This window comes from Bacillus sp. MMSF_3353 (assembly GCF_030733445.1).
Classification (GTDB): Bacteria; Bacillota; Bacilli; order Bacillales; family Bacillaceae_G; genus Bacillus_A; species Bacillus_A wiedmannii.
In genome coordinates this window covers 57,672-104,886 of sequence record NZ_JASHJA010000012.1, presented here as the reverse complement: position 1 = coordinate 104,886, position 47,215 = coordinate 57,672, and the positions used below count along the sequence as shown (strand labels likewise).

Genomic DNA, 47,215 nt, shown 5'->3' with positions numbered 1-47,215 from the left:
GAGTATATGAAAATATCACTTCTCTTGCTTTATATTTGTGAGTGGCTCCAAAAAGAAGGAATGGTTGCCGTACCCCTTCAGGTACTGAATCAAAATTCCCTCTTAATTAACGAAGGTTGTATTTTTGACTTTCCAGTCTTCAAGTTTAATGCTAACCCAAAAACCATAGATACCCAGTGTAATAACTGCCAGAAGTAGCCATTTAATCCAGTTACCAAACAAGCCAACTGCTGAACCCTTGAATTTCATTCTATGCCCATCAACCACCGTATGGTTAATTTTCCAACCATAAACCATACATTACCGCCCGCGGATAGCAAATACCAAGCGTGAACACTGTAATAAGAGCTCCCAAGATACTCCAACCAATGAAGCTCAAAAGTCCACCATCAAAGAAAGACTGTCGTCCCCATTTTGATTCTGGTACATAGTTCCTTCCTGCCTTAACATTTATGTTAATATTTTCTGTCATAAAACACACTCCTTTACCAATTTATCTTGATTAGCGCACGAATTTTATTCAATATAACCTTAATAAACTTACACATTTTACCACATTTTTTTAACTTCCTTAAACTTTTTAAACGTTTATTCATTTCATTCATACCAATAAGTTTAAAAACTTCTCTCAACGCCACTAAGGTCTAAGAAAACAGCTAGAATACTAGCTTTGATTCTGTTTCTCTCTTTGCCAGATATATTAAATAATTCATCTATTTCTTCCTACTTAAATTGGTATCATGGAAATAAAAAAAACTTAGAAACACCTATAAAATAGACTTTTCAAGTTTTTTTATTTCTACAGAAAAGTCTTTCCTTATATGCAATATTAAATATAATCTACCTTACGTAGTTTGTTACACTATGCTTGTGGATTTTTCATCCAAAATTCCACCCTAATTCCTGAAAATGAGAAGAATATTATTCATTCTTCTCATTTTTTTATTTAGGTTCTGTTAAAATTGATTATTGATAAAAAGTATTAAATATGGGAAGACACCTTAGAGTTGGTGCTTCCCTTAGTTGTTGATTATTCACATTCAAATCTAAAATAGGCATTTTTCACACAGCTGATGAGGCTAAGTTTGTTGTGCGCAAATATATATTTTTATAATCATTAAAAATTTCAAAAGAAACTAAATCACCTGAGTCCATATTAATATAGAACTCGGGTGATTTAGTTTCACTTTTTAAATACTGTCTACTTGGCAGAGGTGTATTTCAAAGGAATAGAGCAAACTTTTTATCAAATGCATATTATTTAGTTTTACTTAAAAATCCAAGAACTTCGTTGAAAGTATCTTGACCAGCTGAAGTATTCATTTTAAATTGAAATTCATGTCCTAACTCCCCAAAAACATTTTTATCAAAGAAAAGACTATCTACTAATACACCTTCTCTTTGTAAAGCAGAAACTAATGCTTTTCCTTGATTTTCAAATGACGCTGTATTACCATCTGTTATAAAAGTTGGTGGATAATTTTTTGTAACATGATCTAAAACCGAGGCTATTTTCGTTTCGTTTAAACCTTCCCAATTTTTCTCACCTAAATACGCCCAACCAGCAGTACGCATAAATTCTTGTATTTCTTTAGTAGATTCTATTTTAGCTAATTCAGACATACTATATGGACCGCAAAATAACAATACACCCTTTATTGTTGTAGGATCAACAATAGAATCAATCTTAGTTAACTTCGCGTACTCTGCAGATGTTTGAATATTAACAAATTGGCTAGATATCTGTGCCCCAGCAGAATCTCCTGCAAAATATACACGATCTAGTTTCAAGTCATACTTGTTTACATTTTCTTTTATGTATTCGTAAGCTTCACCTAATTGTAGTACCGGTGTTGGATATGTACTTTTAGGAGCAAGAGCATAGTTGATATTTACCACTGTATAACCATGAGCAGCCAGCTCTACCGCATAACCCGTAATATCTGATTTATCCCCTCCGACAAATCCACCTCCATGTACCCAAAAAATAACAGGCGTTGTTTCTTTATGATTTTTTGGATAAACAAGATCTAATGTACCATCTGGAAATTTAGAATTATAATTAATATCCTTAACGCTTATTGTTTCTTTTAGGGCATTTCCATAATTAGTGGCTGGTTCAAACACCCCACCTTCAAATGCTTTTTTAATTAAAAATGCTTTTGGAGCTGGTGAAAAATTCCAATAACTGACTCCCATGATACCAAAGGCCAACACTATTATAAGAAATATAAACATTCTTTTTTTCCATAGACCCTTAGGCTTTTGTTGTTTTATTTTCATTTTAAAACTCTCTCCGTTCCTTAAGTGTCTAACCTCAGCCTCTCCTACGAAAATACTTTTATTCATTTAGTTGCTGTATTGTTTGTTTTGTCTTTTCTAATTGTTTTACTGTTAATTCATATTGAGATGATGAGTATGCAAAGAAGACAACATCAATTACTAATAGTTGGGCAAATCGAGAACTAGTTGCCGCACTACGAATTTTTGCCTCAGGGGCACGTGCCGTAAATAAAGATACATTTGCTAACTCGGAAATTTTGCTGCTTCCTGAACGAGAAAGGCTAATTGTTTTCAGTCCTAGATTTCGGGCTGCTTTCATTAGCTCTATTACATCGCTTGTTTCTCCACTATAAGAAATCCCCCAAAATAATGCATTTTCTGATTGAGTAGCCAATGCGACTGCTAACAAATGTCGATCTGAAATTGCATAAGCTTTTTTTCCTAAACGAATCCATTTCTGTGCTACATCCTCTGCAATAAGAAAAGATGCCCCTACTCCATAAATGTAAATAACTTCTGCTTCTTTTAGAAATTCGACTGCTTTTTCAATAGATTTCGTTTCTAATTGCCCAACAGTATCATGAAGTGTTTGTACTGTATTAGATAACGTTTTATCAATTACGGATTGTACTTTTTCATCAGGTTCAATATCAAAATACCCGACATGATGTATATGCTTTATTTCAGCATATAGGCGTGCTTTCAAGTCTGGAAAACCTGTTACCCCTAATGACCGACAAAAGCGAACAACAGCTGCACTACTTGCTTCTGCTTCTTTTGCTAATTGATGTATTGTCATTTGAGTCACCTCTTTTGTGTGAGAAAGAACATATTGTGCTATCTTTTTCTCAGAGACAGGTAGCTCATCTAAAACTAATTCTATTTGTGTTCGAATACTATTTACCGTCAATTATTCCAACTTCTTTCCTTTTTTTATTTAATCCCATTATTTTATTTCTTCTATAAAAATTTCACCTATTACTCTCCTTGATTTACCTACCACTTTACGACTTTTGGCGAATATAACGAGAACAAGTTTTTGTAATTGGATCTTATCAGATATCTTTAGTATACAAAAAACGCAGATTTACGCCTACTGACATTCGTCTCCCATCTAAAATTGGTACTTCACAACTTCTCGTTTATAAGGAAGAAGTCTACTGTTGTAGAAAGACAAAAAAGTACGACCATCCAAAGGATTAATCGTACTTTCACAAAATTCCTCACTATTATTCTTGTTCTACCATTGCTTCTTTTGGTACACCAAAGAAATATGTGAGAACAAATCCAGCGGCATATCCTGCAAATAATCCAATGACATAGTTTAGCCATACTCCATTTGCAATTAATGGAACTAGTGCCATACCAGAAGGCCCAATTGCAATTGCACCAACTTGCCCTAATAGGCCTATAACTGCTCCACCAATACCTCCGCCGATACAAGCGGTAATAAACGGACGTCCTAACGGTAATGTTACACCATAAATAAGTGGTTCACCAATACCAAGGATACCAACTGGAAGTGCACCTTTTATCATATTTGTTAATGATTTATTCTTTTTACAGCGGACCCATAATGCAACTGCTGCCCCAACTTGTCCAGCACCTGCCATTGAAAGAATAGGAAGTAATTGTGTTGCACCTGTTGAATTAATCATTTCAATATGAATTGGTATTAATACTTGATGTAGACCTAACATAACAAGCGGTAAAAATGCCGCTCCAAGCACGAATCCTGAGAATACACTACCATGTACCAATACCCAATTAATTGCACCAATTAAATTATTTGATATAAAACCAGCAAATGGCATGATCAAGAAAATTGTAATCAATCCCACGACTAACAATACAATTGTTGGTGTAACAATAATGTCTACTGCATCTGGAACAAATTTACGTAATTGTTTTTCCATAATTGATAATATCCAAACAGCTAATAGAACACCCAGTACCCCACCTTGCCCTGGTGATAATGGTTCACCGTTGAATATATTATTTATTGGAAGATCAGATGTCACTCCTGTTAAAAGAGTCACCCCACCAATGACTCCACCTAGGGATGGAGTTGCTCCAAATTCTTTTGCAGCATTAATCCCTACATAAATAACCAAGTAACTAAATATTGCATTTTTAATAACATTAAAAATGGTTACATACTGCTGCCATGTAGCACTATCTAAATTCCCCGCCGTAATATTATTTGATAAAATCGATGCAATACCAGCAATTAAACCCGCTCCAACAAAAGCTGGAATTAAAGGAATGAAGATATTTCCGATTTTTCTTAGAAAAGATTTGAAAGGTGTATTATTCTTTTTCTTTTGTTCGGCCTTTATTTTGGCACCTTTTGTTTGTAAATCTTCAGCAGAAGATGTTGTCGAACTAACAGATTCTTCCTTCCCTTGCGCTACAACAATGTTGAATTGCTCTGATACTTTTGTAACAACACCTGGCCCAAGAATAATTTGATAGGTTTCATCATCAACAACTCCAAGAACTCCGTTAACTTTTTTTACAGCTTCTTCATTTATTTGATCCCGATTTACCGGTGTGATTCGAAGACGTGTCATACAATTTGTATAAGATAATACATTATTACTTCCACCAATAGCTTCTAATATTTCTAATGCCATATTATGATATTTACTCATGATAAACACCTCGCTCGTTTTGACTATTTAACTGCTTGACGAATAAAACCCTGAGTCTCTCCTAATCGCTGTATAGCTTCCTCTTTTGAAAAACCTGCTAAGATCATTACAATTGCAACCTTGGGCTTATTATCAGCCTTTGCTAAATATAATTCCGCTGTTTCATAGTCACAAGATGTAGCCTCCATTACAATACGTTTTGCACGCTCTATAAGCTTTTCGTTTGTTAATTGTACGTCTACCATTAAATTCCCATATACTTTCCCTAACCCAACCATAGATGCGGTTGAAAGCATATTACAAATTAATTTTTGAGAAGTACCAGATTTCAATCGAGTAGACCCAGTTAATACCTCTGGTCCATTATTAACCTCAATCTTAATTTTTGCCTCTTTTCCAATTGCGGAACCCTTATTACAACTTACAGCCACTGTTTGCGCCCCAATAGAGTTCGCGTATTCTAAACCGCCAATCACATAAGGTGTACGTCCGCTAGCAGCAATTCCAACTACCACATCTGTATTTTTTAGATGCATGTCCTTTAAATCTTGAATTCCTAATTCTTTACTGTCTTCTGCACCTTCTACTGCTTTGATAAAAGCTTTCTTACCACCAGCAATTAATCCAACTACTTCTTCAGGGGCTGTCCCAAAAGTGGGCGGACATTCAACTGCATCTAACAACCCAATGCGACCACTTGTTCCAGCACCAAGATAGATTAAGCGTCCTCCTTTTCTCTTCACCTCTATAATTGCTTCTACTGCTGTTGCAATTTGTGGAATTTCTAACTTCACTCTGTCCGCTACTTTTGCATCCTCTTCATTCATGACTGTAAGAAATTCTATTATCGACATCTCGTCTAAGTTCATAGTTTTATCATTACGAGCTTCTGTTGTTAATTTTTCTAACATGTATATCACCCTTTTTTATTAAATTAATTGTCTGAGAACGTTTTCTTTATTGCAAATATAGAATAGCATTTTTGAAATTAAATTTCAATATTTTTATATTTTTTTAGAAATAAAATTTCAAAACTTATTAATTCCTCAGTAAAATAAAGGCTATTTTGAAATTAGTGATTCAGACATGTCTATTATTTTATATAATATTTGCCCCAAAACGAAAAATTAGAGTCTTTATAGCAATGAAGTTCATGTTTAGTATTTGGGGAGCAACGTGTTCTGTTAGCTTGATAGGCATGGGGTAGCGCCACATTGCCATCAAGCTAAGGAAAACAAATATTTCAAGGAGAAAATGAGCCTTTCTTTGTTTTAGGTGTTATAAAATTCTTAAGTTGATACGCATGAGAGCGAGCCCTATTACGTTTAGCAAATGCAAGATATTGGTATAAACAGATTTCTACATGTAATATATGTAATGATACATAAAATTAGGGGGATTACAAATGTGGAAATCACTTTTTCGGTATTTTCTTTTTTTCTTAGGATTAACTTTCTTTGGGTTGGGCAATGCAATTGCAGTAAATGTTAAATTTCTAGGACTCCATCCATGAGAAGTCCTGAATATGGCACTCTATCAGCGATTTGGATGGACCATTGGTACATGGAGTGTTATATGCGGCTTATTTCTTGTTCTCGTGTCATTAGTAGTAGATCGGAAATATATAAGCATAGGTACATTCTTAAATGCATTGCTAATCGGTCCTATTATGGATCTTTTCTTAAAATTGGATATTCTTCCTCATGCCACACATATATTGTGGGTAAATCTTCTTATATTACTTTCTGGAATTATAATTACGGGTATTGGCGGTGGTATGTATGTTGCTGCCGGAATTGGTGCAGGACCAAGGGATGGATTCATGCTTGCTATTTCTGATAAAACAGGATTATCTGTAAGCCGAGCTAGAATTATTGTGGAAAGCATCGTATTAGTAATTGGTTATATTCTAGGCGGTCCCATTTTTATTGTGACATTTCTGTATACTTTTATCCAAAGCCCTATATTCCAGCAATCATTCAGGATGTTTCAAATATTTTTATATAATTTAGAGAGAAAAAAGAAAGACAACGTTAGTGCAAGTTTATAAAAAAGAAACAACCTCTACTTTAATTGACGATTTATGGCTTAGCTTGATAGCAATGTCGCGCTAGCCAAAATACAAAAATCTCTTTCAAAAAAAGAAAGGCGCCTATGCACCTTTCTTTTTTAATTCACTTGTACTCTCTTCAGCATCCAAAATTCCTTCTGAATCACTTTAACGCATCATTGTACGGACCTAATTGCTTTTTAGAAAAGTAATGAATTGTCTCCTTACTTTTCAGTAACATATTTCCTTTTATAATTAAAAAATAGGTGGCTACTAGAAAATAGATTAGCCCTAATATCCAATCCAAATTTGTAGCTAAATTGTGTAAAAGAACATATCTCATATATGCATAACCAATCGGAACATGTAGTAATACAACAGCACCTAATCCTGGGTTGTATATTGTTTTAGCTTTTATATTCGCAAAAATACCATGCCATATGAATTGAAAAAATCCCATTAAAATAGGTGCCAACCCAAGCCATATAATATTTGGAAAGAAAACCGGAAGTAAATAAAAAACATACGCAATCAAAATATTTATTACCATAGCAGATTGCGTATTTAATGGATAGCGATCTGGTATATCACTTTTAAATATAACTACATTAAACAGACCCGCGAAATAACCTGGCCAACGATACTCTTCAAATTGATACACTAAAATGGCTACAAAACTTAACGCTAACAGTACTTTTATTTCACTCATTTCTCCAAAATTCGCGACTAAACAACCTACGACAACAATTGCCATAGCTAACCCTACATCACACCAACGCTTTCTAAAGAAACTAATCATCTCTATCACCCACTATCTTAATTTTTATAAAAATAGCGTTCAAATAGGAAATCAATTTGTTTTTCTACAGGCAGTATTCTTATATCTGCCCCTGATTCAAGAATTAGCATCATTAATGCTGGAAGAAAAATGGATCCTAATATTTGCACTATCATCATCATTAAAATTTCCTGATCCGTTTCATTTGTTATTTCGCTTAAAATATTCTTCACTTTACTAAAACCGAGCCTCTTCAAAAAATCACCATATTCGTATTGAGATGTAAATACCGTAGTTCCCATTGCAATAATTTTCCTAACTAACTCAGGGTATTGCCGAATTACTAGTACATAATCAAGTAAAAATATTTTTAATCTTTCTTTCGCTGGCACTTTAATATCATCTAAAATAGAAAAAGTGCCTTGAAAGCTAATTAATAAGACTTTAATTGTCTCACTTATCAACTTTTCTTTTGAGCCAAAATGGTAATTTACAAGCGCAATATTTGTATCCGACAATGCCGCAATTTTTCTTATTGTTACACTTTCGAAGCCTTCGTCTTTAATGAACTTCAATGTTGTATTTACAGAATTTTTAACTTTATCAATCTTTTTGGAAATTCCAAATATAATTATCTTTTTCACATTATAAAAATTTTTCTATAAATTTTTCATATTTTCTACTTTTTTGGCACTTTCATTACTGTAAGTGGAAATTTTTCTCATTTTTAAAATAATACAACCTAAACTAAATGCGAAAAGTGAAAATATCCCAAAAGTAACCTTTATAGTATTTAAGGACAGACTCCAGCTAATTAGAAAAGATACTAGTGCCCCCCCTAAACTGGCCGATGCAATAAATAAACTAGTCACTTCATCAATATTATTTTCCATAATACGGGAAGCTAAGATTAATGTTATTGGAAAAACACCCGCTATAACTAAACCAATAATGAAGATGATAAACAAATACATACCTGTACCTTGAACAAAGGGGAATATAAATAATAGAATCACTAATGTAAAGCAACTAGATGTAATGTATGTCCAATAATTAAATTTATGAGCAAACTTACCTACAAGTATTCTTCCTATAACTATGGCTAGCCAAAAACAAGATATACTTACTGAACTGATTAATTCATTATTGGTAAGAATCATTATTGTAGATAAAAAATTTGCAAGATTGGTTTCTATGCCTGCATATAAGAATGCAAAAAGTGAAATAAATACTATAACTTTAATCTTTTCACTTTTAAATTTAAGAGTGAATGAGGAAAGGGATGCTCCTCCCTTTTCATTTTTTTGAGGAGAAAAATTTAGAAATTTTGTACGTCCAAGCATGTACCAAACAAATAGTGTAAAAATAAAGAATAGTAATATCCCATAAAGAATAAAATACCATTCATAAAATTTTGTAATATAATTAACTAGTAACGGAAATCCTAGCGCCCCAACCCCAAACCATACTTCGAGAATACTAAATTTAGCAGCACTATTCCTTTCTGCTGAAATAATAAAGGAACCCACCGTAGTTTCTAACAAACCTGCTCCATAGCCTAATACAAAGCAAATAACGGCTAAATATGCCCATTCTTTAATATATATAAAACCTCCTAGGACGATGGACATTACTAAAACACCTAATGTTATTGTTTTAAAATAATGATACTTTCTTACTAGTATGGGTGAACTTAGAACACCAAATAAAAAACCCGTAAATTGAAAAAATATTAAAACACCTAATTGATCAGGGGTTCTTCCATAATATTGTATTAATGAAGGAATTAAACTACCTATGCAAACATGTATTATTCCTACAATAAAATAAAACAAGCAACCATAATAAAATATTAACCGCACCTTTTCTCAACTCCAATCCAAAATAAAAACAGGGATTTAAGTAAAAGTTTTAAACCCCTGTTTTTACCATAAAACTAAATAGTTGCTACAGATCGTTCTTTATTACTACTGCTTTTATCAAAAAACATATCCAATATTACTTGTGAACGAAATCCATCTTCAAATGTTGCTACAGACTTATTTGGCCCACCTTCCGCAGCCTTAGCCCATTCTATAATTTCACTTCTAAAAGAATCAGACCATTCAAAAATCTCGTTTTCTGGATCGACTAGTAAAGGTAATGGTAACGGGATTTCATGTTTTTCCAATCCATCAAAGAGTATATATTTATTTGGCTCTTTAGAAGAATACTTATATTCTTTCTTCGTACCTATTACCTCTATACTAAAACCACAATCGTCAAGAAATGAACTTTTAGATGTTGTAATATTAACAAAAACCTTATTTTTCAATTGGCCATAAACCTCAGCATAGTCATCAACAAAAACTGGTTTACTTTCTTTTTCCTTAACATTTGTTTTAATTTTAGTTCGAACAGTATCCTCTCTAAAATCACTCTCAAATAAAAACCATAATAAATCTATTAGATGAATTCCTAAATCTCCCAAGGCCCCGCTAGTTCTATTACTTTGAAAATCATCTCGCCAAGTAAACGAAGTTCTCCTAAAAGCGCTATTCTTTTTAAAATGCAATCTTACCACTACTATTTCCCCTAATTCTTCATTTTGAATTAATTGTTTTAAAGCCTTAACATAAGATAGGTGGCGATAGTTAAACCCCATTGAAGCGACTAAATTAGTATTTTTTGCTATTGTCATCATGTATTTTGCTTCTTCACAAGAAATTGCCATTGGCTTTTCACATAACACATGTTTGTTTTTTAATAACGCTTGAACAGCTTGAGATCTATGACAAAAATTCGGTGAAGATATTATTACCCCATCAACTACTTCAAGTAACTCTTCATAGCTATTAAAAGCCTTCCCACCAAAATTCCCTACCAACTTTTGGGCATTCTCATTATTAACATCATACACTCCAACTAATTTACAACTATCAACAGTTGATAATGCTCTAGAATGAGCTCTTGCAATACTTCCTGCACCTATAATCCCAATATTCATTATATGAACATCCCCTTTTAATTAATAATGTGCTTTAGAGTATTTAAAATTCCAATCGAGTATTCACCTTCAGCTAACATTGAGTGTGTGTTTTTGGCTTCTTCTGTTGCATTTTCTACTAAATAACCATGTCTTACAGCTTGTAGCATTCTTAAATCATTCCCACTATCTCCAAAAGCAATGGCATTTGTTTTATCTAGTTCGTACTTGTCTAAAATAAACTTCACTATCTCATCTTTACCTGTTCCAAGTGGAATAAAATCTACATCATAGCAATTATCTGGATCACCAGCTAGTGGATTACATTTGTTAATATTAACTCCCACTTGGAATATTTCTCCGATTTCTTCTATCTTTTCTAAATTCTTTGCATCAATAAATTCATTTTGCTCTTCATAATAAAAATTAAATTTGTACTTAGAACTTCCTAATTGTGTCTGAGGTCTTAAAAAAATTTCATATTTTGATTCTAGCAATTTAAGAATTCTTTCAATCTTTGAAGAATCAAAACCACCCCCTATAATTCTCTCCTCCCAAATTTGATCATCTATAGTAGTCCCATTACTATCAAAGTACGTTATTTCTGTACCTAATCCACTCGCCACAAAATGAGGGAAATACTGAATACCACCCTTTTTCATTTTTTCAACAATTGATTCTAAACTACTTCCCGTTACCCAACCAATTACTAAATCCCCTTTACTTCCTTGTTCATACAAATACTTTTCTAACAATTTCATATTGCTTCTTTTAGAATCATCCATGTTATGAGGATAATAAGTTTCATCAAAATCACAGAACACTACATATTTAGGCTTTTTAACCTGTGGTAGTCTTTCAAAATTTAAAGACTTTAAAACTTCATTACTTATTGACATTGAATAATCCCTCCAAAACGAAATTTTGCTCTTCTAACATCATATTTGGGTGTAAAGGTAAATGTAATATTCCTTTATGAACTTGCTCTGTATTTAATATATTGTTTTGCAAATCATTTTCCTTTATCCACTTAGTATTTTGTTTATGAGATAATACCGGATAATAAATATCTGTTTCAATGTTATACATTTGGTACAATTTATTTTTCAACTCGTCTCTTCTTCCATTTTCAACTCTAATCGGAAAAAGGTGCCAGACATTATCTTCTGTCATCATAGGTAGCTTAATTAATTCTCTATCCTCTAATTCCTTTAAATCACGTATATATCGTTGAGCTAAATACGCTCTTTTTAAATTGTTATATGATAAGTACTTAATTCTTTCCAAACCAATAGCTGCTTGCAAATTATCAATTTTAGAATTGAATCCAAAGTCTAATACCTTTTTATTTTTTTTATCAATCTCAAATCCATGATAACTATATTGATTGCAACGAATTGCAAGAGTTTCATTATTAGTAACTATTGCACCTGCCTTACCACATACACCAAAATTCTTATATGGATTAAAACTAAGGACAATTATATCTCCATATTCTCCAAGATTTGAAGAACCAATAGCTTGACATGCATCTTCAATAACTGTTAATTGATATAGATCCGCAATTTCACGAATTTTTTTCATTTCACATTGTTTACCATACAAATGTACAGGTAAAATGCATTTAGTTTTTTTGGTTATAGCTTCTTCTATTTTAGATGGATCAATACAATAACTCTGCTGATCTATATCTACAAATATAGGTTTTGCTCCGACTGCTAACACGGCATTTTCAGTAGCAGCAAAACTATTAGCTGGCATAATTACTTCATCTCCCGGCTGAATACCAATAGATAACAATGACACCATAAGGGCATCTGTACCACTACTTGTTGCAATTACAAACTTTTTATTTAAATAATTTCCGATTACTTCTTCTAGCTTTTTTGAAAATGGTCCACTTGTAAATTGACCTGTCGGTAAGACATCTTTTAAAACTCCTATAATTTTTTCAACCTCATCTTGAGAAATCAACCGATTAACTGGCATAAATTCTATTTTCTGTATATTTTTTCTGCTATAATTGAAAATATCTTTTTCTATATCAATATCTATTTTCAATTTATTTTCCCTAAATAATTTCTCTTTCATCTTGTGATTCGGCAATATATTACTAATTTCAAATTCTTTTTCTTTTGTTTCCCCCTGTAGGCACTTTAATAAAGCTAAATTGTCTTTACTATGTCCAGAAATTGTAGTAAGAGTTTTCACGTTAAATCACCTCTAAGAAATTATTTTGAAAATCATGAGTAGACTATATTTTATGTTATCGATTACATGTCAACATTTTTTTTACGGAGGGTTTCTCTATGGTAACAATTAACGAAATAGCTAAATTATGTAATGTATCAAATGCTACGGTTTCAAGAGTTCTAAATAATCATCCATATGTAAATTCAGAAAAACGTGAGAAAATAATAAAAGTAATGCAAGAATTCAACTATACTCCTAGTTCTATTGCTAGGAATCTTAGGATAAATAAGACACAAACCATTGCTCTATCAATTCCAAATATAGATCATCCTTTTTTCGGAAAATTAGCTAGAGAAATTTCTAAAGAATTATTAAAACACAATTACAAATTGCTAATTTATCAGACTTTTTATGAGAAAAAAATAGAGCTAGAATTACTTTCATTACTAAAGAATAAAGCTGTAGATGGTGTAATTCTCGCATCCCTAGAAAATAGTTGGGAAAATATAGAGCATTATTTAGCATATGGGCCCATATTACTTTGTAATGAGTATGAGGAAAATGCACCTATTCCAATAATTTGTTACGATGAATTTGAGGCTGGATACAAAGCTGTTAAACATTTAATAAACAAAGATCATAAAAAAATTGGCTTTTGTTTTGATTCTCTTAATAGTCAAGCACAATTAAAACGCCAACAAGGATATTTGCATGCCTTAAAAGAAAAGCAATTACCATTCAATAAAAATTGGCTGTTTGGCGATGCAATTACTATTGAAGATGGATTTAGAATTTTTGAGAAATTAGATAAATTAAAAGATAGACCTACTGCATTATTTACTGGAAATGATCAAGTTGCTGCTGGAGTCATTAAAGGAGCTACTATAAAAGGATATTCTATTCCAACTGACTTAGCTGTTTGTGGTTATGATAATCAATTAATTTGTACAGTTACAACTCCAACAATTAGTACCATCGATATTCCAATTGTTGAACTGAGTAAACGTACCGTTAACGAGATTCTACTATATATAAATACAGATGAATCTATTAAACGTAAAATTATTGAATATCCTACAAACTTAATTATCCGTGAATCGACATAATTAAAACAAAAGTTTCTGCTTAAACTTATCTAATAAATAAAAATAAAAAGAGGACGTAAATAATAATGCGTCCTCTTTTTATATCAAATTAAATTAATCCATCAAAATGCTTTTCACATTAAAAAGAATCACTTTCCAAGTTCATATTTTATTACATAATGAATTGAGAGATTATCACTTAAGAGCCTTAACTATAACTTCAGTTGCCTCTGCAATGAGTTGATTATCATAAGTAGCTTCTTTCTCATCTTTACTAGATAAAATTGCGATAATAATTGGTGCTCTATTTGGCGGGCAAACGATAGCAATATCATTTCGTGTCCCATAACTTCCAGCACCGGATTTATCTGCAACTATCCAGTCAGTTGGTACGCCTGCACGAATTAGTTTGTCTCCTGTAGCATTTCCTTTCATCCACCCTGTAAAAATGTTACGTTTATGAACCGGAAGCACATTTCCGACCGTAAAGGCTTTCAGATTCGTAGCAATTGCTTTCGCTGTACTAGTATCACGAATGTCTCCTGGAATAGCCTCGTTTAATTCTGTTTCAAAGCGATCAGACATAGTAACCCGATCACCCATCTGTCTAAGCGCTTTTTCATATCCTTTTGGTCCGCCTATTTTGTTAAATAAAATGTTCCCTGCAGTATTATCACTGTTACGAACAGCAGCCTCAGCAATTTCTCCTAGTTTCATTCCAGTATCTACATGTTTCTCGGTAACAGGTGAATAATCCACTAAGTCTTCTTTCGTATAAGTAATAACTTCATTTAATTTCTCAGTAGAGTTTTGCTGTAGTAATACCCCTGCCGCTAACGCCTTGTAGGTTGATGCAAAGGCAAACCTTTCGTTAGGTCGATAAGAGATTGTTTGATTTGTACCAGTATCAATCGCATATACACCTAATCGTGCATCGAATTTTTTCTCAAGTTGAGAGAACTCTTTATACGTCGCCTGATGTTTATGCTTCACTTGTCCTGTCTTTTCTTTCGCCTCAACTTGCAATGGCCCTCCTTTAAAAGCTTCTAAGCTTGTAAGACTTAAACCTAATATACCAACGCATATACCTATTTTTAGCATCCTCTTGTTTTTCAAGATCATCATTCCTTTCAAATTCTTAATACCTTTTTATACGTACACATAATAGACAATCACCGAAACAAATCTGTTCCATAAACTTAAAAAACTTTATAACTAGTATCAGAGGTATTAACAAAATAAGTGATAGCAACTATGATCGCCACTATCGCTTATTTCACATCTCATCTTTTTACTTATTAGTGCCTTTATATATACAAGGGCTCTTCACCTGAGAAAAGTGCACAAATTTTACTCGTTTTGATTCGAAGCATCTATACCAGCAACTTCACCATTTATACGCTGCTTTTTCAAATCAAAGTATACATCTAAAACTTCTTTTCCAATTATAGAATTAATTCCACTTTTATCGTTATGAAGCCATGGAACTACTACAGAAAATGCTACTTCTGGATTATCATATGGAGCATATCCAACTAACGTTAAGTTGTAGCATTCCATACGTTCTCCTTTTGCATTTCTACCAATTGGATCATCTCCACCATATACAGTTTGAGCTGTCCCTGTCTTTCCTGCTGGTTTATATGGCGCGTTTTTGAAATACTTCACGCCAGTTCCATCACCTTCTTGGAATACCCATCTAAACCCTTCTTTTATCCGATCAATATGTTCTGTCTTCATATCAATTCGATTTAATACGACAGGCTCTATAGAGCGTATAACTTTGCCAACCTCTTCTTCTTTTATTGATTGCTCTCGTATTTCTTGTACAATTTGAGGTTGCATTCTATACCCCCCATTAGCAATCGTTGAAATATATTGCGCCAATTGCAACGGTGTATACGTATCATACTGCCCGATAGAAAAATCTAGTAAAAAACCAGGCTGACTATCTACTTTTCTAGTTTGTCCAATTATTTCATTCGGTAAATCAATACCTGTTGGAACTCCTAATCCAAATTGTTTAAAATAATAGCGCATCGTATCAAATGCTCCTTGTTTTATATCCAACGAACCATTTGGTACGTAATTAACTCCCGCAATTTTTAAAGCTGTCTGGAACATGTATACATTCGAAGATACTTGTAGCGCTCGTAAATCATTAATATTACCAAATCCGGATACATTCCACGATTTCTTAGCTTGTGTACCTTTAAATTTCATGGGTGCATCATAAAATTGATCTCCTGGCTGTATTGCCCCTGTCTCATATCCAGTTAATAAAGTTGCACCTTTTACAGCTGACCCTAGCTCATACGAAGTTGTCATGTTACCTAATGCCAAATCCTCAATCTCTAATTTCCCTTCTTTTTCTACAATCTTTTTGCCTGCCATAGATAGAATCTGTCCGTTATTTGGATTCGTCATGACGACAAAAGCTCGGTCCAACAGTGGCTCTGAACTCTTAAACGCTCTCAAATTTTTCTCTATACTTTCTTCCACTTTCTTTTGTAATTCCATATCAATCGTTAATGTTAAACTATTACCACTTTTTCCTTTAGAGATTATTTCTGTGTTTATAATGTTTCCTGATTTATCAGTAATGTTTTTCACTTCTTCTTTTGCACCGTGCAAGACATCTTCATATCGTTGTTCAATATAACTTTTTCCTACACGATCATTTCGGTTATATCCACGTACCAAATAAGAATCTAAGTTTTCTTTCGGTAATCCTTCTTCACTACTCGTAATATTACCTAACACGGAACGAAATAAATTACCATTTACATAATTACGTTCCCAATCAACTGTTGCATCTACTCCTGGAAACTCAGCAAGGTTTTCACTTATTCGCGCATACTCTTGATCTGTTACATCTTTTTTTATAATTTGTGTTGTTAGTTGATAACCTGAACTCATTTTGCTTTTAATAGCTAACACCTTTAAATCTTGTGCTGTTAATTCTGCCAATTCTAATTCTGTAACACGACTTCGTCTTAAGTCTTCTATTTTTTTATCTAACTCTTTTCCCTCTATTCCCTTATCTTTTAACTTTTTTATATCTTTTTTAGTAATCATTGTCTCCGCACGTTTCGTATTCAACTGCATCCAAAAATCTTTTTTATCGATATCTGTTAATTTATTTATATCTTGTTCAGACATTTCAAGCACTTTCGCTAAGTCTGTTGCTGTTTTTAAAATATCTTCATTAGTAATTCCCTTTACCCTTGTATACGTAATTGTGCGAAGAGATTTATTATTAACAACTGTTTTCCCTTCTCGATCTAGTATTTGTCCACGTGGAACTGGAATGCTAGTTGTTGCATTTTGACTGCTTTCTATTTGATTCTTATAAGCCTCTCCCTCTACGATTTGCACCTTTCCTAGCTGAACAATAATAGCTGAGAATAGTAAAAATATGCAAAGGAACATTATATTTAATCGAATAGATATATACGTCTTGTTCTTTCCTTTTTGATTCCCCATAAATCCTCCATTTAATTCCTTATATGTTACATACCGATGGCCGGTTATAAATATCGTTTCGACTTTTTTGCTAAATCCTTGTTAGCATTCATACCTTTTCGTTTAGCTACGTAATTCATAACTCTCCTTTCCTATTTTCTCTCTATTTTTTGTCGCTAGCATTAGAAATGCTAAACTATATACTGGCCCATATAAAACTTACACATAGATTTGCTAAAAACTTTTCATACTGATTATTCCTTTCTTCATGCTGTAATACTTAATAGACAATCTAAATAATAAAGTTGTTCCACATTTACAAAAAAAATAATTAACTATAAGATGAAATAAGCTAAAAAGGGAGGGTTTTATGTTACATACAAAAATAAAAAGATGGAGATTTATAGCGATTCTTTCTATTGTAGGTTTGATATTAATAATTTTGTTAAAAAGCAATTTCTTTTCAATTACTATCGAAACTTCTTCGGCCGAAAGAGGACAAATACTTGATCGAAATGGTGTAATACTAGCTACAAATAAGAAAGTTAAGTCTTTATATTGCACTTTTAATGATGAGAAGCTATCGAAACAAGATACAGCAAACACATTAGCTTTTTTCAATCAATTTTCAAGCGAATTTCAACATGACATTTCTACAGAGGACATAAAATCTCAATTACAACAATCTTGTAAAAAGCAGACTATGAATGATATACCGTTATACTCTGACATAACTGAGAATGAACTTGCATTCATAAACAAAAACAAACCCAATAATGTAATAATCAAAGATGAAGTGATTCGATATTATCCTAAACGTGAAATTGGTTCACAGGTAATTGGGTATATAGAAAATGACCTTAATGTACCCGTTGGAAAAAGCGGGATTGAGCTGCAATATGAAAATGATTTAAAAGGAAAACCCGGAAAAACTCTTATTTTTAAAATGAATAATAAAAAGTTCTTATGGAACATTCAAAACGTACAAAAAGGAAAAGATATCTGGCTAGCTTTAGACTCTAAGTTGCAGCAAAAAACAGAGGAAGCATTAAGATCTCAAATCAAGAAAATAACTGATGTTAATGCTGGTTATGTTGTGGTAACCGATGTGAAAACTGGCGCAATTTTAACTATGGCCAACTCAACAGTGTTTGATCCAAATACATTATATGAACAAGTATCATCTAAAAAAGAAAACATCAAATCACTTTCGCAAAATAAAGCAATTCAAAAATTAAAGTATGGTGAATCTTATGTAAATATGGCCTCAACTATAAAGCCACTTACTATTTTAATTGGATTAAACGAAAAGCTTTTTCAACCTGAAGATACTTATTTAGATAAAGGTACTTTTCAATATGATAATCAAAATAACATTACGAATGCACCTGGAACGCCAACAGGTGAGATTACACCGAGGCAGGCTATCATTAATTCATCTAACACATTTATGACAGCAAAAGTAGCTCTACCCTTATTCAACCAAAATAATGGGAATATAGAAAAAGTTGCACATATATGGACAGAGTATTTAAAGCAATTCGGCCTTCGTTCTAAAACTGGGATTGATTTACCTTTTGAAGAAGACGGACAATATGAATTTCATCCAACAAACAAGTTTGAAAATGGTATCTCCGCCTTATTAAATGCCTCTTGGGGAGGAAATGAAGTACACACTCCTCTTCAACTTGCTCAATATGCAGCAACTTTAGCAAGTAAAGGTGATAAATATAAACCTCAAATCGTAAGTGCTATTATTGATCAAAATGGTAAGGAAACAAAAAAGTTTAAACCAATTTTAGAAAGTTCAAATCGTTACCCGGTGAAATTTTGGAGTGTCGTGCAAGGTGGGATGAGCCAAAATATAGAGGAAATTAAAAACTTACCCTTTCATGTCGCAGGTAAAACAGGCATAACAGGTGCTCCGAATGAGCAAGAAAGAATGATAAACCATTCTCTTTTCATTGCATATGCTCCTACCGAAGATCCACAAATTGCCGTTTCTGTCGTTATTCCTGGTAGTAATTCAGAAAAAAACATTGCTGCTCTCGTTACATCAGAAATTTTAGAGTACTGGAATACTCTTCAATAAGAGAATAAAAACATAGAGGAAGGTTCATTAAAGTGAACCTTCCTCTTTACCATATAGAATCTATATTCGTTATTTTCCATTTACCTTCATGATCCTTTTCGAACATGAAAGAATATTTAATATCAGTTAAAACATACTCTTTTTGTACATATCCAGTATTACCGCTAATTGTCGATACTTTTATATATCCATTATTCTGCACTTTTTCTGGAATCCAAGCTTTTACCATTTCATTAGATACTTCATATAAAACTTGTGATTCTCGCTTTGGTTCAGCTAAAATTCTCGTTTTATTTCCAGTAACAGTTGCATATATATAATGCGCTTGCTTTGGTTCGTTACTTTCTGTCAATCCACTTGGTACTTTGTATGCTTGCTTTGTATCATTTGTAAATTCTCCCCCCATGGTAAGAGCAACTTGCAACTCATGAAAAATATCTTCATCAAATTTCAATTCATCCTTCTTATAACTCTTCCCTTTAAATAGAACTTCATCATTTAACGCTCTATACAAGTCATTTTCATTTTTTGAATTTGTACTTTGATATAATTCATTCATAAATTGTTTTAATGTTGGATCTTGAGCAGACTCATCTTTTGTTTTAGGCTTAATTTGAGTGCTACTTTGTACCGGTGATTTATTATCATCAAGCCAAGGTTGTTGAACGATAAAAAATAACATTGTACAAACCAAAACAACTACAATAGGTACTGCTTTTTTACGAAAAGGTCTTTTATGTTTTACAAGATCCGTTTCATTATTTTCGTATATAGACTGCTTTATTTTAAAAATAAATTCTTCTTCATCGTTACGATTCTCCATTGGGCCTTTTTTTAATTTTCTATACCAATCAGGATTTTGTTTATTGTTCATCACTACTACCCTCCCCTATTAATTTTGAAACCTTACTTCTCGCTCTACTTAATCTGGATTTTACAGTTCCAATGGATACTCCTAGTGTTTCAGCCATTTCTTCATAAGATAATTCATATTTTGCGTCTAAAATAATTATTTCACGGTGTTTTTTAGGTAGTTTTAAAACAACATCCCACACTTCATTCATTTCCTCTTGCTTAAAAAATTCTCTTTCTGCCGATGGATATTGCTTATCGTCACTAAAAAAACCTACTAATGATATCCTTTTAAAATAGGAGGATTTCAAATAGTTTATTGCTGTATTTCTTGTAATTTTTAATATCCACGTTTTAATAGATGACTCCTTTCGAAATGAATTCCAATTTTTAAATACCTTTATAAACACATCTTGCGTGATATCATCTGATAAGTGTGGATCTTTCGTAATAATAAATGAATAATTCCATACATCTTGCCAATAGTCTTTTATAACATAGTCAAGCTCATCATGAATACACTTTTCAATAAACGTCTCTTCCATTTCCACACCTCGAACTTATTTGAATAAAGATAAAACTGCCCTCACTTTTATTATGGTTTCAATATATAGACAAGATACAAGTTTCATTTGTTCCGTTCTTTATCTTTTTTTGATAAAAAAATCCTCCTAAAAATGTAAAGGTGTGCAATTACCTTCATAAAATAATCATCTATACATTCTTTTACATGACAGGCTCCGAAAAAACAAGTAAAGCATACAATGTTAAAAATACACTCATAAAAAATCTGATTATTATTTGTGCATTTCACGCAACACTCCACTTGTATCACCTTTTTTCTTAGAGCATACTTATTTGTGTGCTCTATTTATGTTTTACTAAATAACTGTTTTATTAAAGTTTACCCCCCCCCTCACTTGTCCCTTTCAATTTGTTTTACTCTTCTATTTACTATTAGCAATACCAACCTTTCAAAAATGAAAACATAGATAAGTTATCATCTTTATTCAGCCACAACAAAAAAGCATTCTCGATTACGGAGAATGCTTTTTCGAAACTTAATTGTTCTTTGTATCGCTCAATTTATACCTTCGTGTTAAGCAAACAATGAATGTAGTAAAAGATTTCACCTTATAGTTACTTATTTTTTCTGAAAAACATGTTTTACTTTTTCCCCTGGAACGTTACTCCCCCCTCTTCCTTTTACATCTTCGATCATCATGGTAATGATCATGTCGGGCGCATTTGCATCAAAAGCTGCAAACCATCCAAGTTCTTTTCCGTCTGCTTCTTTCGACTCCTTCAGTTCTGCTGTACCGGTTTTACCAGCAAGAGTTATACCATCAACCTTAGCAATTCTCCCCGCGCCATCAGGGTCATTAATGACTTTTATTAATGCGCTCTTTAATATCTCTTGATTCTTTTTAGAAACCACATTCTCTTTCCAATCCCCCGCTACTTTTGCTTCTTTTAAAAGATGAGGCGACGGAATATTCCCTTCATTCACAATCGGTGCATATGTTAATGCTAAATGAAGTGGTGTCATTAATACTTGTCCTTGTCCATATCCCGTGTCTGCTAGTTGAATATCATTTTTTATCCCATCTCTTGCAATGATTGAAATAGGAAATTCGTATTCGATTGGTAATTTTTCATGAAATCCGTATTTCTTAAATTCATTTACATACTGATCTTTTCCCATTTTCAAAGCTTGTTGAGCAAAATAAATATTATCAGAGTACTTCATTGCCTTATCAAAATCAATTGGACTAGCTTCCTTCACACGTGTTACATAATAATTTCCCCAAGATGAATCTTTTGCCCACTTTAATCCTTGAATTTTAAATTCTTCCTTAGGGTTTATAGTGTTTGTTTCCAAACCAATTGCACCAGTAATCGTTTTAAATACGGAACCTGGTACAAATGCTTGTGTGAAACGATTCATCATTGGTAGTTTCGAGTCGTTATTCCATGCTTCTCGTTGGGCTTTTGATGCTCCTCTAACTATTGTATTTGGATTATAAGCAGGGCTACTTACAAGTGCAATAGTTTCACCTGTTTTAGGATTGACCGCTGCACTAGATCCTGCTTCATTTTTCATCTCATTAAAGATTTTTTCTTGAATTGCAGCATCAATTGTTAACGTAACGTTTTCCCCTTCTTTTGCTTCTTTTTTTGCTACATTTTTAATCTCTTTTCCATTCTCATCTTCTATAAATACGCGTCCACCTTTTTCACCACGCAATGTATTCTCTAGTACTTTCTCTAAACCTGTCTTTCCTACTAAATCATCTGCTTGATACCCTTTTTTTTGAAGCGATTTTAACTCCTCTGCATTCACCTTTCCTATATAACCAGTTAAGTGTGCCGCCGCTTCTCCTAATGGATACGTCCGAATATTTACTGGGCGAGATGAAACTCCTTCTAATTCAATATAATCATTCTGTCTAGTTCCCTCTTTTAAAATACCAATTGGTACAAAGGAGTCTGGTTTTATCCATTTCGCTGTAAGCTTCTGATCGACCTCTTCTATAGACATATCAAGTAATTGTGCTACTATTTCTTTTGTTTGCGCTGCCGTTTCGCCTAGTTTCTCTGGAATAATTCCAACCTCAGTCGCTTTACCATTCGTTGCAAGAGCTTTCCCATTTCGATCATATATTTCTCCGCGTTTTCCTTGTTCTATTTGCATACGTACTTTGTAATCTTTTTTCATAGCTGGAAAAATGAAATCTGGTGTCCAATCTATTTTCCAAGATTCCTTTTCTTTCACGAGTTTTGCTTCATGGATAAATGAAACTGTTCCTCCATCCGTATCCATCTTAACTTCAAAAAGAAAAAGCTCTTTATCTTTAGCATTCTCTCCTTTCGTTTTAATTTTTAAATTCTTAACTCCAATACCCTCATAGATTTTTTGATATTTCTCTGTGAAATCCTTTTTAGAAATCGTTTTTTTGGCACGCTCTGATAAATGATCATACATATTTGCAAATTTTTTATCATTCCATAAATTGATATATTCTTCAAATGTTTGTTTTGGCGGTTCGTTTTTATTACACCCTACCAACATAACTGCAAAACAAAAGAAAACCAGCATCCATAATTTTTTCAATTCAATCTTCTCCCTTTGTTAAAAATATTTATTCCTTTCTTGATATATTAAATAAAAAATGTTGTAACGCTTAATAGACAGTGTAAGTAATGAGATTGTTCCACATTTACAAAAAATTTCATTTACGCTTAAGTTGCATTGGAAGAGGAAAGTTTGTAAGCTTCTTGCAAACATAAGGAGCGAATATATTTAGCGAACGTTATAAGTATTAGTGTTGTTTTAAAAAATTCATTTAAAATACCTTTTAATTCGTTTTCGTCGATATTATCTTTATAGATTTTTGATACAAAAATAGAATCCTTATAGTAAGGATTCTACAGTAGAAAATGATAGATTTATTTTTCTTAACCTGATGATTTGGGCTTTTAAAGTACATAGTACTTACAATTAGCATTATAAGCAAGATCCGCTACTTGCATCGATTAACTCATCAGTTATCCAACGACTGTCTGATGAAGAAAGAAAGCTTCACCTTCAGGTAAAGTCAACTTAAACTAAAGTTACTTCATATATTTTACTTAAAATTCCATCAACACCTACCTTTAAACAGTTCGTTTAAACTGCCCTGCCTTTGTTCAAAGGTATTTCAGCAATGCCTGTATTTTTCATCTTTAATATTTTTGTTTCTTAGCCATGAGTATAGTTAGAAAATCTCTAAAAACTATTTGATAATCTTTTAGAATCTAACTTTCTTATAATACTATTTGCTATTTCTTCAATATTTTCATCTAGAAAGAAATGATTACCTTCAAAAGAATGAAAAGTACACGTTTTACTTGTGTATTGCTTCCATTTTATTACTTGATCATATGTAGTAAACTCATCCTTTTCCGCATTAAATATAAGAAAATCAATATCACATGGTTGTGTATTATTGTCATGAATATATGTCTCGACAATTTTAAAATCTGCTCTTAGAATAGGTAGAAAAATCTCTATTAATTCTTCTGATTCAAGTACCCCAGATGGTGTACCTCCCATTGCAATAACTTCTCTTTTAAATTGTTCATTAGAAAGATTATGTCGAATATTTTTTATTTTACTATTTGGATGATTTCTACCGGACAAAACAAGAAATTTAGGCAATACATTTTTAGAATCTTGTATTTTTCTAGCTACTTCATAGGCAATCAAACTTCCCATACTATGCCCAAATAAAATATATGGCGAATCATCTATCTGCATAACGATATTATTATAGACATCATTCACCACCTCTTCCATACTTTGGTGCAAACTTTCTTCAATTCTATATCCTCTACCAGCTAACTCTATCGGGACTACCTCAATATATGGATTAAAGTAATTTTTCCATTTTGCGTAACTAAACGCAGATCCCCCAGCATGTGGAAAGCAAAAAAGTTTAGTCTTTTGCATTGATTTTCTCCTTACTTTCAAATTTGTATATATTTTGGCAAATTGTATAAATGTCTTTAATTATTATCTCTTGCGGAAATTCATTCCTTGTTGCACAAGCAGATATCTTATAATTTGGATCAATGTTATATTGTTTAAAGTAAAAGTTTTTAGGTATATTCTTGTATGTAATTAAAGTTCGTGACTCTTTTTTTATAGAGAATGAATTTAACGGGGTATAAAGCCCTTTTCCAATCGTTTTTATATAACTTTCTTTTAATGTCCATAAATCATAAAAATAATTAATTTGTTCATCAGAATTCATATTAGATATTTCATAAAATTCTTCCTCTGAAAAAAATTCATGTGCTAATTTAAAAGCCTCTATTTCTGAAACTTTTTCTATATCAATACCCACATGAAAATTAGCAGTAGTACAAACCACCCATTCTCCTGAATGTGACAAATTAAAATGAAAGTCAGAAAAATTTTCAACAAAAGGTTTTCCATACTCATTATATATAAATCTAATTTCTTCATTATTAATTTTATACTTTTGGCAGATTAGAGATCGGATTAGTAAATCTCCTATCAGGGTCCTATTAATGTCGCATGAATTTAATAAACGCTTCATTCGTTCTTTCTTCTCATTTGAAACTAAGTTACTAAGTTGCTTAAACAAATGACTTTCAATATTCTTTGGTATTTTCACAGCTTGAATTTGTATGATAAATCACTTCCTTTTTTTAAGAATTACTTCATATATGAACGTTACAGAAATTCAAATTCACTTTATTAAATTGCATATACAATAGGAAAGGTGCATATTTACATATCAATGAAAATATGCACCTTTCCTCAGTAATATCATCAGGTATTCGCTTCTATTACAAAGATTCCAGAGCATTTACATCTTACTATGGGTAACTCATTAAGGTTTCTATGTCTCTACCAATTTCTTTTTACATTATCCCCTTAAAAAGTAATGCTCTTAATATATTCATTATTCCCTACACTTGATATGCAGGTATTGGGCTGCCCTTTTCGTTCATAGCCTTGCATCTTTTGTACTCTCTAATTTTCCGTTAATAAAATGGATCTCTCTTTTATTCCTTCAAATTCCTTTAATAGATACATAGCTATTTTTTCAACTGCAGGGGAACCCACTATTTCTTCATGTAATCCAGGGACTGAATATCTATTTACTCTTCCTTTTAATAAAGGTCCCCAATCTGTAAACAACTCTTTTCCTTCCTCAGCACTAAAGTAGAGAAGTTCTCCAGAGTATGGTATTAAATCATGCTCTGCCATTATGTTCAGGCATTTCCTATGTGCATTGATAACTTGCTTCAAATTGATAAGATCTGCATCAGGCGGGAGTACTCCTTCCATAATTAATTGCTCCACAAGCATATCTTGTTTATGGACAAGGTCTCCTTCCTGCTCAGTAAGATCTCTAGGAATGAAATGCTCATATATATATGAGAGCATATCCTCACTCGTTTTATAGTCCTGCTTTGAAGGTACTTTTGTATCCATGAGTACCAACAACTCAACTTCCTCACCTTGATTCTTTAGTACAGTTGCGATTTCATAAGCAATTGCACCGCCTAAAGACCATCCTCCAAGACGATATGGGCCTTCTGGCTGAACATGTTTTATTTCTTCAATGTAAAGTTGAATTAGTTCCGGCAAGGTCAACTCGTCAATTTCTCCCTTTTCTATAAGAGGATTCTGTAAACCGTAAAATGAACAATGGTTCTTAAGTAATCTTGCTAGTTGAATGTAACAGAATACATTCCCCATAAACGGATGAACGCAGAAGAAAGGTCTTTTTTCTGATTCTTGTAGTGGAACTAGCGCTGCTACTGATTTCGTCATATCATGCTTATCACGAATAAGGCATGCGATTCCTTCCACTGTTGGATTCTTAATCAATGTAGACACCTTAATTTCTTTTCCAAACTTCTCCCTAATTTTTGAAACTAATTTAATTACAAGGAGAGAGTGTCCTCCTCTATTAAAGAAATCATCATTTACATAGACATCTTCTATCTGTAAGACATCCTGCCAGATTTTAATCAACTGATATTCAATTTCATCCCTTGGAATGATTGGTGTAGAGAAGTTATTTTCTCTTTGAATAGTTAAATTGTTCAATGCCTTTCGATCAACTTTGCCATTCGTTGTAAGAGGAATCTCGTCTACCTTAATAAAGTGTGCGGGAACCATATAATTCGGTACTTGTGTCTTGAGATATTCACGCCAATCATGCATACTACCATCTCCAACTACATAAGCAACCAATCTCTGCTCTCCTAATTTATCCTCTGTTACCAAAACTACTGCTTCTTTTACCAATGGATGCCTCTTTAGATTCGCTTCAATCTCTTCAAGTTCAATACGAAAGCCCCTAATTTTCACTTGATTATCAATTCTTCTCAAGTAATCTAAATTACCATCAGGTAAATAACGAACCAAATCTCCCGTACGATATAAACGCTCTTCTTCATTAAATGGATGACGGATGAATCGCTCTGCTGTTAATTCTGGGCGATTCAAGTATCCTCTCGCTATACCTGCACCACCAATATATAGCTCACCTGTTACACCAACTGGAACAGGTAACAAATTTTTATCCAATACATAAGTTTGAACGTTCGGCAACGGACGTCCAATCGTAACTCTCTTACTATCTGTTTGAATATGATAACACGTTGCATCAACTGTACATTCTGTAGGACCGTATACGTTATAAAAATCAATTTTTCCGGTCTCTACTAGCTGTTCCCATAATGACGGCATGATTGCTTCACCACCGACTAATATCTTACTTGGTACATGAACATCAGCACTTATTTCTAGCAATCCTCCATCTATAAGTAATTGAAGTAATGAAGGTGTCATATCAAACATTTCCAATTTATTCTCCCTAATATAGGACACAAATTGTTCCGGATTAGTGCGAACTTCACTTGGGATAATATATAAACTTGAACCATAAAGCAACATTTGTAATTGCTGAATAGATACATCAAAGGCAATTGACGCATTCAAACCGACGCGCATATTACTAGGTATCTCATGTGAGAAAACTTCTTTTTGTAAACCATATGATAGGTTTATTACAGAATGGTGCTGTACTAAAGCCCCCTTTGGATTCCCTGTCGAACCAGAAGTATAGATAACATACGCTAAGTTTTCCCCTGTTACCTCACATATTGGTGAAAGTTTGCTTTCTTGAGAAAGCATTGCTTGGTCCCTATCTAGGCAAACTGTCTTGATTTCTTTAGGTATCCATCCTAGTAATACCTCATTCGTAACTAACACTTTAATTCCTGTGTCTTCTAAAATATATTGCAGGCGGCTTTCCGGATTCGATGGATCCAACGGAACATAGGCTGCTCCAGCCTTCCAAATTCCCATGAGACCAACAACCATCTCAACTGATCGATCAAAGCAGAGGCCAACTAATGACTCTGTCCTAATTCCACATTTCTGTAAATGATGGGCTAATTGATTAGCTCTTTCATTCAGCTCTCGATACGTTAGTTGCTGTTTTTCATCTACCACTGCCAACGCGTCAGGTGTACGATTTACTTGCTCTTCGAATAGTTGATGAATTACATTCTCACGTGGATAGGATATAGCATTATTATTCCATTCTTCCAATAGCTTTCTTTGTTCAGCTTCCGTAATATATACTAGCTCCGATAGATTTTGATCAATGTTTTTGAGCATTTGCATTAACACTTGTTGTAAATGACCCAGCATTCGTTCAATGGTTACTCTATTAAACTTACTACGGTCATACATTAACTTTAACGATAACTGGATTCCTGGAACTACAGCCAACCCTAATGGGTAGTGGGTTTGTTCTACTCCTTCCAATTCACCAATTTCCAGATTTTCTGAAGCCTCTTCTTTCACTGGATAATTTTCAAACACATATAAACTATTGAACAGAGGTGTTCCTCTAGGAACTTCACTCCACCCCTGAATTTCTGTCAAAGAAGCATACTCATATTGTCTTCTTTCTATCTCTTCCTCTTGTATCTTCTGCAACCAATCCATTACTTTTATATCATCCATCAATTGAATTCGCGTCGGTGACGTTGTAATAAAAGGACCTACGATGTTTTCAACATCAATAATCTCCGTAGAACGCCCTGAGCTTGTTACACCAAAGACAATGTCATTTTCTCCACTATATCGGCTCATGAGATATGCCCATGCACCTTGAATTACTGTGCTCAAAGTAAGTTTATTGCGTTTCGCCCATCCTTGTAACGCTTGAGTCTGCTCTTCTGATAAATACGTAACCTTCTCTGTGTAACCTTTTTCTTCCTCTTTACTTTCTAAGCCCAGCAAAGTTGGTGCAGTAAAACCTTTTAGCTTCTCCCTCCAGAATTGTTCCGCCTGCTCCTTATCTTGCTCTCTTAACCATTGGATATATTTCTTATATGGTGAAGACTTAGGTAACTTCACAGCTTCTCCATTCATTCTCTTCTGATAGACTGTAAGTAATTCATTAAATACTAATGGTAAACTCCATCCATCCAGTAAAATATGGTGATGGGTCCAAACAATCCGATATTCTTCCTCACCTTCTTGAATGACTGTTACCCGCATCAATGGCGCTTCATCAAATTGGAAGGCTTGTTTTCGATCTAATGCCAAAAAGACTTTTCTTTTTCCCTCTATCTCTTCACTTGTCATTGTACGCCAGTCTTCTTTGTTCACTTTAAATGGGATATTTTCATACACCACTTGTACAGGTTCTTCAATTTCGTCCCATACAAATGCTGTACGAAAAATTTCATGTCGCTGAATTACAGATTTCCACGCCTGCTCAAAAGTAGGAATATTCATTTTTCCTCGAATCATAAAACTCAATTGCACTATATACGGTGCAACATGTTCATCCCCTTGGTCATGCAATGTGTGGAAAATCATACCTTCTTGCAAAGGTGATAGTGGATATAAATCAGTAATCTGATTGTTCTTTCCGCGATGCATTTTGTTTAGTACATTTATCAAACCTTCTTGGCTAAGATTAGTCATTGCAAAATCCGAAATGGTCAATGCAGATTCTCTATCTGAAGATTGAATCAATGTACTCAGTTGATAAAGCATATTCTGTGCAATACTTTGAATCGTTGATTTGGCAAATTGCCCAACATTGTATACCCAAGTGAACTGAAGTTTTCCATCCGTTACAACCCCAATTACATCAATTACATGCGAGCGCTTGGAACCGGCAGCATGATCTAAACGCTTAAATTTGTTCTCTGGAATAAACATTGCATCGCTAGAAAACATTTGATCAAATTGTCCAAGATAGTTAAAACTAATAGACGGTGTATATTGCGAGCTTAATTGCTCACACATTGTTGCGTTCATGTAACGCAACACCCCATAATCAACACCCTTATTAGGAATTTTGCGAATTTGTTCTTTAACTGCTTTTAATGCTGCAATTGGCGTATGAGCACTAGTAATATTTAAATGAACTGGGTAAATGCTTGTAAACCATCCCACGGTTCTCGATAAATCAACATCTTCAATAATCTCTTCTCGACCATGTCCCTCTAAATCTACGCTCAATATCGGCTGCCCCGTACATGCTGCCGTAGCTTGTACCAATGCTGCTAATAATACTTCATTGATTTGGACACGGTGAGTGCTTAAAGTCTCTTGCAATAACATACGGGTTTCATTCTCATTTAACACCACAGTAATTTCCTCAGTTACTGCGCTTACTGGATTACTTATAGTACCATCTACCGGCAGTATAACTACGTCTTGTTCCGCCTGCTCCTCCCAGTAATGCAGCACTTCTTGTGATATTCCAGATTCAGCGTAATGATGTAATCTCTCCGACCACTCTTTAAAGGATGTACTTTTCATAGGTAATTGAATTTTCTGCCCTTGGACTGCTTGTGTATACGCTGTTTGCAAATCTTCCAATAAAATTCGCCAAGAAACACCATCAACGGCTAAATGATGAATTGTCCAAAATAATCGGCCAGCGTGCTCACCTTCATCAAAATACACCATTCTCATTAACGGACCATCATGTAAATTCAAACTTTCTTGTGCAATATTAATCTCTTTTTGAATAACCTGATGCCAATCAGCTTCCGGCACTTCGTCTAATGAAATGACAGTAAGCATCAATTGCTCTTCTATTCCTTCATTCCACTGTTTCCAAACCCCATTAGGTAAACGTTCATATCTTAAACGCAGGGCATCATGATGAAGTAGAAGGTTACCCGCTGCCTTTTCAAGTGATCCTATGTCCAATTTCTCTTTCGTTCTAAAGAACATGGATTGATTCCAATGATGTGGGTTAGGATGATTTTGTGCAAAAAACCTTTGCTGAATAGGTGTAAGTATCGTCTCTCCAGTTATAATTCCCTGTTCAGCTTGTACACCTTGTTCTTCTTTGACTACTTGCGCCAACTCAGCAATCGTTTGGTGTTCAAATATTTGTTTTGGTGTCAATTGTAAACCAACTTGCTTCGCACGAGAGACAATCTGAATGCTAAGAATTGAATCTCCACCAATTTCAAAGAAGTTATCATTCATACCAATACGTTTTGAACCCAGCACACGTTCCCAAATGATAGAAAGCTTACGTTCATGTTCATTTCTTGGGGCCACGTATCCTTCTTGTGTTCCTTGATAATCTGATATAGGTAACGATTTCCGATCAATCTTTCCATTTATGGTTAGCGGTAATTCTTTCATTTCGACAAAGTAGGAAGGTATCATATGGATTGGTAGTTTTGTTTTAAGATACTCTCGCCATTCTTCTAAACTGCCTTCGCCCACTACATAAGCTACCAGCCTCTTATCTCCCGACTGATTTTCCCTAACTATTACAACTGCCTCTTTTACCAAGTAATGCTCCTGTAAGGTGGACTCAATCTCTCCAAGTTCAATTCGAAATCCTCTAATCTTCACTTGGTTATCTATTCTTCCTAAATAGTCTATATTACCGTCAGGAAGATATCTCACGAGGTCTCCTGTTCTATATAACCTCTCGCCTTCTTTGAATGGATTTGAAATAAATCGCTCGGACGTTAATTCTGGACGATTCAAGTATCCCCTTGCTAGACCTGCTCCTCCGATATAAAGTTCCCCCATCACACCAACTGGAACTGGCAACCTATTTCTATCTAATACATAAGTTTGGACGTTAGGCAATGGACGCCCAATTGTTACTCTCTTGCTATCTTTTTTGATATGATAGCATGTTGCATCAACCGTACATTCTGTAGGACCATATACATTATAAAACTGTATTTTATCAGTCTCTACTAGCTGTTCCCATAATGACGGCATAATCGCTTCACCACCAACCAGTACCTTACTTGGAACATGAACGCCATCGCACGTTTCTAACAATCCGACATCTATAAGTAATTGAAGCAATGAAGGTGTTATATCAAAGATTTCTAACTTGTTCTCCCTAATATAAGCTACAAACTGCTCCGGATCACTTCGTACTTCATTCGGAATAATATACAAACTTGAACCATAAAGCAGCATTTGTAATTGCTGAATAGATGCATCAAAGGCAATTGACGCATTTAAACCGACATGCATGTTAGATGGTATCTCATGTTCGAAAACCTCTTTTTGTAAACCATGCGACAAGTTTAGTACAGAATGATGCTGTATCAAGACACCCTTTGGATTCCCCGTTGATCCTGAAGTATAGATAACATACGCTAAGTTTTCTCCTGTTACTTCACATTTTGGTGAAAGAATGCTTTCTTGTGAAATCATTGCTTGATCCCGATCTAGACAAACTATCTTGATTTCTTTAGGTATCCAGTCTTCCGATGACTCGTTCGTAACTAATACTTGAATTCCAGTGTCCTCCAAAATATATCGTAGGCGACTTTCTGGATATGATGGGTCTAATGGAACATAGGCTGCTCCAGCCTTCCAAGCTCCCATAATACTAACAATCATCTCAACTGAACGCTCAAAGCAAAGTCCAACCAATGATTCATTCCCAATTCCGCATTGCTGAAGATAGTGGGCCAATTGATTAGCTTTTTCATTCAGCTCTCGATACGTTAACTGCTGTTTTTCATCTACCACTGCTACCGCATCAGGTGTACGATTTACTTGATCTTCAAACAGCTGATGAATCGTACTTTCCTGTAGATATGCTACAGCATCATTATTCCACTCTTCCAACTGTTTTTGCTGTAATCCTGATAATATAGGCCATTTAGCTAATGATTTATCCGGATTTTTCACGATTACATTCAACCAGTTTCCAAAATGTTCGGCCATAGATTCAATAGTTAAACTGTCAAATAAATCAGTCCTATAAACAAAAGTAAGTAATAAACCCTCTTCCACTTCTGCAGCAGTTAAACTTAAATCAAACTTAGCGATTGGAGCGTTACTTTCCATTACTTCTATATTTCTTCCATGTAGTTCTGGTAGCTCTTGTCCCATATTTTGCAAAGTAAACATAGTTTGGAAAATTGGAGAATAGCTTGTATTTCGTTCAGGTTGGATAACCTCTACAATTTTCTCAAACGGAACATCTTGATACTCATACGCCTTCAATGCTTTTATTCGCACTTGGGACAACAACTCTTGAAATGCCGGTGCATTACTTAAATCAGCTCGATAAACCAAGGTGTTGACAAAGAAACCAATCAGCCCCTCAATTTCTCGATAATTTCGATTTGCAATTGGGCTGCCAACAATAATATCCGTTTGTCCCGTATAACGAGCAAGGAAACTTTGATACGATGCCAATAAGGTCATGAAAAGTGTGGCCCCTTCTTGACGACTTAGTTCGTTTAATTTATCCAGTAATGAGCGTGACAACAAAACACTATGAGTTAATCCATGGTGGGTTTGCACTGGCGGACGCGGACGATCCATTGGCAACATTAAGACTGGTAACTCACCAGATAATTCTTCCTTCCAATATGCAAGCTGTTGATTTAGTACTTCATCTTTCAACCATTCTCTTTGCCACTGAGCAAAATCAGCATATTGAACTGGTAGTGGTTCCAGCTCTGCTTGTTTCTCACCAATCGCATTCTCATAAAATACCATCCATTCTTGAAGCAAGATTTCCATCGACCATCCATCCGAGATAATATGATGCATATTACACAGAAGAACCCATTCTTCTTCTGAAATTCTTATGAGTTTCCCACGGAATAACGGCCCTTGTTCTAAATCAAATGGAGATTCTACTTCAGTTTGAATCCATTGCTCCAACCTTCTTTCTCGCTCCTCTAATGAAAGCTTAGTTAAGTCCATTTGCAGAAGCGGACGGAAAATATACGGTTGAATCTGCTGCACAGGATGGCCATCCTCTTCATAAAATACAGTCCGCAAAGATTCATGACGCTCTATCAACTGATTCCATCCCAACTCCAATGCCTCAGGTAACCAACTCCCTGTAAGGCGGCATGCCATTGGCATATTATAAAGTGCACTATTAGGTGCAAATTGATCAATAAACCATAAGCGCTGTTGGGCATAAGATAGTGGAATATTATTTCCTCGTTCCATCGGCACCAGTGGTGGAATTTCTCGTTTTTCGCTCCCCTTACGTAACTGATCGATTCGTTTCGATAATGCCTCGACCGTTGAATATTCGAACAGTTCACGTACTGGCAATTTGATTTGAAAGACTTCCTGTAAGCGTGAGACCACTTGTGTAGCAAGTAGAGAGTGACCACCAAGCTCAAAGAAAGAATCCTGAACACCAATGTCTCCTATTCCTAGCACCTGACTCCACACTGAAGCGATAAGTTCTTCCAGCGGAGTTCGTGGATAGACAGTATTTTTGGCAGATTGTTCACTAAGTATAGGCAATGCCTTCAAATCAAGTTTCCCATTCGGTGTAAGTGGTAAAAATTCCATTTCAATAAAGTTAGTTGGAACCATGTAATTAGGTAAATGTGTTTGTAGATATTCTCGCCATTCACGGACACTACCTTCACCAACTACATAAGCTACTAATCTCTTATCACCTTGATAATCCTCTCGTACCAATACAACTGCTTCTTTCACAGAAGAATGCGCCTGCAAAACAGCTTCTATTTCTCCCAATTCAATTCGGAAACCACGAATTTTCACTTGGTCATCTATACGTCCATGGAACTGAAGATTACCATCAGAAAGATAACTTGCTTTGTCTCCTGTGTAATAGAGACGTTCTCCTGACTTGAAAGGATGTGGAATAAATTTTTCCTTTGTAAGATCCGGACGATTAGCATATCCACGTGCAAGACTCTTCCCTCCAATATAGAGATCTCCAATTACACCAATTGGTACTAGCTGAAGATGAGAATCTAATACATAAACTTCTGTATTCGCAATCGGTCGACCGATCGATGGCGTACCTGTTGTCACTCCTACAGGTACATAACAATCTGTGGTAACGACTGTATTTTCCGATGGACCATACTGATTAATTACCGCAAAAGGAATATCGTTAGATGGATACTGCGTTAATTGATCCCCACCAGTAATGATAAAACGAAGATCCGTTTTATCTGGCCAAGATAATTTCAAGAGTCTTTCCAGAATAGGCGTAGGTGCAAAGCTAGCTGTTATTCGTGAATCAATGAGCCAGTCCCTTAGTGCTTCTGGATTAATTCTCAGTTCCTCTGTTGACAAGTAGAGTGCTGCACCAGCAGTTAGATACGGCCAAATCTCCTGAACAGCCGAATCAAAAGCAACACCTGCAATCTGAGTCGCACGATCCTCTGCTGAAATACGATAAACTTCTTGATGCCAAGAAACCATATTCATTAATGAGCGATGTTCAACCATGACACCCTTCGGTTTTCCTGTAGAACCAGAGGTATAGACAATATAGGCTAAGTTCTCTGGATTTATCTGACGTGTAGGTGCGATTACGCTTTCCACCGTTAATTCTTCTAACCTCACCATTTCGACGTGTGCAAAATGTCCTTCTTGTCCTTCCGCCGTCACTACAAATTGAATTCCTGCATCTTCAATCATGTATTCTAACCTTGATTTTGGATACAACGGATCTAAAACAACATAAGCTCCATCAGCTTTTAAAATGCCTAGTAAACTTGCCATTAGCTCAGCTGACCTCGGAAGATAAACTCCCACCACTGACTCTGGGGCTACTCCCTTTCGCTGTAAAACATTTGCCAACTGATTTGCTTGTGTATCCAGCTCACCATAAGTCCACTGTTTTGTTTGTTCGACTACCGCAATCGCATCAGGACGCCTCGCTACTTGCTCCTCAAATCTGTCGCAAATAAGACCCTGATGAGACATTTCCATTACAGTGTCATTCCATGTTTCTAATAACAATGTACGTTCGTGTTCCGATAGCATGCTCAGGCCATGCAACGGATTTTGTGGGCGATGAGAAACTTCATGTAGCCATTTCTCAAAGTGTCCTGCCATCCGTTCAATAGTAGTAGCATTGAATAAATCCTTATTATACTCAAAAGTAAAAAGTAATCCCTCTTCTGTCTCAACTGCCATCACACTTAAATCAAACTTTGCAATTGGACTATGGCTTTCTATCATTTCAATACTTCTACTAGATAAAACCGGAAACTCTTGTTTCATATTTTGCAAGATGAACATAGTCTGGAAGATTGGCGAATGACTTGTACTTCGCTCCGGTTGCACAACTTCTACAATTTTTTCAAATGGGATATCTTGATATTCATACGCCTTCAATGCCTTTTGACGAACCTGATACAGTACATCTTGAAATGTCGGTCCACCACTCAAATTAGCTCGATAAACTAGCGTGTTAACAAAGAAACCAATTAGTCCTTCAATTTCTCTATAATTCCGATTCGCAATTGGGCTTCCGACCAAAATATCTTCTTGTCCCGTATAACGAGATAGAAAACTTTGATATGCAGCCAACAGCGTCATGAAGAGTGTAGCCCCTTCTTTTCGGCTAAGTTCATTCAATTTATCATGTAGCGTGCTTGGCAGAACCAGAGTGTATGTCGACCCGTGATGAGTTTGTATTGCAGGACGCGGGCGATCCATAGGAAGTTGGAGTACAGGAAGCTCCCCAGACAATTCTTCCCTCCAATATTGGAGTTGTTGATCAAGCACTTCCTCCTTTAGCCATCCTTTTTGCCACTGAGCGAAGTCGGCATATTGAACCGGTAATGGTTCAAGTTCCGCTACCTTTCCATCCGTTGCTTCCTCATAAAATGCCATCCATTCTTCAAGTAGGATTCCCATTGACCATCCATCTGAAATGATATGATGTAAAGTACAAAGGAGTATCCATTCTTCCTCTCCCACGTGCAAAATACTTGTCCTGATTAACGGCCCCTCTGTTAAATCAAATGGCACTTCTGTTTCTTGTTGAATGAAACGTTTAACCTCTTCTTCTCGGTCTTCAGAAGAAAGCATAGTTAAATCCGTTTTCGGAATTGATTGAAAAGCATACGGTTTAATTTGCTGTACGGGTTGACCGTTCACTTCGTGAAAGACCGTCCGCAGTGATTCATGACGTTCTATTAGTTGATTCCATCCCATTTCCAATGCTTCAAGTAGCCAATTCCCTGTAAGGCGACATACCATTGGCATATTGTAAAGGGCACTATTAGGTGTAAATTGATCAATAAACCATAAGCGTTGTTGAGCATAAGATAGTGGAATAGTTTCTCCTCGTTCCATCGGTATTAGTGGCGGAATCTCTCGTTTTCTATCTCCTTTACGTAACTGATCTACTCGCTTTGCCAGTGACTCCACCGTCGTACATTCAAATAGTTCACGTACTGGTAATTCGATTTGAAAGATTTCCTGTAAACGTGAAACTACTTGAGTAGCTAATAGTGAGTGACCACCGATTTCAAAAAAGGAAGCCTGTAAACTAATATTTTTTATTCCTAACACTTGGCTCCATACGGAAACGATGAGCTCCTCCACTGGTGTTCGTGATGAAGTAATATCTTCACTTATGAACTGTTCTTCCAATTCCAATAAGGCTTTCCGATTCACTTTACCATTTGGAGTGAGTGGCATCCCTTCAATTTTGAAGAAGTATGCTGGAACCATATAATGTGGCAATTGCTTCTTGAGATATTTACGCCACTCTCCAGTATCTCCTTCACCCACTACATACGCTACTAACTGCTTATCTCCTGGTCGATCTTCCCTCACCAACACAACAGCCTCTTTTACAGATGGGTGCTCATGTAAAGCTGCTTCAATTTCTCCCAATTCAATTCGGAATCCTCTAATTTTGACTTGATTATCTATTCTTCCAATATATTCTAAGTTACGATCATTCATATATCTCACCAGGTCACCCGTTCGATATAATCGTTCCCCATTCTTAAAGGGGTGCGAAATAAAACGTTCAGTAGTTAAATCTGGTCGATTGAAGTAGCCACGTGCCAATCCTACTCCCCCAAGGTAAAGTTCCCCTGCCACACCAATCGGGACCACTTGTTGATATTGATCTAACACATACAACTCTGTATTATCAATCGGACGACCAATCGGAATAAGCATTGGTTCTTTTTCTAAATCACAATCATAATAAGTCACATCCACAGTCGCTTCAGTAGGACCATACAAGTTAATTAACTTTGTTTGTTGAACATTGTAAAAGATCCCCTTAAATCGTCGAACCTGCTCAGTGTTTAACGCTTCTCCACTAGTAAAAACTTGAATTAAAGACGATAGATCCCTTTTCGAATTATATAGTTCCATATAATCTAAGAAAGTAGATAACATCGACGGAACAAAGTGCATGGTGGACACACGATATCGTTCAATGTATTCCTCAATCACCGCAGGATCTTTCTCTCCTCCTGGTGGAAGCAAACAAACCTGCGCCCCTACAAATGACCACCAAAACAATTCCCAGACAGAAACATCAAACGAAAACGGTGTCTTTTGTAGGATTGTATCCTCCTCGGATAATGGATATTTTTTCTGCATCCACTGTAAGCGGTTTATAACGGAATGATGTTCAATCATTACTCCCTTTGGATTTCCCGTCGAACCCGAAGTGTATATGATATAAGCTAAGTTATTTGCTGTCACTCCACTCACTGGAGCTAAATTACTCTCTTTAGAAATCATTACTCGATCCCGGTCTAAACAAATTGCTTGAATACCTTTAGGTAACCAGTCCTGTAGTGCCTCTTTTGTTAACAGCACTTGAATTTGTGAATTCTCCAAAATGTATCTCAGGCGGTTTTCGGGGTAACTTGGGTCCAGTGGGACATAAGCCCCACCTGCTTTCAAAATCCCAAAGAGACCAATAATCATATCAGGAGAACGTTCAATACATATACCGACTAATGATTCAGGTCCGATACCTCGTTTTTGTAGAAAATGTGCCAATTGGTTCGATTTTTCATCGAGTTCTTGATACGTTAGCTTTCCACCCTCATAAACTACCGCCACTGCATCAGGTGTCCGTGAAACTTGCTGCTCAAATAGCTCATGAATCATACAATCATGACCATAAACTACGTCCGTATCATTCCATTCTTCTAGGAGTTGTTTTTGCTCAGTGTCCGATAACATTGACAGCTTTGTATATGATTCATCTGGATGATACGTGATTTCATTTAGCCAGTTCTCAAAATGGCCTGCCATACGTGCAATGGTACTACTATCAAATAAATCCGTATTGTATTCAAATGAGACAAATAGACCTTCTTCCACTTCATAGGCAGTTAAGCTCAAATCAAATTTAGCAATAGACATATTACTTTCTACCATTTCAATACTTTTACCAGACAAATCTAGTCGTTCTTGTTTTATATTCTGTAGCGTAAACATGGTCTGAAAGATAGGCGAATGACTCATGCTTCGTTCAGGTTGCACAGCTTCTACCACTTTTTCAAATGGTATATCTTGATATTCGTAAGCTTTTAACGCCTTTTTCTTTGTTTGGCTCAAAATCTCCCGAAAAGTAGGGGTGCCACTCAAATCTGATCGGTAAACCAACGTATTAACAAAGAAACCAATTAATCCTTCTACTCCCTTGTGGTTCCGATTTGCAATCGGACTACCAACTAGAATATCTTTTTGTCCCGTATAACGAGCAAGAAAGCTCTGGTATGCAGCCATTAAAGTCATAAATAAAGTAGATCCTTCTTGTCGGCTTATATCCTTCAATTGACTAAGCAATTTATAAGGGAAAATTACGTGATGCGTAGCCCCAGAGTAAGTCTGCTTAACCGGTCGAGGTCGATCCACTGGCAGTTGTAAGATAGGAAGCTCACCAGACAATTCTTCCTGCCAATACGTAAGCTGACGATTTAGCACATCACCTTGCAACCACTCCTTTTGCCACTTCGCAAAGTCTGCATATTGAATGGATAATGAGCTTAATTTAGCAGGATTTCCGCCCGTTTCTTCTTCATAGAAAGCAAGTAATTCATTCATGAATATACCAATGGACCAAGCATCAGAAATAATATGATGCATCGTACACAGTAATAACCATTCATCCTTCTCTAATTGAACAAGCTGATTACGAATTAAAGGACCATTCATTAAATCAAATGGTTCTTGCGCTTCTCTCGCAATTAAACTATCTACCTCTTTTTCTTTTACTTCTAGAGGAAGTTGAGAGTAATCTCTTACAGGTAATGCTCTAGGAAGGAATTCGACAATTTGTTGCACAGGTTGTTCTCCTACTTCTTTAAAAACAGTTCGTAATGATTCATGGCGTTCAATGAGTCGATTGAATCCCTTTTCTAATGCTTCAGGTATCCAATTTCCTTTTAGATGCCATACCGTTGGAATATTATATAAAGAACTGTTTGGATTAAATCTGTCCATAAACCACAAACGTTGTTGCGCATAAGACAACGGGAGTGCTTCTTTATTCTCCTTTTTTTGCATTTGCTTCTGAAGCCATGCTCTCTTCTCAGGAGAAAGTGAACTCAGCTTTGCAAGTAAATCACTTCTCATTTTTTTACCCCTTCCTCAATCAAATTACTCTCGAATATCCCTTGTGCTTCTTCCTCTGATAACTCTTCTAATTGCTTAAGCAGTTCCAGTAATTCTTCATCATTACTCACTTCTGCTTCTTTTTGAATATAGTCTTGAAGACTTACATTCTCCTTACTATCATTCTGCATTTCTTGATTTTTGTTATCGAGCAATTGATCAATCTGTTCTGCCAATTGCTGCACCGTATGAAACATAAATAAATCATGCAATGGTATCTCGATTCCAAAAGCCTCTTTAAGATTAGAAACGGCTTGCGTAGCAAGTAATGAATGTCCACCAATTTCAAAAAACGAATCCTGAATTCCGATGTTTTCCATACCTAAAACTTCATGCCATATCGAAACAATTGTTTTTTCCGTAGACGTACGAGGAGCAATATAACCACTTGCTATCTCCTGTTTCTCTGGTGTTGGTAAAACCTTCCTATCAATTTTCCCATTAGGAGTGAGTGGAAATGCATTTAATCCAACAAAATAGGATGGAATCATATAATTTGGTAGTTGGTCCTTGAGATAATCACGCCACTTTTGAGCATCCCCGTCTCCTACAACATAGGCAATCAAATGTGGATCGCCAGGATAATCTTCCCGCACCATCACAATAGCTTCGTTAACTAATGTATGCTTTTGTAATACCGCTTCAATTTCTCCTAGTTCAATCCGGAACCCACGAATTTTCACCTGATGATCAATTCGTCCAACATACTCCAAATTTCCATCTGGCAAATACCTTACTAGATCTCCAGTCCGGTATACTCGCTCGTTTTCTTTAAACGGATGCGGTATAAATCGATTTTTCGTTAAGTCAGGGCGTTTTAAATATCCACGTGCTAACCCTGATCCACCAATGTACAGCTCACCAACTACACCAATTGGAACCATTTTTTGTTCAGCACTCAGTACATATACTTCTGTATTGAAGATTGGTTTACCAATTGGTGGTACCCTATGCATGACACCCTTTTCTAATTCCATATACGTGGAATACGTAGTATCTTCAGACGGTCCATATAAGTTGTATACCTTCTCAATCGTACTTCTCTCGTATAAATCTTGAACAAGCGGATATGGTAACGGTTCTCCAGCCAAATTCATTACCTTTACTGAAGAAGGAATTGTCTTTGCTCGAACCAGTTCCTTTGCTGCCGATGGCACAGTATTAACCAAAGTCACACCTTTGGTAGACAACTTGTCTAGATGTAGAGCATTTTCAGCGACAATCACCTTCCCCCCCATCGTTAAGGGAACAAATACTTCAAAAACGGATAAATCAAAAGATAGTGAAGTTGAAGCTAATACTCCCGCTAATGCCTTTCGGGAATACGTGTGATGCGCCCAATGAATCATTGTTACTGTATTCCTGTGCTCAATCATTACTCCCTTTGGATTTCCAGTGGAACCTGAAGTATAGATAATATAGGCTAAGTTATCGCCCGTCACTTCACTCGTGCATACCGTAGTAACTTCTTGTTCTATTTCTGATCGATTACGATCAATACAAATGACGTTGACGAATGTAGGTATAACCATTTTTTGTTGTAACTTTTCCTGTGTCACCAGTACCTTTATTTGAGCATCTTCTAAAATGTACTGCAGTCGACTTTCCGGATATGCTGGATCAATTGGGACATATGCTCCTCCTGCCTTCATAATTCCTAAGAGACCGACAATCATCTCGGATGAACGTGTAACACAAATCCCAACTAATGATTCGCATGTAACACCATTTTTTTGTAAATAATGTGCCAACTGATTCGAGCGTTCGTCCAACTCTCGATATGTTAGTTCTTCATCTTCGCACACTACTGCAATTGCTTCTGGTGTTTTTTCCACTTGTTCTTCAAACATTGTATGAATCATGCTATCTTCTATATCAATAACAGCTAATTCATTCCATTCCTCTAGTAGTTGCTTATATTCTATTTTCGATAACATATTCAATTCTGATAATAAACATTTTGGATAAGAGGCAATTTGATTTAGCCAATGTTCAAAATGACTTACCATACGTTCAATGGTTGTATCATTAAACAAATCAGTATTATATTCAAAGGTTAGTGATAATCCTTCTTCCGTCTCAGAAGCAAATAAACTCAAATCAAATTTTGCAACAGAAACATGGCTTTCCATGAGTTCCATTTGTCTTTCAGATAGCTGAAGAAACTCTTGTTTCGTATTCTGTAAAGTAAACATGGTTTGGAATATTGGTGAATGACTTGTATTCCGTTCCGGCTTTACGGATTCTACCACTTTCTCAAATGGAATATCCTGATACTCGTATGCTTTTAGTGCTTTTTTTCTTACCTGCGACAAAAGTTCTTGGAACGTCGGGTTTTCACTGAAATCAGCTCGATAAACTAACGTATTTGCAAAGAGACCTATTAATCCCTCAATCTCTTTCACATTTCGATTAGCAATCGGGCTTCCAACTATGATGTCGTCCTGTCCTGTATAACGAGAAAGGAAGCTTTGATACGCTGCCATCAATGTCATAAATAAAGTGCATCCTTCTTGCAGACTTAAATCTTTGAGCTTTTCCTGTAGGGAATTCACCACTATTAAAGACTGACATGCACCACGATGGGTTTGAACTGCAGGTCGAGGACGATCCATCGGTAATTGTAAAACCGGTAGTTCCCCAGACAATTCTTCCTTCCAATATTGAAGGTGCTGATTCAAATTCTCTTCTTTTTGCCATTCCTTCTGCCACATGACAAAATCTGCATATTGGATAGATAACTCCTTCAATTCCACCGGTTTGCCGCTTAATGCTCCTTCATAAAAAGCCATCCATTCTTCAAGTAAGATTCCCATTGACCATCCATCTGAAATAATATGATGCATCGTACAAATGAGAATCCACTCTTCACTGTCCACTTTCAATATGCGTGTTCGAATTAGAGGACCTTGTCCAAAATAAAATGGTTCCTCAGCTTCGTTTTGAATGAGCCGTTTCATTTCTCTTTCCCTATCTTCCAAAGAGAGATCTGTTAGATTCGTTTGAGGGATATGCCCGAATACATGAGATTGAACCTGTTGAAAAGGTTCACCCTCTTGTTCTAGAATTATCGTTCGTAATGATTCATGACGCTCCAACAATTGATTCCATCCGGCCTCCAATGCTTCAATTGACCATTTACCTGTTAAGCGACACGCTGCATGAATATTGTACATAGCACTATTTGGCATTAATTGATCAATAAACCATAGACGTTTCTGCGCATAGGAAAGTGGAATAGCTTCTTCCCGTTTCATAGGTACAAGAGGGGCAATCTCTCGTTTTTTATCTTCTTTTCGTAACTGATCTACTCGTTTCGCCAACGCTGCCACTGTATCGTGCTTGAAAAGTTCACGTAAGGGAATTTTGATTTGGAACAATTCTTGCAATCGAGAGACAATTTGAGTAGCAAGTAGTGAGTGTCCACCACGTTCAAAAAAGGAATCCTGAATACCAATATTCCCCACCCCTAACACTTGACCCCAAACCGAGGCAATAAGCTCTTCCGATGGCGTCCGAGGTAGAACATTTAAATCTCCAATAGCTTGATCATCAGGTGCTGGCAAGGCCTTTCGATCAATTTTCCCATTCGGAGTAAGCGGGAAGTGTTCTAGCTCTACAAAGTGTGCTGGAATCATATGATTTGGTAATTGGTTTTGTAAATACTCTCTCCACTCCTCGGTATTTCCATCGCTTATTACATATGCAACCAATCGTTGATCACCTGGACGATCTTCTCTAACTAATACAACAGCCTCTTTAATAAACGAACATTTTTCTAAAGTCGCTTCAATTTCTCCTAATTCAATCCTAAAACCACGCATTTTGACTTGATGGTCCATTCGACCTATAAATTCTATATTTCCATCAGTTAAATATCTTACTGAATCTCCTGTTCGATATAGTCGTTCCCCCAATCGAAATGGATGTGAAACGAATTTTTCAGCAGTAAGATTCGGACGATTTAAGTATCCACGCGCTAAACCAGCACCACCAATATATAACTCACCCTCAATTCCTATTGATTGCAGGCGTTGATTTTGGTCTAATACATATAATTGCGTGTTCTGTATTGGCCGCCCAATAGAAACAAATTCTTGATTAGGCTGAATATCAAATGCATTCACATAAATAGTGGCTTCAGTTGGTCCATAAAAGTTGGTTAATTTCACTTGTCCACTATAATTCCATTTTTGCTGAAATCGTCTAACTAACCCTGAACTTAGTTCTTCCCCACCAGAAAATACATGGCGTATGGACGAACAATTCATGTTCAATTCGATACGATTGAAGTGATCTAAGAAAACTGATAACATCGAAGGTACAAATTGAACTATAGTAACCTGATGTTTTTTAATCACTTCAGCTATAATAGAAGGATCTTTTTCTCCACCTGGAGGTAGGAAAGATACACTTGCACCAACGTGAATACCCCAAAACAACTCCCAAACAGAGACATCAAATGAGAATGGCGTTTTCTGCAAGACCACATCCTTTTCAGAAAGTGGATATTTATGTTGCATCCATTCTAGATAATTGATTACTGAATGGTGCTCAATCATTACTCCCTTTGGATTCCCTGTAGATCCTGAAGTATACATAACATACGCTAAACTTTCTCCTGTTACACCACTTATACATGGGGTTGATTTTTCTTTTTCAATTGCAGTGTAATCTTTATTCATACAAATCGTTTCAATATTTTCAGATATAAACGAATTTTTAGAATCATCTTCCATCACTAGTACTTCGATCCCAGCATCCTCTAATATATATCGAAGCCGACTCTCTGGATAAGTAGGGTCAAGTGGAACATACGCTGCTCCTGATTTTAGAATCCCTAATAACGCTATCATCATTTGTAATGAACGTTCCATATATACCCCAACTAGAGACTCTGGGCCTACACCATGCTTTTGTAAATAATGAGCTAGTTGATTCGCACGCTTCTCTAACTCTTTATAGGTAATTTGTTCATTTTCGTAAATAGCCGCGATTGCTTCCGGTGTTTTTTTTACTTGCGCCTCAAATATCGTATGAATCATGCCTTCAGCCGAATAATTTACTTGAGTATGATTCCATTCCTCTAGTAACAGTATCTGTTCTTCCGCTGTTAAATGAATAATTTCAAAGAGTTTTGAATCTAGGTTCTTCGTCATCTGAATTAGTATTTGCAATAAGTGATTCTGAATCCGATTTATTGTTCCTTCATTAAAATAGCTTCGATCATACATTAACTTTAAAGTAATTTTCTTACCGGGCATTACAATGAGTGTTAAAGGATAATTGGTTTGTTCCGCGCTTTTAATATCTAATAATCTTAAATCTTCATTTCTCTCACCTTGAATTGGATAATTTTCAAACACATACAAGGTATGAAACAAGGAACTATTTCGTGGAACCTCACTCCATCCTTGAATATCTATCAACGAATTATACTCATATTGTCTTCGTTCCATTTCTTTCATTTGTATTTTACGAAGCCAATCTACTACTGATGTATTATCCGTTAATCGAATTCTAGTAGGTAAGGTGTTAATAAATAACCCCACCATATTCTCTGCTCCCATTAAATCAGTAGGACGTCCAGAGCTAGTTACGCCAAATACGATGTCACTTTCACCGCTATACCTACTCATCAAATAAGCCCATGCACCTTGTACTAACGTATTCAACGTTAATCGACTATTTCGTACCCACTCTTGTAAATTCTCAGTAAGTTCCTCAGATACTTGATAAACACACTCTCCATAGCCCTTCTCTTGTCCTTGGTTCTTTCTTTCCATTGCTAATGGCGTAGGTGCATAGAACCCTTTTAATTCTTCTTTCCAAAATTCCTCTGCTTGACTTTGATCTTGTTTATTTATCCACTGGATATATTTTTTATAAGGAAGAGATTTAGGAAGATTCAATAATTCTCCCCTTATCATCTTGAGATAAACTTCCATCACTTCACTAAAGACCAATGACACACTCCATCCATCTAGCAAAATATGATGATGTGTCCAAATAATCCTCGTTTCCTCATTTGCCTCTTTAATCGCAGTGACTCTCATCAATGGTGCTTCATCTAATAAAAATCCTTTTCTACGATCTGCATTTAAAAACTGTTGTAATTTCTTCGCCCTTTCCTTGTGTGAATGGGCGCTCCAATCCTCTTGATGAATAGTAAAAGGAAGACGTTGGTAAACCGCTTGTAGTGGTTTTTCTACTTCCTCCCACACAAATACTGAACGTAAAACCTCATGTCGATGAATAACATATTCCCAGGCCTTTTCAAAAGTAGCAATATCCAATTGCCCCCCGAGCAAGAAACCTACTTGTACAATAT

21 protein-coding genes and 3 pseudogenes (1 of these 24 running past the window's edge) are annotated in these 47,215 nt (G+C 35.4%); 3 read left to right on the top strand and 21 right to left on the bottom strand.

Annotated features, from left to right (window positions below; all coding sequences use genetic code 11):
• Positions 1 to 102: 102 nt before the first annotated feature.
• The 5 genes and pseudogenes from RBB48_RS21265 to murQ all read right to left on the bottom strand — a co-directional run bounded on the left by RBB48_RS21265 (position 103) and on the right by murQ (position 5,848).
• A pseudogene (locus RBB48_RS21265) lies at positions 103 to 472 on the bottom strand (DUF898 family protein).
• 785 nt (positions 473 to 1,257) lie between these two features.
• On the bottom strand, positions 1,258 to 2,283 hold the full coding sequence (locus RBB48_RS21260; protein ID WP_306008043.1) for an alpha/beta hydrolase: 1,026 nt from the start codon (positions 2,281 to 2,283) through the stop codon (positions 1,258 to 1,260).
• 58 nt (positions 2,284 to 2,341) lie between these two features.
• Positions 2,342 to 3,193: a MurR/RpiR family transcriptional regulator gene (locus tag RBB48_RS21255; protein WP_306008042.1), complete on the bottom strand. Its 852-nt coding sequence runs from the start codon at positions 3,191 to 3,193 to the stop codon at positions 2,342 to 2,344.
• A gap of 319 nt (positions 3,194 to 3,512) precedes the next feature.
• Positions 3,513 to 4,937: a PTS transporter subunit EIIC gene (locus RBB48_RS21250; protein ID WP_306008041.1), complete on the bottom strand. Its 1,425-nt coding sequence runs from the start codon at positions 4,935 to 4,937 to the stop codon at positions 3,513 to 3,515.
• 23 nt (positions 4,938 to 4,960) lie between these two features.
• Positions 4,961 to 5,848: an N-acetylmuramic acid 6-phosphate etherase gene (gene murQ / locus RBB48_RS21245; protein WP_306008040.1), complete on the bottom strand. Its 888-nt coding sequence runs from the start codon at positions 5,846 to 5,848 to the stop codon at positions 4,961 to 4,963.
• 494 nt (positions 5,849 to 6,342) lie between these two features.
• Between murQ and RBB48_RS21240 the strand changes: the two are divergent.
• A pseudogene (locus RBB48_RS21240) lies at positions 6,343 to 6,987 on the top strand (YczE/YyaS/YitT family protein).
• Between the two features lie 163 nt (positions 6,988 to 7,150).
• Here the strand turns inward: RBB48_RS21240 and RBB48_RS21235 are convergent.
• The 6 genes from RBB48_RS21235 to RBB48_RS21210 all read right to left on the bottom strand — a co-directional run bounded on the left by RBB48_RS21235 (position 7,151) and on the right by RBB48_RS21210 (position 12,941).
• Entirely contained in the window at positions 7,151 to 7,795 is a 645-nt protein-coding gene (locus tag RBB48_RS21235; RefSeq protein ID WP_306008039.1) for an HXXEE domain-containing protein, read from the bottom strand.
• 8 nt (positions 7,796 to 7,803) lie between these two features.
• Positions 7,804 to 8,385, bottom strand: coding sequence for a TetR/AcrR family transcriptional regulator (locus RBB48_RS21230; protein WP_306008045.1), 582 nt, complete (start codon positions 8,383 to 8,385; stop codon positions 7,804 to 7,806).
• Positions 8,386 to 8,424: 39 nt separating this feature from the next.
• Complete coding sequence (locus tag RBB48_RS21225; RefSeq protein ID WP_306008038.1) at positions 8,425 to 9,627, bottom strand: MFS transporter; 1,203 nt, start codon at positions 9,625 to 9,627, stop codon at positions 8,425 to 8,427.
• 74 nt (positions 9,628 to 9,701) lie between these two features.
• Positions 9,702 to 10,751, bottom strand: a complete 1,050-nt coding sequence (locus RBB48_RS21220; RefSeq protein ID WP_088122150.1) for a Gfo/Idh/MocA family protein — start codon at positions 10,749 to 10,751, stop codon at positions 9,702 to 9,704.
• A 17-nt stretch (positions 10,752 to 10,768) separates the two neighbouring features.
• Positions 10,769 to 11,629: an HAD-IIB family hydrolase gene (locus RBB48_RS21215; RefSeq protein ID WP_306008037.1), complete on the bottom strand. Its 861-nt coding sequence runs from the start codon at positions 11,627 to 11,629 to the stop codon at positions 10,769 to 10,771.
• On the bottom strand, positions 11,616 to 12,941 hold the full coding sequence (locus RBB48_RS21210) for a DegT/DnrJ/EryC1/StrS aminotransferase family protein (RefSeq protein ID WP_088063400.1): 1,326 nt from the start codon (positions 12,939 to 12,941) through the stop codon (positions 11,616 to 11,618). The genes RBB48_RS21215 and RBB48_RS21210 overlap by 14 nt, the downstream gene beginning before the upstream one ends.
• Positions 12,942 to 13,039: 98 nt before the next feature.
• Here RBB48_RS21210 and RBB48_RS21205 point away from each other — a divergent pair, with 98 nt between their 5' ends.
• Complete coding sequence (locus RBB48_RS21205; RefSeq protein ID WP_088063399.1) at positions 13,040 to 14,029, top strand: LacI family DNA-binding transcriptional regulator; 990 nt, start codon at positions 13,040 to 13,042, stop codon at positions 14,027 to 14,029.
• 174 nt (positions 14,030 to 14,203) lie between these two features.
• Here RBB48_RS21205 and bla read toward each other — a convergent pair whose 3' ends face one another.
• Positions 14,204 to 15,151, bottom strand: a complete 948-nt coding sequence (bla, locus tag RBB48_RS21200) for a class A beta-lactamase Bla1 (protein WP_370513124.1) — start codon at positions 15,149 to 15,151, stop codon at positions 14,204 to 14,206.
• A 207-nt stretch (positions 15,152 to 15,358) separates the two neighbouring features.
• Positions 15,359 to 17,494: a peptidoglycan D,D-transpeptidase FtsI family protein gene (locus RBB48_RS21195; RefSeq protein WP_306008036.1), complete on the bottom strand. Its 2,136-nt coding sequence runs from the start codon at positions 17,492 to 17,494 to the stop codon at positions 15,359 to 15,361.
• A 349-nt stretch (positions 17,495 to 17,843) separates the two neighbouring features.
• Between RBB48_RS21195 and RBB48_RS21190 the strand changes: the two genes are divergently transcribed.
• Complete coding sequence (locus tag RBB48_RS21190; protein ID WP_306008035.1) at positions 17,844 to 19,565, top strand: peptidoglycan D,D-transpeptidase FtsI family protein; 1,722 nt, start codon at positions 17,844 to 17,846, stop codon at positions 19,563 to 19,565.
• Between the two features lie 46 nt (positions 19,566 to 19,611).
• Here RBB48_RS21190 and RBB48_RS21185 read toward each other — a convergent pair whose 3' ends face one another.
• From RBB48_RS21185 to RBB48_RS21155, 8 genes and pseudogenes are all read right to left on the bottom strand, one after another.
• A complete protein-coding gene (locus RBB48_RS21185) occupies positions 19,612 to 20,439 on the bottom strand; it encodes an SH3 domain-containing protein (RefSeq protein WP_306008034.1) in 828 nt (275 codons plus the stop codon).
• Positions 20,429 to 20,962, bottom strand: a complete 534-nt coding sequence (locus tag RBB48_RS21180) for an RNA polymerase sigma factor (protein ID WP_306008033.1) — start codon at positions 20,960 to 20,962, stop codon at positions 20,429 to 20,431. The genes RBB48_RS21185 and RBB48_RS21180 overlap by 11 nt, the downstream gene beginning before the upstream one ends.
• Positions 20,963 to 21,561: 599 nt before the next feature.
• Complete coding sequence (locus RBB48_RS21175) at positions 21,562 to 23,532, bottom strand: penicillin-binding transpeptidase domain-containing protein (protein ID WP_306008032.1); 1,971 nt, start codon at positions 23,530 to 23,532, stop codon at positions 21,562 to 21,564.
• Between the two features lie 393 nt (positions 23,533 to 23,925).
• Positions 23,926 to 23,997 (bottom strand): annotated as a pseudogene (locus RBB48_RS31705) (SDR family oxidoreductase); the annotation flags it as partial.
• A 189-nt stretch (positions 23,998 to 24,186) separates the two neighbouring features.
• Positions 24,187 to 24,909 (bottom strand): thioesterase II family protein, encoded by a 723-nt coding sequence (locus tag RBB48_RS21170; protein WP_098200189.1) that lies wholly within the window; start codon positions 24,907 to 24,909, stop codon positions 24,187 to 24,189.
• Positions 24,896 to 25,600: a 4'-phosphopantetheinyl transferase family protein gene (locus RBB48_RS21165; RefSeq protein ID WP_088609773.1), complete on the bottom strand. Its 705-nt coding sequence runs from the start codon at positions 25,598 to 25,600 to the stop codon at positions 24,896 to 24,898. The genes RBB48_RS21170 and RBB48_RS21165 overlap by 14 nt, the downstream gene beginning before the upstream one ends.
• Positions 25,601 to 25,962: 362 nt before the next feature.
• Positions 25,963 to 40,845, bottom strand: a complete 14,883-nt coding sequence (locus tag RBB48_RS21160) for a non-ribosomal peptide synthetase (protein ID WP_306008031.1) — start codon at positions 40,843 to 40,845, stop codon at positions 25,963 to 25,965.
• Positions 40,842 to 47,215: the 3' portion of a non-ribosomal peptide synthetase gene (locus RBB48_RS21155; protein ID WP_306008030.1), read on the bottom strand. 97 nt of this gene lie beyond the right edge of the window; the window shows 6,374 of its 6,471 coding nt (coding positions 98-6,471); its start codon lies off the right edge, out of view; the stop codon is at positions 40,842 to 40,844. The genes RBB48_RS21160 and RBB48_RS21155 overlap by 4 nt, the downstream gene beginning before the upstream one ends.

Excerpts from the sequence above, each read along its gene's own strand:
- RBB48_RS21260 (WP_306008043.1), bottom strand. The coding sequence starts at position 2,283 with ATGAAAATAAAACAACAAAAGCCTAAGGGTCTATGGAAAAAAAGAATG.
- RBB48_RS21250 (WP_306008041.1), bottom strand. The coding sequence starts at position 4,937 with ATGAGTAAATATCATAATATGGCATTAGAAATATTAGAAGCTATTGGT.
- murQ (WP_306008040.1), bottom strand. The coding sequence starts at position 5,848 with ATGTTAGAAAAATTAACAACAGAAGCTCGTAATGATAAAACTATGAAC.
- RBB48_RS21220 (WP_088122150.1), bottom strand. The coding sequence starts at position 10,751 with ATGAATATTGGGATTATAGGTGCAGGAAGTATTGCAAGAGCTCATTCT.
- RBB48_RS21215 (WP_306008037.1), bottom strand. The coding sequence starts at position 11,629 with ATGTCAATAAGTAATGAAGTTTTAAAGTCTTTAAATTTTGAAAGACTA.
- RBB48_RS21205 (WP_088063399.1), top strand. The coding sequence starts at position 13,040 with ATGGTAACAATTAACGAAATAGCTAAATTATGTAATGTATCAAATGCT.
- RBB48_RS21195 (WP_306008036.1), bottom strand. The coding sequence starts at position 17,494 with ATGGGGAATCAAAAAGGAAAGAACAAGACGTATATATCTATTCGATTA.
- RBB48_RS21190 (WP_306008035.1), top strand. The coding sequence starts at position 17,844 with ATGTTACATACAAAAATAAAAAGATGGAGATTTATAGCGATTCTTTCT.
- RBB48_RS21185 (WP_306008034.1), bottom strand. The coding sequence starts at position 20,439 with ATGAACAATAAACAAAATCCTGATTGGTATAGAAAATTAAAAAAAGGC.
- RBB48_RS21180 (WP_306008033.1), bottom strand. The coding sequence starts at position 20,962 with ATGGAAGAGACGTTTATTGAAAAGTGTATTCATGATGAGCTTGACTAT.
- RBB48_RS21170 (WP_098200189.1), bottom strand. The coding sequence starts at position 24,909 with ATGCAAAAGACTAAACTTTTTTGCTTTCCACATGCTGGGGGATCTGCG.
- RBB48_RS21160 (WP_306008031.1), bottom strand. The coding sequence starts at position 40,845 with ATGAGAAGTGATTTACTTGCAAAGCTGAGTTCACTTTCTCCTGAGAAG.